The 47259-nt window shown below is 60.5% G+C and carries 52 protein-coding genes and 2 pseudogenes (1 of these 54 running past the window's edge); 16 read left to right on the plus strand and 38 right to left on the minus strand.

Annotated features, from left to right (window positions below; translation table 11 throughout):
* The 6 genes and pseudogenes from NW814_RS00730 to glmU all read right to left on the minus strand — a co-directional run.
* Positions 1–352: the 5' end (the start) of an AEC family transporter gene (locus NW814_RS00730; protein WP_414404814.1), read on the minus strand. 611 nt of this gene lie to the left of the window's left edge; the window shows 352 of its 963 coding nt (coding positions 1–352); its start codon is at positions 350–352; its stop codon lies off the left edge, out of view.
* A gap of 5 nt (positions 353–357) precedes the next feature.
* On the minus strand, positions 358–1623 hold the full coding sequence (locus NW814_RS00735) for a 4-hydroxy-3-methylbut-2-enyl diphosphate reductase (RefSeq protein WP_414404815.1): 1266 nt from the start codon (positions 1621–1623) through the stop codon (positions 358–360).
* Positions 1624–1730: 107 nt separating this feature from the next.
* Positions 1731–2006, minus strand: coding sequence for a lipopolysaccharide assembly protein LapA domain-containing protein (locus tag NW814_RS00740; RefSeq protein WP_414394255.1), 276 nt, complete (start codon positions 2004–2006; stop codon positions 1731–1733).
* A 22-nt stretch (positions 2007–2028) separates the two neighbouring features.
* Complete coding sequence (locus NW814_RS00745; RefSeq protein ID WP_414394253.1) at positions 2029–2505, minus strand: pentapeptide repeat-containing protein; 477 nt, start codon at positions 2503–2505, stop codon at positions 2029–2031.
* A gap of 94 nt (positions 2506–2599) precedes the next feature.
* The gene (locus NW814_RS00750) at positions 2600–3097 is read right to left on the minus strand and encodes a PPC domain-containing DNA-binding protein (RefSeq protein ID WP_414404953.1); all 498 of its coding nucleotides are present in this window, start codon (positions 3095–3097) and stop codon (positions 2600–2602) included.
* Positions 3080–4429 (minus strand): annotated as a pseudogene (gene glmU / locus NW814_RS00755) (bifunctional UDP-N-acetylglucosamine diphosphorylase/glucosamine-1-phosphate N-acetyltransferase GlmU); the annotation flags it as partial. The gene NW814_RS00750 and the pseudogene glmU, both read right to left, overlap by 18 nt.
* 124 nt (positions 4430–4553) lie before the next feature.
* On the opposite strand from glmU, the gene NW814_RS00760 reads away from it, so the two are divergent.
* From NW814_RS00760 to NW814_RS00775, 4 genes are all read left to right on the plus strand, one after another.
* On the plus strand, positions 4554–4985 hold the full coding sequence (locus tag NW814_RS00760) for an SHOCT domain-containing protein (RefSeq protein ID WP_414404816.1): 432 nt from the start codon (positions 4554–4556) through the stop codon (positions 4983–4985).
* A gap of 484 nt (positions 4986–5469) precedes the next feature.
* Positions 5470–5925 carry a ubiquinol-cytochrome c reductase iron-sulfur subunit gene (locus NW814_RS00765; RefSeq protein ID WP_414404817.1) on the plus strand — a complete coding sequence of 152 codons (456 nt, stop codon included), beginning with the start codon at positions 5470–5472 and terminating at the stop codon, positions 5923–5925.
* A 53-nt stretch (positions 5926–5978) separates the two neighbouring features.
* Entirely contained in the window at positions 5979–7100 is a 1122-nt protein-coding gene (locus tag NW814_RS00770; protein ID WP_414404818.1) for a glycosyltransferase family 4 protein, read from the plus strand.
* Between the two features lie 97 nt (positions 7101–7197).
* Positions 7198–8073 (plus strand): PRC-barrel domain-containing protein, encoded by an 876-nt coding sequence (locus NW814_RS00775; protein WP_414394252.1) that lies wholly within the window; start codon positions 7198–7200, stop codon positions 8071–8073.
* Between the two features lie 158 nt (positions 8074–8231).
* On the opposite strand, the gene infA is transcribed toward NW814_RS00775, so the two are convergent.
* The 22 genes and pseudogenes from infA to rplC form a co-directional block, all read right to left on the minus strand.
* Entirely contained in the window at positions 8232–8459 is a 228-nt protein-coding gene (gene infA / locus NW814_RS00780) for a translation initiation factor IF-1 (protein ID WP_414394403.1), read from the minus strand.
* Between the two features lie 126 nt (positions 8460–8585).
* Positions 8586–9404: a type I methionyl aminopeptidase gene (map, locus tag NW814_RS00785; protein WP_414394250.1), complete on the minus strand. Its 819-nt coding sequence runs from the start codon at positions 9402–9404 to the stop codon at positions 8586–8588.
* A complete protein-coding gene (locus NW814_RS00790; RefSeq protein ID WP_414404819.1) occupies positions 9401–9982 on the minus strand; it encodes an adenylate kinase in 582 nt (193 codons plus the stop codon). Before NW814_RS00790 ends, map begins: the two co-directional genes overlap by 4 nt.
* The gene (secY, locus tag NW814_RS00795; protein ID WP_414394246.1) at positions 9982–11280 is read right to left on the minus strand and encodes a preprotein translocase subunit SecY; all 1299 of its coding nucleotides are present in this window, start codon (positions 11278–11280) and stop codon (positions 9982–9984) included. Before secY ends, NW814_RS00790 begins: the two co-directional genes overlap by 1 nt.
* A gap of 82 nt (positions 11281–11362) precedes the next feature.
* Complete coding sequence (gene rplO / locus NW814_RS00800) at positions 11363–11830, minus strand: 50S ribosomal protein L15 (protein ID WP_414404820.1); 468 nt, start codon at positions 11828–11830, stop codon at positions 11363–11365.
* A gap of 9 nt (positions 11831–11839) precedes the next feature.
* A complete protein-coding gene (gene rpsE / locus NW814_RS00805; protein WP_414404821.1) occupies positions 11840–12376 on the minus strand; it encodes a 30S ribosomal protein S5 in 537 nt (178 codons plus the stop codon).
* A gap of 18 nt (positions 12377–12394) precedes the next feature.
* Positions 12395–12763 (minus strand): 50S ribosomal protein L18, encoded by a 369-nt coding sequence (gene rplR, locus NW814_RS00810; protein ID WP_414394401.1) that lies wholly within the window; start codon positions 12761–12763, stop codon positions 12395–12397.
* 8 nt (positions 12764–12771) lie between these two features.
* Positions 12772–13317 carry a 50S ribosomal protein L6 gene (gene rplF, locus NW814_RS00815; protein ID WP_414404822.1) on the minus strand — a complete coding sequence of 182 codons (546 nt, stop codon included), beginning with the start codon at positions 13315–13317 and terminating at the stop codon, positions 12772–12774.
* A 25-nt stretch (positions 13318–13342) separates the two neighbouring features.
* Positions 13343–13753 (minus strand): 30S ribosomal protein S8, encoded by a 411-nt coding sequence (rpsH, locus tag NW814_RS00820; protein ID WP_414394238.1) that lies wholly within the window; start codon positions 13751–13753, stop codon positions 13343–13345.
* A 55-nt stretch (positions 13754–13808) separates the two neighbouring features.
* The gene (gene rplE / locus NW814_RS00825; protein WP_414404823.1) at positions 13809–14351 is read right to left on the minus strand and encodes a 50S ribosomal protein L5; all 543 of its coding nucleotides are present in this window, start codon (positions 14349–14351) and stop codon (positions 13809–13811) included.
* Between the two features lie 48 nt (positions 14352–14399).
* On the minus strand, positions 14400–14798 hold the full coding sequence (rplX, locus tag NW814_RS00830; protein WP_414404824.1) for a 50S ribosomal protein L24: 399 nt from the start codon (positions 14796–14798) through the stop codon (positions 14400–14402).
* A complete protein-coding gene (rplN, locus tag NW814_RS00835; protein WP_414404825.1) occupies positions 14798–15166 on the minus strand; it encodes a 50S ribosomal protein L14 in 369 nt (122 codons plus the stop codon). The genes rplX and rplN overlap by 1 nt, the downstream gene beginning before the upstream one ends.
* A complete protein-coding gene (gene rpsQ / locus NW814_RS00840; protein WP_414394231.1) occupies positions 15163–15414 on the minus strand; it encodes a 30S ribosomal protein S17 in 252 nt (83 codons plus the stop codon). The genes rplN and rpsQ overlap by 4 nt, the downstream gene beginning before the upstream one ends.
* Positions 15414–15650: a 50S ribosomal protein L29 gene (gene rpmC / locus NW814_RS00845; RefSeq protein ID WP_414394229.1), complete on the minus strand. Its 237-nt coding sequence runs from the start codon at positions 15648–15650 to the stop codon at positions 15414–15416. Before rpmC ends, rpsQ begins: the two co-directional genes overlap by 1 nt.
* Before the next feature lie 15 nt (positions 15651–15665).
* Complete coding sequence (rplP, locus tag NW814_RS00850; protein WP_414404826.1) at positions 15666–16142, minus strand: 50S ribosomal protein L16; 477 nt, start codon at positions 16140–16142, stop codon at positions 15666–15668.
* Between the two features lie 44 nt (positions 16143–16186).
* Positions 16187–16930, minus strand: coding sequence for a 30S ribosomal protein S3 (gene rpsC / locus NW814_RS00855; RefSeq protein WP_414394225.1), 744 nt, complete (start codon positions 16928–16930; stop codon positions 16187–16189).
* 32 nt (positions 16931–16962) lie between these two features.
* Entirely contained in the window at positions 16963–17334 is a 372-nt protein-coding gene (gene rplV / locus NW814_RS00860) for a 50S ribosomal protein L22 (protein ID WP_414394223.1), read from the minus strand.
* A gap of 25 nt (positions 17335–17359) precedes the next feature.
* Positions 17360–17641, minus strand: coding sequence for a 30S ribosomal protein S19 (rpsS, locus tag NW814_RS00865; RefSeq protein WP_414394222.1), 282 nt, complete (start codon positions 17639–17641; stop codon positions 17360–17362).
* Between the two features lie 72 nt (positions 17642–17713).
* A complete protein-coding gene (gene rplB / locus NW814_RS00870; RefSeq protein WP_414404827.1) occupies positions 17714–18598 on the minus strand; it encodes a 50S ribosomal protein L2 in 885 nt (294 codons plus the stop codon).
* Between the two features lie 16 nt (positions 18599–18614).
* A complete protein-coding gene (locus NW814_RS00875) occupies positions 18615–18914 on the minus strand; it encodes a 50S ribosomal protein L23 (protein ID WP_414359244.1) in 300 nt (99 codons plus the stop codon).
* 136 nt (positions 18915–19050) lie between these two features.
* A pseudogene (gene rplD / locus NW814_RS00880) lies at positions 19051–19680 on the minus strand (50S ribosomal protein L4); the annotation flags it as partial.
* Positions 19681–19691: 11 nt separating this feature from the next.
* Positions 19692–20336 (minus strand): 50S ribosomal protein L3, encoded by a 645-nt coding sequence (rplC, locus tag NW814_RS00885; RefSeq protein ID WP_414394218.1) that lies wholly within the window; start codon positions 20334–20336, stop codon positions 19692–19694.
* Positions 20337–20717: 381 nt separating this feature from the next.
* Between rplC and NW814_RS00890 the strand changes: the two genes are divergently transcribed.
* A complete protein-coding gene (locus NW814_RS00890; RefSeq protein WP_414404828.1) occupies positions 20718–22718 on the plus strand; it encodes a hypothetical protein in 2001 nt (666 codons plus the stop codon).
* A gap of 126 nt (positions 22719–22844) precedes the next feature.
* Complete coding sequence (locus NW814_RS00895; RefSeq protein ID WP_414404829.1) at positions 22845–23405, plus strand: hypothetical protein; 561 nt, start codon at positions 22845–22847, stop codon at positions 23403–23405.
* On the opposite strand, the gene metK is transcribed toward NW814_RS00895, so the two are convergent.
* Positions 23385–24644 carry a methionine adenosyltransferase gene (metK, locus tag NW814_RS00900; RefSeq protein ID WP_414404830.1) on the minus strand — a complete coding sequence of 420 codons (1260 nt, stop codon included), beginning with the start codon at positions 24642–24644 and terminating at the stop codon, positions 23385–23387. The two genes, NW814_RS00895 and metK, sit on opposite strands and share 21 nt — an antisense overlap.
* Before the next feature lie 308 nt (positions 24645–24952).
* On the opposite strand from metK, the gene cobO reads away from it, so the two are divergent.
* Positions 24953–25618 (plus strand): cob(I)yrinic acid a,c-diamide adenosyltransferase, encoded by a 666-nt coding sequence (gene cobO, locus NW814_RS00905; RefSeq protein WP_414394212.1) that lies wholly within the window; start codon positions 24953–24955, stop codon positions 25616–25618.
* Between the two features lie 11 nt (positions 25619–25629).
* A complete protein-coding gene (locus tag NW814_RS00910) occupies positions 25630–27006 on the plus strand; it encodes a cobyrinate a,c-diamide synthase (RefSeq protein WP_414404831.1) in 1377 nt (458 codons plus the stop codon).
* 98 nt (positions 27007–27104) lie between these two features.
* Here NW814_RS00910 and NW814_RS00915 read toward each other — a convergent pair whose 3' ends face one another.
* Complete coding sequence (locus NW814_RS00915; RefSeq protein ID WP_414394208.1) at positions 27105–27470, minus strand: response regulator; 366 nt, start codon at positions 27468–27470, stop codon at positions 27105–27107.
* A 216-nt stretch (positions 27471–27686) separates the two neighbouring features.
* The gene (locus NW814_RS00920; RefSeq protein WP_414404832.1) at positions 27687–28619 is read right to left on the minus strand and encodes an NAD(P)H-dependent glycerol-3-phosphate dehydrogenase; all 933 of its coding nucleotides are present in this window, start codon (positions 28617–28619) and stop codon (positions 27687–27689) included.
* Positions 28620–28747: 128 nt separating this feature from the next.
* Here NW814_RS00920 and NW814_RS00925 point away from each other — a divergent pair, with 128 nt between their 5' ends.
* Positions 28748–29653 carry an alpha/beta fold hydrolase gene (locus NW814_RS00925; RefSeq protein WP_414394204.1) on the plus strand — a complete coding sequence of 302 codons (906 nt, stop codon included), beginning with the start codon at positions 28748–28750 and terminating at the stop codon, positions 29651–29653.
* Between the two features lie 78 nt (positions 29654–29731).
* The gene (gcvH, locus tag NW814_RS00930) at positions 29732–30121 is read left to right on the plus strand and encodes a glycine cleavage system protein GcvH (RefSeq protein WP_414394202.1); all 390 of its coding nucleotides are present in this window, start codon (positions 29732–29734) and stop codon (positions 30119–30121) included.
* A gap of 3 nt (positions 30122–30124) precedes the next feature.
* On the opposite strand, the gene NW814_RS00935 is transcribed toward gcvH, so the two are convergent.
* The 3 genes from NW814_RS00935 to NW814_RS00945 all read right to left on the minus strand — a co-directional run bounded on the left by NW814_RS00935 (position 30125) and on the right by NW814_RS00945 (position 33529).
* The gene (locus NW814_RS00935) at positions 30125–31015 is read right to left on the minus strand and encodes a diguanylate cyclase (RefSeq protein WP_414404833.1); all 891 of its coding nucleotides are present in this window, start codon (positions 31013–31015) and stop codon (positions 30125–30127) included.
* Positions 31016–31154: 139 nt separating this feature from the next.
* Positions 31155–32102: a UDP-glucuronic acid decarboxylase family protein gene (locus NW814_RS00940; RefSeq protein ID WP_414404834.1), complete on the minus strand. Its 948-nt coding sequence runs from the start codon at positions 32100–32102 to the stop codon at positions 31155–31157.
* Entirely contained in the window at positions 32099–33529 is a 1431-nt protein-coding gene (locus NW814_RS00945; protein WP_414394196.1) for a UDP-glucose dehydrogenase family protein, read from the minus strand. Before NW814_RS00945 ends, NW814_RS00940 begins: the two co-directional genes overlap by 4 nt.
* A 140-nt stretch (positions 33530–33669) precedes the next feature.
* Between NW814_RS00945 and NW814_RS00950 the strand changes: the two genes are divergently transcribed.
* Positions 33670–34560 (plus strand): cation diffusion facilitator family transporter, encoded by an 891-nt coding sequence (locus NW814_RS00950; protein ID WP_414404835.1) that lies wholly within the window; start codon positions 33670–33672, stop codon positions 34558–34560.
* 558 nt (positions 34561–35118) lie between these two features.
* Positions 35119–36339: a geranylgeranyl reductase gene (gene chlP, locus NW814_RS00955; protein WP_414394192.1), complete on the plus strand. Its 1221-nt coding sequence runs from the start codon at positions 35119–35121 to the stop codon at positions 36337–36339.
* A 7-nt stretch (positions 36340–36346) separates the two neighbouring features.
* On the opposite strand, the gene NW814_RS00960 is transcribed toward chlP, so the two are convergent.
* Positions 36347–37177, minus strand: coding sequence for a hypothetical protein (locus NW814_RS00960; protein WP_414404836.1), 831 nt, complete (start codon positions 37175–37177; stop codon positions 36347–36349).
* A 161-nt stretch (positions 37178–37338) separates the two neighbouring features.
* On the opposite strand from NW814_RS00960, the gene secD reads away from it, so the two are divergent.
* The gene (gene secD, locus NW814_RS00965) at positions 37339–38685 is read left to right on the plus strand and encodes a protein translocase subunit SecD (RefSeq protein WP_414404837.1); all 1347 of its coding nucleotides are present in this window, start codon (positions 37339–37341) and stop codon (positions 38683–38685) included.
* Positions 38682–39647: a protein translocase subunit SecF gene (gene secF, locus NW814_RS00970; protein ID WP_414404838.1), complete on the plus strand. Its 966-nt coding sequence runs from the start codon at positions 38682–38684 to the stop codon at positions 39645–39647. Before secD ends, secF begins: the two co-directional genes overlap by 4 nt.
* A gap of 15 nt (positions 39648–39662) precedes the next feature.
* Here secF and NW814_RS00975 read toward each other — a convergent pair whose 3' ends face one another.
* The gene (locus NW814_RS00975; protein WP_414404839.1) at positions 39663–41582 is read right to left on the minus strand and encodes an FAD-dependent oxidoreductase; all 1920 of its coding nucleotides are present in this window, start codon (positions 41580–41582) and stop codon (positions 39663–39665) included.
* A gap of 167 nt (positions 41583–41749) precedes the next feature.
* Between NW814_RS00975 and NW814_RS00980 the strand changes: the two genes are divergently transcribed.
* The gene (locus NW814_RS00980; protein WP_414394184.1) at positions 41750–42964 is read left to right on the plus strand and encodes an argininosuccinate synthase; all 1215 of its coding nucleotides are present in this window, start codon (positions 41750–41752) and stop codon (positions 42962–42964) included.
* Between the two features lie 41 nt (positions 42965–43005).
* Here NW814_RS00980 and murI read toward each other — a convergent pair whose 3' ends face one another.
* Both murI and NW814_RS00990 read right to left on the minus strand, forming a co-directional pair.
* Positions 43006–43884: a glutamate racemase gene (gene murI, locus NW814_RS00985; RefSeq protein WP_414404840.1), complete on the minus strand. Its 879-nt coding sequence runs from the start codon at positions 43882–43884 to the stop codon at positions 43006–43008.
* 70 nt (positions 43885–43954) lie between these two features.
* Complete coding sequence (locus NW814_RS00990) at positions 43955–45763, minus strand: N-acetylmuramoyl-L-alanine amidase (protein ID WP_414404841.1); 1809 nt, start codon at positions 45761–45763, stop codon at positions 43955–43957.
* A gap of 210 nt (positions 45764–45973) precedes the next feature.
* Here NW814_RS00990 and NW814_RS00995 point away from each other — a divergent pair, with 210 nt between their 5' ends.
* Complete coding sequence (locus tag NW814_RS00995) at positions 45974–47092, plus strand: hypothetical protein (protein WP_414404842.1); 1119 nt, start codon at positions 45974–45976, stop codon at positions 47090–47092.
* Positions 47093–47259: the final 167 nt, after the last annotated feature.

Consider the following 47259-nt stretch of genomic DNA (forward strand, 5'->3'; position numbering starts at 1 on the left):
TGGCTGTTAGGTAAAAGCTGCCTCGCCGGGCTCTGCTCCAAAGCCAGGGATCCCACTCTTTCTTCCCCTGCCAGGTGTGGTGCTGCCACTGCAGCCAGGCACTGGCCAGGGCATACCCTAGCCCTGTGGCCAGCCAGCAGACCAAAGGGGCCGCCCAGAGCTGGCCAGAGAGGTCCGCCGTCTGCATAAACCCAAGGGTGCCCAGGGGAACCCCCACCCAAAACATGAAGCGGCCCAGCGCTTGGGGATTTAGCCAATGGCGCCAGGGGGGAGGTAGCCCTCTCTGCAGGACAAACCCCAGCAGCGTCCAGCCCAGCAGGGGGAGGTAGACCTGAAAAAGAGTGGTGAGCACGCCTTCTAGAAGCCAAGGGGAAGGGATCCCTGCGGAGGGGTCTGCGGCTGTTCGCGCAGGGCAAAGATGCGTAGGATCACCTCCTCCACAACGCGGTCGGGGGTAGAGGCACCGGAGGTAATACCAATCTGCACTGGCCCGTCGGGCAGCCACCCTTCTGTAACGATTGGGTCTTGGTGGAGGGGCTTGTGGCGGATGCGGTTGGGCGGTTGGATGCAGTCGGGGCCGTCAATGTGATAAGAGGGCAGCCCTTTCGAGAGGGCAATTTCCTGCAGGTGGGTCGTATTGGAGGAATTGAACCCGCCAATGACCACCACGACATCCAAAGGCCGCTCCAGCAGCTCAAACATGGCGTCCTGCCGCTCTTGGGTGGCGTTGCAGATGGTGTTGAAGCTCATGAAGTGCTTGTCCAGCTCCTGGGGGCCATACTTGCGCAGCATCGTGATCTCAAACAGCTTGGCTATGGCACGGGTTTCCTCCTCGAGCATCGTCGTCTGGTTGGCGATGCCAATCCGCTCCAGATCCCGATCCGGATCAAAGTTGGGGGAGGTAGCCTTGCCAAAGCGCCGCCGAAACTCTTCTGGGTCCCCGCCTTCTAAGATGTAGCGGGCAACCCATTCGGCTTCTTCTAGGTTCAGCACCACCAGATATTTTTCGGCAAAGGAGCTGGTGGCCACGGTCTCTTCGTGGTCGTACTTGCCGTGGATGATGGAGGTAAACTGGGCAGCCCGGTGCTTGTCCACCTGGTTCCAAACGCGAGAGACCCAGGGACAGGTGGTATCGACAATCTCGTTGCCCTGGGAGCGGAAAAACTCCATTTCCGAGACACTTGCCCCAAAGGCGGGCCAAATGACCACATCTTCCGGCCGGATTTGGGAAAAGTCTTTCTTGCCGTCTGGGCCTTTCTCCACGAAGCGGATCCCCATCTCCTGCAAGTGCCGGTTGACCAGGGGGTTGTGGATGATCTCGTTGGTGATCCAGATTTGGCGATCGGGAAAGCGGTGCCGAGCTTCGTAGGCATACTCTAGCGCCCGCTCCACTCCCCAGCAAAAGCCAAACGCTTTGGCTAGATGGATGGTGATATCCCCCCGCTGATAGCGGTAAGACTGGGCGCGGATCTGCTCCACTAGGCGGCTTTTGTAAGTAGTCTGCAGCTCTCGTTGGGCCTGATCCTTGTACTCTTCGAATCCTTTAGCAAAGTAGGTGCTGGAGCTGCGCAGGGCTTTGCGCAGGGCGCGCGGGTCTTGGGAGGGGGGCTGGGAATGAGGCATGGCTGTCACCTCAGCTAGGCACTGCCGACAACAAGGGCAAAGAAAGGGCTCCTCTCTCAGCTTACGCCCTCTCTTGGGGATGCGGGCCATTCCAGCAGCAGGACACCCTAGGCAGGCGGCTGCTCTTGCGTTTCCAGTTGCTGCAGCCGTTCCTGCAACTGGCGGGCGACAAGGGAAAAACTGCGTTCAGGCCAGAGAAAAGAGCCCAGCCCCACGGTCAGCAGGCCTAGGCCAATGGCGGCGGCGATGAGCAATCCCAAGGGCAGCTCCACCGAGCGCCACAGCAGAAACTGCACTGTCCGCAAGGTCGGGTTTTGGCCAGCCAGGACTGCCACTCCCAAAGCCAGCAGCAGAGTCAAGAGCAGGTTAAATAGCAAAAACATAGGAAAGCCGCTTGCACCGGTTCTATTCTGCCTTGTTTGCCGAGGGAGCAGACCAGGGCTGTACTGTGCCATCGGGTAGGATGGCTCCGCTCAGGTCAGCGCCAATCAGCACCGCTCCCCCCAACTTGGCTGCGCTCAGGTCAGATCCCTGCAGCTGGGCGCGGGTTAGCTTGGCCTCCCAGAGGTAGGCTCCATGGAGATTGGCCTCCCGCAGGTCGGCAAAGCTAAGGTCAGCGCCGATCAAGTTGGCTTCCCAGAGGTTGGCGCCGCGCAGGTTTGCCCCTATGAGGTTGGCGGAGCTGAGATCGGCTCCCCGCAAATCGGCTTCCTGCAAGTTAATTCCACTCAGCTTGCCAAAGGAGAGGTTGGCCCCTCTCAGGTTTGCCCCCTGCAGCATGGCGCGCACCAAGTCTACGCCCACCAGGTTGGATTCTTGAAAGTTGCGCTCGCCAGCAGCGTAGCTTGCCAGTAGCTCCTCGGCAGTGCTCACTCGGGGCATAGGGAATACCCCCCTTCTCAGCTTGTGCCAGCAACCCCTAGGGCTAGTCAGGGTGTTCGTGACCTAAGGCTATGTTAGCCAATATACTCGCTGCTTAGGTGTCTTCCGCTGCCTGGAGCGGCTGCTTGGCCACCTTTTCGATGTGCAGCTCCAAGTAGCCGGTGGCTGGATCCAGTTGGCGGGAGAAGCGATACTCCAGGCTGTCGGCGAGGACAATTTCAGCAGTGGTGTAGATGAGGCAGCCAGGGCGCAGGTGCCCTCCCCAAGTTCGGCCCTGGGCATTGGCAACGGCAAGGTGAAGATGGACGCCGTCCGGGCAGAGGGATCCGCTCAGGGACAGGATCTCCAGGGGCTCGGCCAGCAGGCAATCCTCGGTTTGGTCGGCCAGGCGCAGGGTGGCTTGGCGGAGGCTGCCAACGGCGCTGAGAACAAAGCCTGCCTGCAGGGGTTGTTGGCGGGCAAAGCGCTCCAGCTCCTGCTTCAGGTCTTGTCCGGGCAAGAGGCGCAAGGGGTAGATGCGCAGGGATCCTGGGGGTAGAGGCTGGGGGCGGCTAGCAGCGGAGATCCCTGGTCGCCAGCCCGGCTTGACCACCGGGTAAGCGCGGGCGATCACCAGGCAGTCGTCGGGCACAGGGTAGCGGGCAGGGATGGTGGAACCGGCGGCGATGGTGACATCGGATCCTACCTTGAGGGGAGCCACCAGTACCGAGTTGGCCCCTGTCTTGCTGCGATCGCCGATTTCTGTGAAGTGCTTCTGCTGGCCGTCGTAGTTGGCAATAACCGTGCCGGCGCCGATGTTGACCTGGGATCCCAGCTTGGCGTCACCTAGATACGCCAGGTGGGCGGCATTGGTGCGGGGTCCAATCTGGGTGTTTTTGACTTCCACAAAGTTGCCGATGCGGCAGCCGTCGCCAATGCAGCTGTTGGGGCGGATGTGGGCGTAGGGCCCTACCCAGACGTGGTTGCCGATCTGGCTGTGGCTGACCACCGAGTAGAGGATGTGGCAATCGGAGCCGATGGTGCTGGACTCAATCCAACTGCCCGGCCCCAGACGGGTGCGCGGCCCAATGCGGCACGGCCCTCGCAGATGGGTTTGGGGCTCGATCACCACATCGGGGGCCAATTCCACCGTCTCTTCCAGGCTGACGCTGTCGGGATCCACAAAAGTCACCCCCGCCTCCATCCAAGCCTCTTTGAGGCGCTCTTGAAGAATCTGGTGGGCCTGGGCCAACTGGCGGCGGTCGTTGATGCCGACGATTTCCCGCGGATCCTCAGCGTCCAGGGCGATGGCTTTCTCCAGCAGTTTAACTGCGTCGGTGAGATAGTACTCCTGCTGGGCGTTGTTCCGCCCTAAACTCGGCAGCACCCGTGCCAGGGCCGGCCAATGGAAACAGTAGACGCCGCTGTTGACGCGGCGATTTTGCCGCTGGGCCGGGGTGCAGTCGCGCTCTTCCACCAGCTCCAAGATTCGCTGCTGGGCGTCGCAAAACACCCGCCCATAGCCATAGGGATCCGCCACCTGAGCCGAGAGCAACGTCACATCCGGCTGGACTTGGCGGTGGCGTTCCACCAGGGCCTGCAGGGTTTCCACTTGCAACAGAGGCACATCCCCGTTGACCACCAGCAGATCCCCCTGAAAGTCGCCTAGAACAGACAGAAGCTGCTGCACCGCATGTCCGGTGCCCAACTGCTGGGCCTGCTCTACAAATTCAACCGGGTACTCCCGTAAGGTCTGTCGCACCTGCTCCTGTTGGTAGCCTACGATCACCAGACAGCGCTGGGGCTCCAGAGCCAGCACTGTGCGCAGCAGCCGCTCGATCAAAGACAAGGATCCCAGCTTGTGCAGCACCTTGGGCAATTGCGACCGCATGCGGGTGCCCTTGCCCGCTGCCAAGATCGCCACCGCTAGCTCCCGCTCCGCCATTTTTTGCTTTCCATCTGCCCCCATCAAGTATAGGCGGAAGGCGCTTGGAGCTTGGGTTCTCTCTCCCTCTGCCAAGGACTTGGAAACTGCGCTAGCCTGGTGGCAGGTGTAGGTAGGGCAGAGCATGGCCGAGGGCCGAGAGGCGCCCCCACCGCCACGCCAGCGGCTGGTTCGCGAGGCAGCCGGTTGGTTGGCAGTGCTGGGGGTGGTGATCCCGGGATTGCAGCGCTTCTACATGGGCCACAAGCGCTGGGGGTGGGTGTACTTGCTGGTGGGGCTGATGGTGTGGGTTCCCTCTCTTCCCCTGCAGATCCTCAGCTATGGGCTGCGAGCTCTCTGCTTGCTGGAGGGCCTGTGGTTGCTCACCATGACCAATGAGGACTTCGATTTCCGCTTCAACCGGGATCTCCTCGAGCTGGAATGGACCAGTGCGAAAAGTCGGGAAGTCCGGGATCCCGAGCAGCAGTTGGAGATCCAGTGGAAGCATGGCCTGCTCACCCGCGCAGAATATGAGGAACGCCGCCAACATCTTCGGGGGCATCCCAAAGGCCACTAGAGGTTGACCAAGAAAACTGGGTACAAGCCCCGCCCTTTAGGGCGGCTTTTGCTAGACTGCAACAGTCGCTCCATCCATTCATAAGAAGAGTGCAGCGTGCAGTCAAACGTATCTGGGCTCCGGCCCAGTAGTTGGGGTTATGGCATCCCCCATAGGGCTGAGGTTTAAACCTCATGCTCTTTCGCCTACGGCGGCGCGGAGCGCTTTGTAGCTCAGCCGGCAGGATTCATCCTGCTGTCTGAGAAAGAATCCTTGTCCTTTAGGGCAGGGAGAATGTCAATTTCGCGCTTTGGTTAACGACCTCATGCCCTCTCCGAAGGCAGGACACAACCGCGGGCCGCGCACACGGCGATTTGCAGAGCCTGCAAAAGTGCGGTTTGCGCTGGCTGAAGCCATAATTGGATTGGAAGGTGGCCAATGTGCTGGCACCCCCTTGGGAAGGTTCCTGGCTGACGCTTCGCTTTGTCTTGAGGATCTAGTGGCCATGTACAGCAACCGTCGTGGTTTTCTGCGCTGGATAGCGCTTGGCTTGGGCGCGCTAGTGGGCCTGCTGCCTGCTTTGACGCGGCGCCGTTTCGACCGGGCCCTTGCGCAGGGCGCCCCTGCCAGTCCCAGGGCTGCTGAGCCGAAATTTGTAAAGGTTGCAACCCTTGCTGATCTGGTGAAAGGTCCCCTCAAGGTGAAAAACGCCTTTGGCAACAACACGGCCACGCTGTGGCTGGTCAAGGATCCCAAAAAAGCGGACTCGGTACTGGCTCTGGATGCAACCTGTCCCCACGCTGGCTGCGAGGTGGACTGGCGGGGCAAGAACTTCGTCTGCTCCTGCCATGGCTCAGCTTTTGCTGCTGATGGCAGCCGTATTCGCGGCCCAGCCGATGCCGACCTAACTGCCTACAAGGTTAAGGTCGAGAAAGAGGAAATCTTCGTGTCTAGAACCTGATCCCCCCCTCAGGGATTAACCCAGCTCAGCAAGGGGTTGGGCCGGAAGGCTGCATGGGTCGTCTTTACCGCTTCTTGTTTGTCTCCACCCCCGTTGGGCCTCTTGGGTCGGGGGCGGGCGGCGGGGTGGAGCTCAACCTTGTCAACTTGGCGCGTAGCCTGCTTGAGAGAGGGGCCCAAGTGCGCGTGCTAGCGCCTGAGGGATCCCACAGTGCCGACTTGCCGGAGGGAGTTATCGAGACCGTCCCAGGCCTCCCCCCGCCCTATGCCCAGAGCCAGCGCCGCGACCAGCCGGTCTGTTTTTCCACCCCTTCTCTGGTGGCCAACCTGTGGCAGCGAGCTGCCCAACTGCAGGAGCAGTTTGAGCTTATCGTGAACTGGAGCTACGACTGGCTCTCGTTCTACCTGACCGATTTTTTCCGCACGCCGGTGGCCCATATCCTCAGCATGGGATCCCTCAGCGATGCTGTGGATCAGGCCCTGGAGCACATTGCCCATCGCTACCCAGGTCGGCTGGCGGTGCACTCGCGAGCCCAAGCCCAGACTTTTGCCTTTGCCCGCGCCCAGATGTCGGCAGGCCGGGATCCCTTTGTCTATTTGCCCTGTGGCGTCGACCTCAGCCGCTACGAGTTTGTGCCCAAGGGGAACGGATCCCTGTGTTGGATTGGCCGCATTGCCCCGGAAAAGGGCCTGGAAGACTGCGCCGCCCTGGCGGAGAAGACGGGAAGGCCAGTGCTGATCCTGGGCCACCTGCAAGACCCGGCCTACTGGCAGCAGATTCGGGAACAGTACCCACGGGCTCAATTGGACTACCGGGGGTTTTTGCCCACCTCCCAGCTGCAGCGGCTCTTGGGCCAATGCTCGGCCTTGATCATGACCCCCAAGTGGGTGGAAGCCTTTGGCCTGGTGGCGGTGGAAGCTTTGGCGTGCGGTGTGCCCGTGATCACCTACCGTCGCGGCGGGCCGGCGGAAATTGTCAGCGATGGAGAAACTGGCTGGGTGGTAGAGCCGGACGATGTGGCGGCCTTAGCAAGGGCCGTAGAACACTTGGATTGCATCGACCGCAGCCACTGCCGACACCGCGCAGAACAGCACTATTCCCTCCAGGGCATGACAGAGCGGTTTTTAGCCTGGAGCAAGCAAATTGGCCGGGATCCGATCCCGGCAGCCCGCTAGAGAAGAGACGGGCAGTGGTACTATTGGATTTTGATGCCTGGGGCCGGCTGACCAGCCCACTCACGCCAACACTTCGACTTACGACGGGGAAACCACCATGACAACGGAGAAAGGATCTGTTGCGCTAGCACGACCAGAGGTTCGTCGGCGGTCACAGGTTCTGGGAACGCAGGTGATTAGCCAAGCCAATGGGGCCCGGCTCGGAGTGGTTAGCGAAGTTTGGGCAGATCTGGAAGCTAGGCAGGTCCTGGTGCTGGGGGTGCTGGAAAGAGCCTGGGCTGGATCGCCCCGTTTACTAGAGCTGCAGCAGGTCACGGCCCTAGGGCAAGACGCTATCCTCGTCCCCAGCGATGAAGTCTTCGAAGACTTGAATTTGGAGGGTCTCAGCCGGGTAGTCGGCAGCGAAGTGGTAACGGAAGAAGGGATCCGCCTCGGTAAGGTTAAGGACTTTGAGTTTAACTCTGTCTCTGGTCTAATCAGTGGCTTAATCCTCTCTAGCCTTGGCCTCACCTTTTTGCCTGGCTTTATCCTCAGCACTTATCTGCTTCCTGCTGATGAGATCGTCTCCGTAGGCGGCGATCGCCTCATTGTGGCTGATGGCGCTGAGACCCGCCTGACCCAACTGGCCAAAGGAATCTTGGAGACCCTGGGGCTAGGCAAGCCCCCCTGGCTAGCTGCAGGCGCCTCTGCCCCTGCCCTGCCTAGGTCTACCGCTGAGGCTGAGGCGGAGGAACGCTACGAGGAAGCCTACGCCGAGGAATACGCAGCGGAAGAGACGGAGGAAGAGGACGTCTACGCCGAAGCAGAGCCTGAACCCCCACCCCCTCGGCCCGCGTCCTCTCCTGTCTCTGAACAGCCGGCGTGGGAACAGGAGTATCCCCAAGAAGAAACTTCCCCTCCTCCTCCTGAGCCAGCTCCCCCCCCCTCCAGGGATAGCGATCCCTGGGAAGAGAATGCTGGCGAGCCAGCTTGAGCGGCCGAGTGGGTACCCACCTTACCTAGCCGTGGGCTGGGCTTCGACAACCCCCAGGCAAACTGCCCTGGATGCACATAAGCAAAGCGAGGGGCTTGTGGAGATGACTGCCCCCTCGCGCTTCCTTCTCACCCGCCCCAGCAGGATCTAGAGAACACCTACTCATTTTTCTTAAGGCGGTAGGTAATCCGCCCCTTGTTGAGGTCATAGGGGCTGAGCTCCACCTTTACCCGGTCGCCGGGCAGGATCTTGATGTAGTTGCGGCGAATCTTGCCCGAGATGTGGGCGAGAACGTTAAAGCCATTGTCCAGGTCCACCCGGAACATGGCATTGGGTAGGGATTCCGTAACTACCCCTTCCACTTCAATAGCGTCTTCCTTAGCCAAGTAGCCCTCCTTCTCAGACAACGCAACTCTATGGCCCTCCCCTCTCCTGTTAAGAGGGGGTTAAGAGCCGAAACAATACTCCACCTCTTCTATCCTAGCTGTTGCAGTCCTTCATGGGGGAACTCTCTAGGACTGAAAGGGGGTGCGATCTGTCAAAATCTCAGCGCCGGCCTCGGTAACCAGAATGGTGTGCTCAAACTGGGCTGACCAGGAGCCATCCACTGTTACCACCGTCCAGCGATCCGGCAACACTCGCGTGGCCTCTCCCCCCGCAGTGACCATTGGCTCAATGGCCAGCGTCATGCCGGCGCGAAGCTTGGGATTGGGCAGCTCAGGGGTGCGATAGTGAGGAAACTGCGGCTCTTCGTGTAAGTTGCGACCCACGCCATGGCCAACGTACTGCCTCACCACGGAGTAGCCCCGCTCCCGCACATAGTCTTCAATGGCGCCTGAGACATCTTGCAGCCAGACCCCATGGCGAACGTGCTCGATGCCTACCTGTAGGGCTTGGGCCGCTGTGTCGATGAGGTCGCGGGCGGCATCGCTGAGGGGCTCTAGGCCAATGGTGATGCAAGAATCCGCATGCCAGCCTTCCACCATGGCGCCAAAGTCCACCTTGACGATGTCTCCTGGCTGCACCACTTTGCGGGGGCTGGGGATCCCGTGCACCACTTCATGGTTGATGCTGACGCAGACGCAGGCGGGAAAGCCGTAGTAGCCCTTGAAGCTGGGCAGGGCATTTAACTCCGCTACCCGCCGCTCAGCGTAGGCATCGATGTCTGCGGTTGTCCAGCCCGGCTCCAGGCGCTCGGCAATTTCCTGCAGCACCTGGGCCACCACTCGCCCAGCCCGCCGCATCTTCTCCACTTCCCGGCGAGATTTGATTTCACCAAGCTGCAGGCCTCGCCGCGAAGACCCCAGCCCCGGCTTGCTGGCCTTGGTCATGCCGTCCTCCTACAGCTCTCCAAAAGGGCCTGTAGGTGCTGCTGGACCACTTCCATCGGCTGGTTGCCGTTAATCCGCCGCAAACGGCCCTTAGCCTCGTAAAAGTCGATTAGGGGAGCGGTTTGCTGCCGATACACCTGCAAGCGTTTGAGGATGACGGCCTCATCAGCATCGTCGCTGCGCCCCTGCTCCTTGCCGCGGGCCAACAGCCGCGCCACTACCACCTCGTCGGGCACTTCTAGGTTGAGGACGTGGTCGTAGTCTTGCCTCAGCTCCTGCAGCAGCTCTTCCAAAGCCTCTGCCTGCGCCAAGGTGCGGGGAAAGCCGTCCAGGATCCAGCCTTGCTCCGGCGACTGCTGCAACTGGCCTCTGACCATCCCAATCAACACCTCGTCGGGCACTAGCTCCCCTGCATCCATGTACACCTTGGCCTGCCGTCCCAGCGGGGTCTGGGCTTTGACCTCTGCCCGCAGCAGATCGCCTGTAGAAATTTTGGGTGTGTGGTAGATGGCTGACAGCCGCTCCGCCTGCGTACCCTTGCCTGCTCCTGGCGGTCCTAAAAAGATTAACCTCAGCACTACTGCTTGACCATCCCTTCGTAACGCTGCGAAATGACGTAAGTCTGGATTTGCTTGGAGGTTTCAATGGCTACCCCCACCAAAATGAGCAGCGAGGTGGCTCCCAAGCCTTGGAAAGTGGTAATGCCGGTTGCCCGCTCTACTGTCGTGGGAATAATGGCCACCGCACACAAAAACAAGGCCCCCAGCAACGTCAGCCGGTTGAGGATCCCTTCGATGTACTCAGCCGTGGCCTTGCCGGGACGCACGCCTGGAATGCTGGCACCCAGTTTCTTCAAGTTCTGGGCCAGTTCTACTGGATTGATAATCAAGGAAGCGTAGAAGTAGCTGAAGAAGAGAATGAGCAGGAAGTAGAAGGGGATGTAAAACCAGGAGGTAGGGGAGAGGAGGTTGGCCACCTGAATTAAGGCTGGGCTCTGCGTATACTGGGCCAAAGCCCAAGGTAGAGACAGCACCGAGTAGGCAAAGATGATTGGCATCACCCCCCCCTGGTTAAGCCGCAGGGGCAAGTAGCTCTTCTGCTCGCGGAACAGCTTGTTGCCCACCTGGCGCTTGGCGTAGATGATGGGAATTTTGCGGCTGCCCTCCTGGACAAAGACAATGCCGACAATGGTGGCTAGGAAAACAGCCGTCAACACCAGGATACCCCCAATCGTGCTGCTGTCGGCGCGAACCAGGCTAATGGTTTGACCCAGGGCGCGCGGCAACGTGGCAACAATGTTAACGAAGATCAACAGCGACGGCCCACTGCCCACCCCCTTCTCCGTGATCATTTCCCCCAGCCACATGACAAACATGGAGCCTGCTGCCAGCGCCAGGGTGGTGGAGGCCATAAAGGCCAGCTCGTTGCTGGTATTGGCAAACTCCCGCACCCAGAAGGAGATGCCAATGCCTTGGATGATGGCCCAGAGAAGGGTGACGTAACGGGTGTACTGGGAAATCTGCCGCCGGCCCTGCTCCCCCTCGTTTTTCTGCAGGTTCTCCAAGGCTGGGATGGCTGAAACCAGCAGTTGCATGATAATCGAGGCGTTGATGAAGGGCAGGATGCCGAGGGCAAAGACCCCCAAGGCAGAAATGCCGCCCCCCGAGAAGATATCCAGAAAGCCAAACACTGGGCTGTTGGCCGCCTCAGCAGCAAAGCGAACTCGGTCAATGCTGGGGATGGGAATATAGATGCCCAGCCGCACCAACAACAACAAGCCCAGGGTCAGGAGCAGACGGCTGCGCAGGCCCGAGGCCATCGCCATCTGCATGAAAGTCTCTTGAGCGGAGGGAGTAGAGCCTCGTGTGTCAGCCATAGATTTAGCAAAGAGCCAGGTGAGCTACTTACCACTCTATGCTGCCGGTGGGGAAGTCGGCAAAACCAAAATTGCTGCCAACCTAGGAGCGAGCGGGCCGGGATCCCACAATCTCCACTCGGCCTCCGGCGGCCTCCACTTTGGCTTTGGCCGAGGCAGTAATGGCAGCAGCCCGGATGGTCAGGGGCACGCGCACTTCCCCGTCCCCTAAGATCTTCAGCGGGCCGTCGTTGGTGGTCACGATCCCCAACTCCATTAGGCTTTCTAGAGTCACCTCGCTGCCAGCAGGCAGGGTTGCCAGAGCGCGCAGGTTAACCAGGGTGTACTGCGGGCGACGTACGTAGCGGGGGAAATGCTTGAGCTTGGGCAACCGCCGGTAGAGGGGTGTCTGACCTCCCTCAAAGCCTGGTCGAGGGCCTCCTCCGCTGCGGGCTTTTTGGCCTCGCATTCCCCTGCCGCAGGAACCTCCCCGACCAGCAGCAATACCACGGCCCAGCCGCCGCCGCCGCCGCTTCGAGCCTGGTTGGGGGCGAATATCTTCCAGTCGCATACTAACCTCCTACTGACTAAACAGGCGGCGCACGTCGATCCCTCTATCTTCAGCTACCTGTTCAAAGGTGCGCATCCGCCGCAGGGCGTCAATGGTGGCACGGGCGTTGTTGAGAGGGTTTCTGGAGCCTAGCTGCTTGGCCAAGGCATTGCGCACCCCTGCCAGTTCTAGAACGGCGCGCACCGCCCCCCCAGCAATGACCCCTGTGCCAGGAGCTGCCGGCATCACCAACACGGTAGCCGCACCGCCAGAGCCTCGCATGGGGTGGGGTACCGACAAGCCCTTGGTCAGGGGCACCTCAATCAAGTGCTTTTTGCCGTCTACTACTCCCTTGCGCACTGCTCCGAGCACATCGTTGGCTTTGCCCACGCCAACCCCCACCTGTCCACGCTCGTTGCCCACTACAACCACCGCGCGAAAGCTCAGCTTTTTGCCGCCCTTGACCACTTTGGAGACGCGTCGGATCTGGATAACCCGCTCCTGCCACTCGCCGGTTTGTTCTTCGCGGCTCTTCTTGCTTCTGCGAGGTTCTTTTTGCTCAGCCATATGCCGTTTTCTCAGAAACTAGAACTGTAGGCCTGCTTCTCGGGCAGCTTCTGCCAGGGCCCGAACCCGTCCGTGGTAGAGCTTGCCGCCGCGGTCGAAAACGACTCGAGAAATGCCTGCCTGTAGAGCTCGCTGAGCAACTGCGCGCCCCACAATTGCAGCAGCCTCTCGGGTAGCTGTGCCAACCCCTTGGAACGCTCCCCGCAGCTCTCTGTCCAGGGTGGAGGCAGAAACCAGAGTACGTTGGGCTACATCGTCGATCACCTGAGCATAGATGTGGCGGTGGGATCGAAACACAGCCAAACGGGGCCGCTCGGGAGTACCGGAAATCTTGCGGCGAATGCGGCGATGGCGGCGTTGGGTTGTGAGTTTGCGGTTGGCTTTTATTTTCATGGCTATTTCTTCCCTTTGCCGGACTTACCTGCTTTGAGACGGATTTGTTCCCCGAGGTAGCGAATCCCTTTGCCCTTGTAGGGCTCGGGCGGACGCACAGCTCGAATGCGGGCTGCTGTATTGCCCACCAGTTCTTTGTCGATGCCCGAGACCACGATGACGTTGTTGCCTTCTACCGAAATTTGGATCCCGGGCGGGAAAGGGATCTCCACGGGGTGGCTGTAGCCGACGTTTAGGATCAACTTGTTGCCCTGCGTGGAAGCTCGGTATCCCACGCCCACCAGTTCCAGCCTGCGCTCAAATCCCTTGGATACTCCATCGACCATGTTGGCAATCAAGGTGCGGCAGAGGCCGTGCAGTTGGCGGGCCGGGCGAGACTCGTTGACCCGACTGACTAGGAGTCTTTGGTCTTCTTGACGCACGGCAATCAAGGGAGGCAAGGTGCGCAGTAGCTGCCCCTTTGGGCCTTTGACCGAGATCTGTTGACCCTCGATGTGAACCTCAACCTTGGGGGGAAGGGGAATGGGGCGTCTGCCAATACGAGACATGGAGGCACTCCTGACCAGAGAAACCTTAATAGACGTAGCAGAGCACTTCGCCGCCGATGCCCCGCTTGCGAGCCTCCCGGTCGGTCATGATGCCGCTGGAGGTGGAGATGATGGCAATTCCAATTCCTCCCAGCACCCGGGGCAGCTCTTTATGGCCGCAGTAAACCCGCAGGCCAGGCCGGCTTACCCGCTTGAGGCCATTGATGATGGGTCGGCGGTCTTTGCCTTTGCCTTTGTACTTCAACTGCAGCACAATCCGCGCTTGGATCCCTTCTCCCTCCTCCTTCCAGCTGCTGACAAAACCTTCCTCGTGGAGAACGCGGGCAATGCTGCGGGTCATGCGCGTGGCCGGAACCGCCACCGATTCGTGCCGAGCCATAGTGGCATTGCGAATGCGGGTGAGCATGTCGGCAATCGTGTCGTTGGTGTGGGCCATGGGTGGGTTAGTGCTCCTGGGAAGATAGTTGAGGGAATTGTGGGTAGGGGTAAGCCTAAGAGGCAAAGGGCATGCCAAACTCCCTAAGCAGGGCACGGCCCTCTTCGTCGGTCCTAGCGGTGGTGACAATGCAGATGTCCATGCCTCGAATCTGGTCAACGGCGTCGTAGTTGATTTCGGGAAAGATCAGTTGCTCGCGAATTCCAAGGGTGTAGTTGCCGCGCCCATCAAAGGATTTGGGGTTGACGCCGCGGAAGTCGCGAATGCGGGGCAAAGCCAGGTTGATGAGGCGATCCAAGAACGCATACATCCGCTCCCGCCGCAGGGTTACCATCAGGCCAACGGGCATGCCCTTGCGGATCTTAAAACTGGCAATGGCCTTCTTGGCGCGGGTAATTACAGGGCGTTGACCAGTAATGGCGCTAATTTCCGCAATGGAAGATTCCAGGGCCTTGGCATTTTGAGAGGCCTCTCCCAAGCCGCGATTGATGACAATTTTCTCCAAGCGAGGCACTTGGTGGATGTTGGTGTAGCCCAACTCCTTTTGCAGCTTGGGAACGATGATCGTGTGGTAGAGGACTTGCAGACGTTGGGGCATGGTAAGTTCTCCTTCCTGCTCTGGGCTGGGTCAGAGCTCTCGAAATCTTTAGTCAAGGATCTCGCCGGTTTTCTTGAGAACGCGGACTTTGCGACCATCAGCGGTAATTTGGTAGCCGACCCGGCTGGCAACCTCGTGCTTTTTGGAATAAAGCATCACCTTGCAGGCGTGGATGGGGGCTTCTTTGGTCTCAATCCGGCCCTTTTCGCCTTCCCGTTGGGGCTTGCGGTGGTAGGTAACGATGTTAACTCCTTCCACCAAAACCATGTTGCGTTCGGGAAAGACCCGCAACACCTCGCCGACTTTGCCTTTGTCATCACCCGAAATTACCTGGACGAAATCCCCTTTTTTGATGCGCATCTTATAGCGCAGACTGTTGCGGTGCTTGCGAACGCCAGGTTGGCGGAGAAGTCGTCGGATTTGGCTGGGCTTAAGAGGGCGAGCCATTACAGGACCTCCGGCGCAAGCGAGATGATCTTGGTAAAGTTTTTCTCCCGCAGCTCGCGGGCTACAGGGCCAAAGACGCGGGTTCCCCGGGGGTTGCCATCGTTGTTGATGATCACGGCAGCGTTGTCGTCAAAGCGGATGCAGGTACCATCAGGGCGGCGCACCGTGTCCACCGTGCGGATGACAACGGCCCTGACCACATCGGATTTTTTAACTGGCATGTTGGGCAGAGCCTCTTTAACAACACCAACAATCACATCCCCCAGGCTGGCATAGCGACGGCCGCTGCTGCCCAGGACGCGGATGCACATGAGCTTGCGGGCGCCGGTGTTGTCGGCTACCGTGAGCATGGTTTGCTGTTGAATCATAGCTTCTTCATCTCCCGTAGGATCTCAACCACCCGCCAGCGTTTGGTACGGCTGAGGGGACGGGTTTCGACGATGCGCACCAGATCCCCTTCTTGGCAGCGGTTTTCCTCGTCGTGGGCTTTAAACTTTTTGGTTTTGACGACGATTTTGCCGTACTTTGGGTGGGCAACCCGGTTTTCTACGGCAACAACCACCGTCTTTTGCATCTTGTTGCTGACAACAACGCCAATCTTTTCGCGAGCAGGCATTACTCCTCCTTCTTGACCTGAGTTGAGGGCAAGGATTTGCCACGTTTGCGCTCTGCCTCCACGGTCAGCAGTTGAGCTAGCTTGTGCTTGCGCAGGCGAATGAGGTGGGGTTGAGTAAGCTGCCGTGTGGCTTGCTGCAGACGCAACTCGAACAGCTCTTTTTTGACGGCGTAGATCTCTTGGGCCAATTCTTCGTCTGATAGGGCGCGTGCATCGGCAATTTTGGGCATGGGCATGGTAACTTTCCTCCTCTAGCTAGCGCTAGCTGCTACTTCCGGAGATTCTGCAGTTGCTTCCTGAGCAGGTTCTGGCTTCTCAAAGTCAGCTTTGGTTACAAACTTAACTTTGATGGGAAGCTTGTGAGCGGCCAGGCGCATGGCCTCCCGGGCTGTTGCTTCAGGAACTCCCCCCATTTCAAAAAGGACGCGGCCTGGCTTGACGACGCAAACCCAGTACTCGGGGTTGCCTTTGCCGGATCCCATGCGGGTTTCGGCAGGCTTCCGGGTAACGGGCTTGTCGGGAAAGATGCGGATCCAGATCTGGCCTCCCCGCCGAACGTAGCGGCTCATAACCCGACGGCTGGCCTCGATCTGTCGTGCGGTAATCCAAGCGGGCTCTAGGGCCACAAGGCCATATTCCCCAAAGCTGATGCGGTTGCCACGGGTTGCCTTGCCCTTCATGCGCCCACGCTGCTGCTTGCGGTATTTGGTTCGTTTGGGGCTTAACATGGCCGCTCCTTGAGTAACTGCAGTAGGGGTTCCGCTCTTGGCCCTCAGACCTTGGCTGAGCGGTCTTCAAAGGTAGGCCGCCGCCGTTGCTGCCGACGCTTGGCCGGCTGCAAGGAAACTTTGGGTTCGAGGCTTTCTTGGCCAGGAAGGATTTCTCCTTTGAAGACCCAGACCTTGACCCCAATGACGCCATAGGTGGTCTGAGCAACGCGCTCGGCATAGTCAATGTCTGCCCGCAGAGTCTGCAGAGGGATCCGGCCTTCCCGCGTCCACTCGCTGCGAGCAATCTCAGCACCGTTTAGCCGCCCGGCAACTTGAACCTTGATCCCTTGCACGCCAGCCCGCTGGGCTCGTTGGATAACCTGGCGGACAATGCGACGAAAGGCAATCCGCCGCTCCAACTGCTGGGCAATGTTTTCCGCCAACAACGTTGCCTCCGCATCAGGACGGGTAACCTCGACTACATTGATGCGGATGGTTCTATTGGGGCTGCCGCGCAGGCTTAGCTCTTTTTGCAAGCCCTGGCGCAGCTCTTCAAGGCCGGACCCGCCACGGCCGACCACGACACCCGGTCGTGCAGCTCGGATTTCCAGGTCGATCTGATCGGCTTTGCGCTCAATCTGAATGTCAGCTAGACCAGCGTTGCTCAACTTCTTGGTTACATAGGTGCGGATGAAATCGTCCTCCTGCAGCAGGGCTGGGTAGTGAGCTGGGTCGGCAAACCAGCGGCTGCGGTGTTCCTTGATAATGCCGAGGCGCAAGCCGAAAGGGTGGATCTTCTGGCCCATGGTACGCGGTTAAAGGGTAGAGGTCGGGAAATTTAGGGAGCCGTCTCCGCCTTAGCTTCTAGAGGCCGGACAGCAATGGTGATGTGGCAGGTGCGCTTGCGGATTGGGTAGGCCCGGCCTTGGGCGCGGGGGCGATACCGCTTCAGCGTCGGCCCTTGGTCAGCGTAGGCTTTGCTGATGACAAGATTGCGGGGATCCAGGCCGTTGTTGTGTTCGGCATTGGCTACCGCTGAGCGCAGCACCTTGCGCACCGGCTCGCAGGCAGCGTAAGGCATGAACTCCAGCAGAATTAAGGCATCGGCATAGGTGCGCCCCCGGATTTGGTTGAGGACGCGCCGCACCTTGTAGGGAGACATGCGAACGTAACGGGCTACCGCTTTAACTTCAGGGGAAGGATCGGCCATGGCGTTCTCCTCTTCCTTGCTGAATTCAAGAGCGGGCAGCTTTCTTGTCGCTGCCGGCGTGGCCGCGGAAGGTGCGGGTGGGGACAAACTCCCCCAGCTTGTGACCCACCATCTGGTCAGTGATGTAGATGGGCACATGCTGCTTGCCGTTGTAAACGGCAATGGTGTGACCAATCATCACAGGGAGGATAGTGCTGGCCCGCGACCAAGTTTTGATCATTTGCTTCTCATTGCGCTCGTTGAGCTTCTCGATTTTGCGAAGCAGCTTGGCATCCACAAACGGACCTTTTTTAAGAGAACGTCCCATAGGAGTTTACCCCTCTAACACCTTGGTTCAAGCTCAAGCAATTCGGTAGGCAGCAGGTGGCTGGCCTGGCTGCTACTGCACCGCCACCCCGCCCTTGCCCCGCTGCCCACCCCGACGGCGACCGCGCACGATAAACTTGTTGCTGGGCTTGTTGCGCTTGCGGGTTTTGTGCCCCAGGGTAGGCTTGCCCCAGGGGGTAACGGGAGTACTGCGGCCAATGGGGGCTTTTCCTTCCCCACCGCCGTGGGGGTGATCCACAGGGTTCATTGCTGAGCCCCGCACGTGGGGACGGCGACCCAGCCAACGGCTGCGCCCCGCCTTGCCGAGGCTGATGTTGTTGTGGTCCACATTGCCTACTTGACCGATGGTGGCATAGCATTCCCCTCGAATCATGCGAACCTCGCCCGAGGGCAGCTTTAGGGAGACATACTTGCCTTCCTTGGCTACCACCTGGGCGCCAGTTCCGGCAGCGCGAACAAGTTGTCCGCCGCGGCCGGGATAGAGCTCGACGTTGTGGACCACCGTCCCCAGGGGGATCCGCTCCAGGGGCATGGCGTTGCCCACCTCGAAGGGAGCTTCAGGCCCAGCCATGATCGTGGCTCCCACCTGGATGTGGCGAGGGGCAAGGATGTAGCGCTTCTCGCCATCGGCGTACTCCACCAAGCAGATGCGGGCGCTGCGGTTGGGATCGTACTCGATGGTCTTGACGGTGGCCGGGATCCCGCGTTTGTCGCGGCGGAAGTCGATGATGCGGTAGAGCCGCTTGTGGCCGCCGCCCCGGTGACGGCAGGTGATAACGCCGCGGTTGTTGCGGCCTTTTTTGCGGTGGATAAATTGCAGCAGCGACTTCTCCGGTCGAGGTCGCTTGCCGTTTTCATCCCGCGACAGCTCCTCAAAGTTGGAGACTGTCATGTGGCGGGCGCTGGGGGTGTAGGGTCGGAACGTGCGAATGCCCATGGCTCAACCAGAAGGGTTAGGTTTCAGGGAAGAGGACGATGGAATCGCCTTCGGCCAAAGTTACCACCGCTCGCTTGGGACGGCTGCGGTAACCCACAAAACGACCTACCCGCCGCTGCTTACGGGGCAGCTTCAGGGTGTTGACGGAAGTAACCCGTACTCCAAACATTTCCTCAACAGCGGCCCGGATGAGCGGCTTGGTGGCGTTGGGCATCACTTCAAAGACGTATTTGCGCTGCTCCATCAAAGCCGTCGTCTTCTCGGTAATAACGGGGCGCAACAGGACATCAGCCAGAATTCGCTTGCTCTCCGTCATCGTCCTCCTCCTTTTCCCCTGCGGCTTTCGGCTTCTTCTACGGCTCTTCTTGTTCAACTGGCTGAGCTTCTTGCTCTGCGACCTGAGCCTGATCCTCAAGAGGATTGGCTTGGTCTGGAGCGGCGGCTGCTGCGCCGGATCCCCAGCGGGCTTTGAGTTTCTCTAGGGCAGAGGTGGTGATTAGCACCCGATCGACCTTGAGCAGATCGAAGACGTTGATCTGATCTAGCCCAATGAGCTTGACGCGGGCAATGTTGCGCACAGCTCGCTCCACCATTTCCGAGCGCTCGGCAACAATCAGCAGAGCCGATTGATCCTCCCTCACTCCCCAGCGCAGCAGAGCTTGGGCCATAACGCGGGTCTTGGGCGGGTTAAGCTGATCCTGGAAATCCTCCACCACGATTAGGTCTTCCACCCGGCTTTGCAGAGCAGTGCGCAGCGCTAGCTGGCGCTCTTTGCGATTCATGGCCAGGTTGTACTCCCGCTTGCGGGGGCCAAAGACTACCCCACCCTTGCGCCAAAGAGGAGAGCGGATGGAGCCAGCGCGAGCCCGCCCGGTGCCTTTTTGCCGCCACGGCTTGCGCCCTCCGCCGCGCACTTCAGCCCGCGTTTTGGTGTGGGCATTGCCCTGGCGGGCGTTGGTCATCTGACGGCGCAAAGCTAGGTAGAGAACGTGACTAGCCGTCTCGGGGCGAGCCACCTTGAAGCTCAGCTCCGCGCTGCCTACGGTTTCCCCTTGCCAATTCTTCACCACACAACTTGCCATGGCTCCCTCCGCTAGAGTCTCTTGCCCACCTGTTTGGCAGGGGTGATCTCCAGTAGCCCTCCCTCCACGCCGGGGACTGAGCCTTTGATTACCAAGAGATTCCGCTCCGGATCCACCTTCACCAACTCCAGCTTGCGGATCGTGACGCGGCGACCGCCCATCCGGCCAGCCATACGCAGTCCTGGAAACACGCGGCCAGGCCTCGTGCCAGCGCCAATGGAACCCGGCCGGCGGTGGTTCTTGGAGCCGTGGGACATGGGGCCCCGGCCAAAGTGGTGCCGCTTCTGGTAGCCGGCAAACCCCCGCCCGATAGAGGTGCCAGCCACGTCCAGTAACTGACCAGGAGAGAAGATCTCAACAGTGATCTTCTGCCCCAATTGGTAGGCTTCTGGCTGGTCGACCCGAAACTCGCGCAGGTAACGCAGCAGCTCCGTCACTCCCGCTTTGCGCAAGTGGCCGCGCTGGGCTCGCGTCAGGTGCTTCTCTGTGGTGGGCCAGTAGCCTAACTGCACCGCGTTGTAGCCGTCCGTGGCTTGGGTCTTAATTTGGGTTACGGTGCAAGGCCCGGCCTGCACGACGGTCACGGGAATGGCCAACCCTTCCGGAGAGAAGATCTGGGTCATGCCAACTTTTCTTCCAAGGATGCCAAGCGCCACAGAAACCCCCTCTCAAGCCTGCGCGGCTTGCTTTGTTGCTTTCACAGCTTGCAACCGGTTCCCTAAGCCAAATCCAGGCAGTAGGCGCGGCGGCAGAAAACCTAGGATAGCGAAGACTGCCTGCCCAGGCAAAAAAGCCGTAGAGAGGGAGCGCCTGTACCCCCAACGCTCCCGCAGCGCCAATAGCGCTGCCCTTTTTGCCTAGTGACCTTGACGCCAAACTGCTTCTAGGGGCTGCTCAGACTTGCCTGCAAAGAGGCAGTATCTGTACTAGCAGCACGCTAAGTTGCCTAGAACCGTTGTTGCTGCGGGCGGATTCAATTGACAACAGTACTACATCATAATGAGGTGACAGGCTGCTTGTCTAGGTTTTGCTAAAAAATGGGTTCAGCACCTGGGAAAGCCACGCTGGGAGACAGAGAGTTTCAGAGCGTGATGGGGTGGGCGCGCAGTGGGCTGACCCAGGCTTGCGTGGATCGCTACTGGCATTTGCTGCAGGCCGGGGCCAATCCGGCGCGGATCTTGTTTTTGGTGCGCAGCCGGCGGCAGAGGGCGGAGGTGTTGCGGCGCCTGCAGGCGCTCAGCTCGGGTTTGGTGGGCCCGTGGCGGGTTGAGACGTTTTTGCAGCGGGTGGGGCGTGCTTTGGCTGAGTATTGGCCGCAGGTATGCGCTCGCGTTCCCCAGTTGCCGCGTTCGTTTGAGCCTGTGCTTCTGGCTAAGGATCTCACTCAGTTTCTCTGTGGGCGAGTCTGTGCGTTGTGCCCGCGGCATGGGGAGGTCTTTGCGAATATTGGGCTGGACGAGTTCCAGATTTGGGATCAAGTTAGCAGCGCTGCCTATATTGCCGGAGCTTCTGGCTTGACGGCAGAAGCGGTGGGATCCCGGCTAGCAGCAGCTTGGCCGGAGAACAGGGATCCGGCCCGGGCAGAGGCCCTGGGAGCGCTGGGCTGCTGTGTAGAGCGACTATGGCAGGCGGGGCTGCAGTTGGGAGCGCTGGATTTTGGCCTGCAAATTCGTCTGTTTCAGGATCACATCCTGCCCTTGGCGGAGTTTTGGCAGGAGTGGGATCACCTCATCGTGGATCAGGCGGAAGACAGTTGCGGGGTGGCGCTGGAGTTCTACCGCCAGGGGCAAGCCCACCTGCAGAGCCAATTCTTCAGCTACACCCTCGGCAGCGGGATCTCTTTGACGGCGATCCCGGAGGCAGTAGCCTGCTTTCTCCTGGAAAACACGCAGGTTCGGTTCCCAGAAGCCAGCTCCTGCAGCGCAGCCGGCCTGGCTCGCTTGGGGCTGCAGATAGCGCGGGCTGTGGCTCCCCAGCTTTCCTCTCGGCTGCCAGAACCACCAGCAGGGAAGCTGCCGAGGGTGGAAGTGCTGGAGGGAGAAACCCCCTTTGCGGCCCTAGAGGCTATGGTTGCCCAAATCCGGCAACTTTTGGCAGCAGGGATCCCTCCCTCTCGCATCGCCGTCCTCCTGCCTCGCATGGATGCCGGAATAAGTCTAAGCCTCCAGGAGCAGTTGCCGGAGGTCTTGCCCATTGCTCCCTTCCCCGCTCTTATCCGCTACCCCCTGGTGCGGGCTCTCCTGACGGCAGCAGAAGTGGCCCATCCCCACTGGGGAGCATTTCCCACCTTGCCAGCCTGGCGGCTGCTGCTCAGCAGCGTGTTGGATCTGGATCCCATTCGAGCAACGCTGTTGGCTGAAGATACCCTGGACCCGGTAGGACGTTCCCTGCGGCCCAAAACCGCCGTGCGGCAGCCAGAGCGGGTGGGCTTTGCCAACTTGGAGCGCTACCAGAAGCTGTTGGATTGGCTGCGCAGCTACCGGCCTGGGCCTTCCTTGGCAGCTTTCTTCCAGCGCTTCTTTGCCGAGCACCTGGTCACTGCTTCCCCTCAGGATCAAGAGCTGCTGCAGTTGCTAACGGATGCAGCCCAGCGATTTCGCCGCGCCTTTCCTACAGCAGGGGATCCTGCCTTTTTGGCCATGATTCGCTCGGGACAAACCCCTAGCAACAGCCGCTTTGAGCCCGACTACTCCCGCTACCTGGTGGTAGCCACGCCAGCGGCCTACATCCATCGCGGCTTGGAGGCCGACTACCAGTTTTGGTTTGACATCACCAACCCCAGCTGGTCCCCCTCTCTCTGGCGCGGGCTCTACAACAGCCATGTGCTGACACCGGAATGGGATGGGGGAGTTTTCGATGCGGCTCGGGATCGAGAGGCACGCCAGCAAGTCCTAGCTCGCACCCTGCTCAACCTCTGCTGCCGAGCACGGCAGGGCCTGTGGCTGGTGCGCTCCACTTTTAACTACCGCGGCGAAGAGAACACCGGCACCCTAGACTTGCTGGTGTTGAAGGCGGCAAAAGGTACGGCTTGCTCTTAGGGGCGGGACTGGGTCAGGTGGCTGACCTGCGGCTGGGTAGCAGGGGACAGACGGGGGTAGTTCGAGCACTTCCTCACTGCTTTTGGGTTAGCTTTGGGGTGAGTTTCCTGGCGCTAGGAGCGGCCGATGGATTCCGCCACCTTTTTGGAGCGCTACGGATTCGAGCTGCAAGGTCAGACAGGCCAGAGGTGGGTAGAGCGCTGGAGCAGGCAGTTCCCAAGCCCTTGGATCCCAGCCGCTTTGCTGGAGGCCCTCTACCAAGGCCGCTACAAGGCCACGTCCGTAGAGCAGATCCTCCGCCTCTGGCAGCGCCGCGGTGCTCCCCACCTCACCTTTCCCCCGGAAATGAGCCGATCCCTGTGGCGAGAACAAGAAGAGCTGATCCGCTCCTTGAGTCCAACTGCCGCCAGCTTCCTTGTCCGACCTCCTTCACCTCTTTCAGCCTCCTCTGGCAAGGGATCCCGCTTTGCGGAGGAAGCTGCCATTTCCCTTGAGCTGTTGTTAGCAGAGCTGCAGGACCTTCCCCCCAAGCTCCGCCACCTGCTCCGGGAGCTGCAACCCGCCTCCCTGGCCTGCGAGTCAGAGCTCTCGGTTACCTTGGAGCTCCAGCCTGTCGACTCTCCTGCTCCTGCTTCCCTGAAAGAATCCCAGGTTTCCCCCTCTCGCTCAGGGCAGGGCGACACTTGAGCTGGAGAGAGCTTCCTCGCGCAGCAGGTCGGCTTTGTCGGTGCGCTCCCAAGGCAGGTCCAGATGGGTTTGCCCGAAGTGGCCGTAGACGGCTACATTTTGGTAGAAGCGTCCCCCTCGCTGCCGGGGTAGCTCCTGCAGTTGAAAGTGGGCCAGAATAGCTGCTGGCCGCAGGTCGAAGTGGCGCTGCACCAGCCGCAGAAGCTCCTCGTCAGGGATGCGCCCTGTGCCAAAGGTTTCCACCAACAGGTTGATGGGCCGAGCCACTCCAATAGCGTAGCTGACCTGTACCTCGCATTTCTGGGCCAGGCCGGCAGCCACGATGTTTTTGGCAACATAGCGGGCGGCGTAGGCCGCGCTGCGATCCACTTTGGTGGGATCCTTGCCGGAGAAAGCGCCACCCCCATGGCGGGCATAGCCCCCATAGGTATCGACGATAATCTTGCGCCCTGTCAGGCCGGCATCCCCCTGGGGGCCGCCGATGACGAATTTGCCAGTGGGGTTGGTGAGGAAGCGGGTATTGCTGTCTGGTTTGATGGGCAGCTCGGCAAACACAGGCTTTACCACCGCCTCCCAGAGATCGGCGCGGATGCGCTCTTGCACTGCCGTCTCTTCCGTAATGTCGCCGATGGTTGGCGTGTGCTGGGTGGAGATGAGCAGGGTGTGGATGCCCACTGGACGCCCCCCCTCATAGGCTACCGTTACCTGGGTCTTGCCGTCAGGGCGCAGATAGGACAGGGTACCGTTCTTGCGAACCGTAGCCAACTGGCGGCTGAGGCGGTGAGCCAAGCTGATGGGCAAAGGCATCAGTTCGGGGGTCTCGTTGCAGGCAAAACCAAACATCAAGCCCTGATCGCCAGCTCCCAGCAGGTCGAATTCATCTTCCCAGACGGTGCGACTTTCCAGTGACCTGCTCACCCCTTGGGCAATATCAGGAGATTGCTCATCGAAGGCTACTAGCACCGCGCAGCTGTCCGCAGAGAAGCCATTCTCGGCATCGGTATAGCCAATTTCGGTCAGCTTGTCCCGCACCAAGCGCGTGAAGTTGACATGCGCCTTCGAGGTGATCTCCCCCGTGAGGATCACCATGCCCGTGCTCACCACTACCTCTGCCGCCACCCGGCTGGAGGGATCTGCCGTCAAGAGGGCATCCACAACAGCATCGGAGATCTGATCGCAGATTTTGTCGGGATGCCCTTCTGTCACCGACTCGGAAGAAAACAGGAATGACTTGGACAAGGAACCTCTCCTCAAGACGAAACCCACCCACGCTGGCAGAACCCGCCTCTGGGTTCATTTGCAGCAAGGCATGCCCAGCCTTACTAATATACCCCCCTCAGCCAGTGAGGATCTGCTTCAGCCGCTCGCCATTTTTGCGGCCCTGGGGAAGAGCACCCCTAATAAAAAAGCGCCGCCAGGAGGGATCCCCCCAGCTCTGTCAAAATCCCAATCCAACAGCGGCAGCTCTTGGAAAATCTGGAAAAGCGGAAGCCAGATCAGGGGTTTGGCCTGCTAGAGTGCTCCTACAAGTCCTTGCCTCCCCAACCATGACCCACCCTTTTCCAACCGCCCCCAACCCTGAACTGGAAGCCGAGCGCAACTGGCAGCATCGTCAACGAATGCAGCGCCGCCAGCAAATCCAGCGGCAACGCCTGGCAGGCATGCGTGACAACAAAGGCTTAGTTATCGTCTATACAGGTCAGGGCAAGGGCAAAAGCACGGCGGCTTTTGGTACTGTCTTGCGTGCCCTCGGCCAGGGCTTATCGGTGGGGGTGGTGCAGTTCATCAAAGGGGCCTGGGATCCAGGCGAAGCCAAACTGTTGCGCAAGTTGGCTGCCCATCCCGAACTGGGGCTGGGAAAAGTTGCCTTTTATGCCATGGGGGAAGGCTTTACCTGGGAGACCCAGGATCGCGAGCGGGACATTGCCTGCGCCCAGGCAGCCTGGGAAAAGGGGCGGGAGCTATTTGGCAGCGGCGAGTACCACCTGGTGGTTTTGGATGAGATCAACGTTGCCCTTAAGCTGGGATACCTCTCGCTGGAGCAAGTGTTGGCTGGCCTAGCCGAAAAACCTGAACGGGTGCACGTGATCCTCACTGGGCGAGGCGCACCGGCAGGGCTAATTGAGCGAGCTGACCTGGTAACGGAAATGGCCTTGGTCAAGCATCCCTTTCGCGACCAAGGGATCAAAGCCCAAATGGGTATCGAGTTCTAGCCCTTGGACAAATGGCGATCCTGCTGGCAGCAGCGGCAAGCGGCAGTGGCAAGACCACCGTCACGTTAGCCCTGTTGGCTGCGCTCCGGCGGCGGGGCCTGCGCATCCAGCCCTTTAAGGTGGGGCCCGATTACATCGATCCCCTGTTCCACACGGCAGTGGCCGGGATCCCCTCGCGCAATTTGGATCCCTTTTTAACCGACGAGGACTTTGTGCAGCGCTGCTTTCGCTACCACTGCCAGGACAAAGATGGGGCAATTGTAGAAGGCGCGATGGGCCTCTTCGATGGGCGAGGGCCCGGATCCCTGCCCGGCGGGACAGAGCCTTCCTGGGCTAGCAGCGCCCATGTGGCTCGCCTGCTGGGGATCCCGGTGGTGCTGGTCATCGACAGCAGCGGCATGGGAACGACGGCGGCCGCCCTGCTCTACGGCCTAAGCCACTTCGATCCCCGCCTGACTATTGCCGGCGTCATCTTCAACCGGGTGGTCTCAGAGCGCCATGGCCAGATGTTGCAGCAGGCAGCAGCAGCCGTGGGGATCCCGGTTTTGGGACAATTCCCCCGCCGCGAGGACTTGCGCCTGCCCAGCCGCTACCTAGGGCTGGTACCCGTCTCAGAACTGGCTGGCTTCTCCCGCTGGCAGGAGGCCTGGGCTGAGCTGGCGGAGCAACACATAGATTGGGATCAGCTTCTGCCCCTAATCCGCTCACTACCGCCGGCAGTGGGGGAGCTCTGGCCAGGGATCTGCCCCCTTGCAACGCCCGTGCGGGTGGCAGTGGCCCGCGATGCCGCCTTTAACTTCTACTACGCCGACAACTTAGATCTCCTGCGGGCTTGGGGGGCAGAGCTATTGGAGTACTCCCCCCTGGAGGTAGGGCTGTGGCCGCCGGATCCTTGCGATGGCCTGCTCTTGGGGGGCGGGTTTCCAGAACTGTTTGCCGCAGCCCTCTCTGAAAAAATAGCCCAGCAAACTCCGCCACCCATCCACCCCCCCCTCTATGCCGAATGCGGCGGCTTGATGGTACTGGGAAAGTCCCTCACCGATTGGGACGGGAAGACCTACCCCATGGCCGGCCTATTGCCCATCAGCGTGGACATGGGCGAGCGGCTGTACCTGGGCTATCGCGAGGCTAAAGTCCTGCGCCCCACCCTCCTGGCACCGGCTGGGGATCGCCTGCGGGGACACGAGTTTCACCGCTCCCGCAGCAGCCCCCCCTGCCCAAGCCCAGTCTACGCTTGGGGATCCCCGCCCCAGCGGGAAGGCTGGGCCAATGAGCGCTTGCATGCTTCCTACCTGCATCTCCACTGGGGATCCCGTCCCGATCTCGCAGCGCGGCTACTCCAGAATTTTTTGAGGGTGGCTAGAAACGCTCTTGATCCCCCGTTGTAGAGAGGTTTTTCCCTGTCAGGGAGGCTGGGGAGAGGAATTAGCTGTGCTCCCTTCTGTTGCTAGGGGGAAGCAGTGGGGACGAGGCTGCTAGCAACAGTTTAGGTGAGGTGGGCAGCAATTGCGTCCAGGAGGTGGTTTTGATCAATGGGCTTGGTGAGGTAGGCGTTGGAACCAAGTTGTAGCCCTTGTTCCACAGCTTCTCGAGAAGTCTTGGAGGAGAGAAAGACAAAGGGGATGTGGGCTGTGGCTTGATCCCATCGCACAGCATCCAGCACGGCATAGCCGTTGAGCTTGGGCATGACTACATCGCATAGCACCAAGTCTGGCAGGAGGGCGCGCACCATCTGCAGCCCTTCTTCCCCGTCTCTAGCTGCCAACGTATCGTACCCAGCTTGCCGCAACACTTTCTGCAGGTAGGTGCGGATAGAGGGATCATCCTCGATCACCAAGATGCGTTTAGCCATGGGAGGTTGTGAAAAAGCAGGAGACACACACCGCTCAAGCCAAGCTCTGGCTTCCCCGAACCTCTGAAATCCAGGTTGATGCGAGAGCAGTTAGGAGAGCTACAGAGGCAGTATAGGGAAACTTCGGAGAGAAAAACTCCGCCAAATGGCTCATTCTGGGAAGACTTGCGGTTATTCCAGGTAGCTCAAGCTCTCTTTCCCCTCAGGGAGAGGAGCTCATTCCGAGGTGAGTTGTCGCTCCATCAGGCGGGAAAGGGCGGCAGCGGGGGTGGTCTGCCCTTGCAGCAGCCGATGCACCTCCTGGGTGATGGGCACCTGGATGCCGTGCTGGGCGGCAATCTGAACTACCACGGGAGCAGTGTAAATCCCCTCGGCGGTTCCCTCGATCTCGGCCAACACCTGGCCCAGAGGTTTGCCCTGGCCCAAGCCGTAGCCTACACGGTAGTTGCGGCTTAAAGGACTGTGGCAGGTGGCTAGGAGATCCCCTAGCCCTGAGAGGCCGTTGAAGGTCTCAGGCCGCGCCCCTAGGCGGGATCCCACCCGGATCATCTCGGCCAAGCCGCGGGTAACCAGGGCAGCCCGAGCATTGGTGCCCAGTTGCAGCGCGTCACACACCCCCACAGCAATGGCAATAACGTTCTTGAGAATGCCCCCTAGCTCCACTCCTAGGGGATCGCTGCTGGTGTAGAGGCGAAAGCGCTCGGAGGCAAGGGCATGCTGCACTTGCACTGCCGCCTCGGGATTGTGGCTAGCCACCACTGCAGCTGCTGGCAAACCCTGGCGAATCTCAGCGGCCAGGTTTGGCCCGGAGAGCACCACCAACGGATGAGTAGGGAAAGTGGCTGCCCAGATCTGGGCTGGTGTCAAGAGCTGCAGGGGATCCAACCCCTTGGTGGCCGAGACCAGAATGGCTTGGGGGGGGATCCCCACCTGGCGCACGGCCTCGACCACGGGGCGCACGCCGGCCATGGAGACTGCCGAAATAATGATGTCCGATCCCCGGACTACCTCTTTGAGATCCCAGCCTTTGCGCCGATCCCAAACCTGCACCCAGTGGCCCCGAGCCTGGGCTAACAGAGCCAGGGTACTTCCCCAGGCCCCCGCCCCTAGAAGGGCAATCCTCTGGGGGGATGGTGTAGAAGCTTTCATCCAAACTTTCCAGCCGCAGCTTCTTTCCCAGAATGCCGCTTGCCCCAGCCCCTGAAAAAGCCCCCGCCAGAGAGAGAACGTTAGTATGGTTGGATACCAACTAGAGGTTTGGCCTAAGAGCAGAGACCATGGCAGAAGCAGGGATCCAACGCCTTCCTGCTGAGGTGGCCGCCCGGATGGGGAGCTGGCGGCACGGCTATGCCCTGACCAATGGCATTCAACTGCACTATGTCACCCAGGGGGAAGGGGAGCTGGCAATCTTGTTGCATGGTTTCCCAGAGTTTTGGTATTCCTGGCGGCACCAGATCCCGGTGTTGGCGCAGCGGTTTCGCGTCGTGGCACCTGACCTGCGCGGCTACAACGACTCTGACAAACCGGATTACGGCTACGACCTGGACACCCTCACCGAGGATGTCCGCGGCCTGCTAGCCCATTTTGGGGCCAAAAGCGCGGTGGTGGTGGCCCACGACTGGGGAGGGGCTATTGCTTGGCACTGGGCGCAACTTTTTCCCCAGGAGATCCGCAAGCTGGCCGTGCTCAACTCTCCTCACCCCGCTTGCTTTCGCCGGGAGTTCCTGACCAATTTGGACCAGATGCGCCGCAGTTGGTACCTGTTTTTCTTCCAGTTGCCCTGGCTGCCAGAGTGGGTGTTGCAGTGGAACCTCGAGGAGTGGGTGCGGCGCATTTTTCAAGAGACCTCGGTGCGCAAAAGCGCCTTCACCCGCCACGACCTAAAGGTTTACCAAGAGGCCCTTGCCAAGCCCAAGGTGCTCACCTCTGCCCTCAACTACTACCGCCACCTGTTTAGCCTGCCCACTCTGCAGAACCTGTTTTTGCAGCCCCTGCGGCCGATCTTCGCCCCCACCCTGCTCATCTGGGGAGAAGAAGACTTTGCCCTTAGCCGCGAGCTGACCGAGGGAATGGATCCCTTCTTCCCCAACGGCCTGCGCAAGGAGTACATCCCCGAGTGCGGCCATTGGGCGCAGCAGGAGGCGCCCCAGACTGTGAATCGGCTGCTCCTAGAGTTTCTCTAGTCCTCCCGCCTGAGAGAGCTTTACCGCCCTCAGGGATTGCCCTAGAATAGTCCACTGGATTTAAGCGGGGAAAGTGGCATGGCCCTGGAGTACCCACCCGATCTGCGCTACGTGGACACCCACGAGTACATCCGGGTTGAGGATGACATTGCGGTGATTGGGATCACGGCCTATGCCGTCGATCAGCTGGGGGACATCGTCTTCGTCGGCCTGCCCGAGGAAGGGACAGAAATTGAAAAGGGGGAGAGCTTTGGCTCCGTGGAGTCCGTCAAGGCCGTGGAGGATCTGTATGCCCCTGTCTCGGGGGAAGTGGTGGCGGTAAACAAAGCGGTGGTGGACAGCCCAGAGAGCATTGCCGACGATCCCTATGGAGACGGCTGGCTGATCAAGGTGCGCATGACCAACCCGGAAGATCTCGACGACACGATGAGCGCGGAGGCCTACGCCAGCTTGGTGGAGGGATCCTAAGCCCTACAGCAACACTTCCCGGTTGCCCCCTTGCCTCTTGGCCTGGCGGAGGGCTTGGTCGGCTGCCTCTAGAAAGCTTTGGACGGAAGTTTCTGCTGAAAGGCTGAGCAAAGAGGCGACGCCAATGCTACAGGTGAGGTGGATAACTTCTGCTCCCACCTGCAGAGGGAGGGATTGGATGGCCTGCCGCAGGCGCTTGGCCAACTGCAGGATTTGAGCTTCCGGAACCCCGCGCACCATGAGGACAAATTCGTCGCCCCCTAGCCGGGCCAGCAGATCCTCGCGGCGAACCTGATCCTGCAGTTGTTGGGCTACTTGGATCAGGGCTTGATCCCCGGCCAAATGCCCCCAGCGGTCGTTGATGAGCTTGAAGTTGTCCAAGTCCAGGTAAAGCAAGTGGAGGGGAAAGCTATGGCGGCGGGCAAAGGCCATCTCCCTCTGCAGGTGCTCTAGGAAAAACCGACGGTTGTGCAGCCCCGTGAGCGGGTCGTAGAGAGCGGCGGCAGCGACCTGGAAAAAGAAAGCCTCCTCCAGCCGGTCATAATAGGCAAACTGCAGGAGGCTATTCCCCAGCTGGATGCGATCCCTATCCGCCAAAACCCGGCAATTTACCCGTTCCCCATTGACATAGGTGCCGTTGAGGCTGCCGAGATCGATGAGGACATAGTTTTCCCCTTCCTTCCTCAGCCGGCAGTGCAGCCGAGAGATGGTGTGGTCGGAAAGCTGAACGTCGGCTTGGGGGCTGCGCCCCACTACCGCTGTTTCCCCCAAGGGAAAGGTCATGCCCATATTGGCCCCCCAGAGCACGGTCAAAAAGGCGCCCACAGGCTCTCTCTCCACTCCCAGCCCATAGCACTCCAGGGAGATGCAGGTGGTCGGCTCTTCGAGAGACAAAGAGTAAGTATCCAAAGTTACAGGGATCCCACCTAGGCAGAGGTTATGGAAGGCTTAAGACGGCCTCTCTCCGTATTATGACGGTTTTGTCGAGCTCTGCCCACCCTCCTGCCTGCCCCGCCAGGACAAGAGGGATCCTCTACTCCAGGCCCAGCCAGCGGCGAAAGTAGGGGATAGTCAGCTCCAGGCCAAGCTGCAGAGGAATCTGGGGCTCCCACCCCAGCAGGGCGCGGGCCTTGTTGATGTCGGGCCGGCGCTGCTTGGGATCGTCGGTTGGGAGAGGTCGGTGGACGATGGGAGAAGAGCTGCCGGTGAGGGCCAAAACCTGCCGAGCCAACTCTAGAATGGTGACCTCCTGCGGGTTGCCCAGGTTAAAGGGGCCGGGATAAGGGCTGTTCATCAGGCGCACCAGGCCCTCGATGAGGTCGGAGATGTAGCAGAAGCTACGGGTCTGGGAGCCATCTCCATAGACGGTGAGGGGATCCCCGCGCAGCGCCTGGACGATGAAGTTGCTGACCACGCGACCATCCTCTTCCCGCATGGCGGGCCCATAGGTGTTGAAGATGCGGGCCACGCGGATCTCCGTCTGGTATTGCCGCTGCCAGTCAAAGGTTAGGGTTTCGGCCAGGCGCTTGGACTCGTCGTAGCAGGCCCGCGGGCCGATGGGGTTGACATGGCCCCAGTAGTCCTCCGGCTGGGGATGCACCTGGGGATCCCCGTACACTTCCGAAGTGGAGGCTAGGAGGAAGCGGGCCCCCGTCTTCTGGGCCAGCTCCAGGAGGTAGTAGGTGCCCCAGACGCTGGTGCGGATGGTGCGGATGGGATCCGCTTGGTAGTGAGGGGGAGAGGCAGGGCAGGCCAGGTGGTAGATTTGCTCGATGCCAGCTTTTTCCAGCTCCGGCGGCAGCGGCTCGGCCACGTCGTGCCACAGCAAGGTAAAGGCGGGGTTGTTGCGGTGAGCCCGCACGTTCTCCTCCCGCCCCGTGTAGCCGTTGTCGAGGCAGATAACCGCGTGGCCTTCCTGCAGAAGGCGGCTAACCAGATGGGAGCCGATAAATCCCAAACCACCCGTTACCAGAACCTTCACCAGCCCACTCCAATTAAGGTGATGCCCGCCTGTTGAAGGGCCTGCCGGTCAAGGCAATTGCGGCCGTCGACGATAAGAGGCCGCCGCATCAACTCGGCAAGGCGCCGGTAATCCAGCGACAAGAATTCCGGCCACTCCGTCACCAGCACCAGGGCGTCGCAATCCTGGGCCAGGCGGAACACGTCTGTTTCCACCACCACATGGGCTAGGCCCTCCCGCATTCCCGACGCCGAGACAATGGGATCATACGCCTTTACCTTGGCCCCCAGGCGGTGGAGCTGCTCAATTAAGGTTAGAGACGGCGCATCCCGCAGGTCGTCGGTGTGGGGCTTGAAGGTGAGGCCCAAAAGGCCAATGGTCTTGCCCTTGAGCACCTTAAGGGCCTGCTGCAGCTTTTCCACCAAGCGCTGCCGCTGCTCACGGTTGACCTCGACAGTAGCCCGCAACAGCTTAGCCTCATAGCCGTAGTCAGCCGCCGTCTGGATCAAAGCGGCCAAATCCTTGGGGAAGCAGCTCCCCCCCCAGCCTATGCCGGCGTTGAGGAAGGCGCGGCCAATGCGCTTATCGAGGCCAATCCCTTCGGCCACCTGGAGGATGTCGGCGCCGGTGCGCTCGCAGATATTGGCAATCTCGTTGATGAAGCTGATCTTAGTGGCTAGGAAGGCGTTGGCGGCATATTTGATCATCTCGGCGGAGGCCAGGTCGGTGACCAGCAAGGGCACGGGATCCCCGCCCAAGCCTTGCTGGCGGCTGAGGATGGGCTCGTAAAGTTGCCGCAGGATCTCGATGGCCCGGGGGCTGTTGGAGCCAATCACGATGCGGTCGGGGTAAAAGGTATCGTGGATGGCGCTGCCCTCCCGCAGAAACTCGGGGTTGCTCACCACGTCGAAGGGCGGCACCCAGGGAGACCTGTCCAGGGTGGCCAGGGAGGAGGGGGTGGGATCCCCGCCCGCTATGGCCATCTTCTGTTTTTCTGCCTGGCTGCCTAGCCGCTGCTTGGCGGCCTCTGCCGCCCCGTCCAGAATCAGCATGCGCACCCAGTCGCCGGAGCCGATGGGGACAGTAGACTTGTTAACAATAACCCGGTAGCGGTCGTCTAGGTGCTGGCCGATCTCCCGCGCTACAGCCTCTACGTAGCGCAGGTCTGGCTCGCCGCTGGGCAGAGCTGGCGTCCCTACGGCAATGAAGATGACCTCGCTGGCCTGCACCCCCAGGGCAAGATCGGTGGTAAAGTGCAGCCGACCGGCCTCAGTTCCAGCCCGCACCAGGTCTTCCAGGCCGGGCTCGTAGATGGGCAGGCGGCCCCGCTGCAACCCTTCAATTTTGGCAGGGTTGTTGTCCACGCAGATAACGCGGTGACCTATTTGGGCTAGACAGGCGCCGGTTACCAACCCCACATAGCCGGCCCCCACGACCGCCACGTCCATCGCCTGCCGCTTTTTCCTGTCGATCCTCGGTTCTAAAGTACCCCAGATTACCTATCCCCTTAAAGGTCGGCTCCTCGGCTCCTAGGAGGAGGTTAGTGGCAAAATGAGGCTAACGGACTTCCGCCTGAGGCTCCCCAGCAGTGAGCAGGCCCAGCTCTGCTGCCATAGCCAGCCGCCGTCAGCGCCAGGTGCAGAGGGTGCTGTACGTTACGCTGGGGCTGAATAGCCTGGTGTTTGCCATCAAGTTAACCCTGGGGCTGGCGACGGGATCCCTAAGCTTGGTGGCCGATGCCCTGCACAGTGTTACCGATAGCGCCAGCAACCTCCTTGCCCTGGTGGCGGTCCACTTTTCCTCGCCAGAGCCGGATGAGAAACATCCCTATGGCCGCAGCAAGTTTGAGGCAATCGGTGCCCTGGGGATCGCTGCCCTTTTGGCCATGGCTAGCTTCGAGATCCTCAGCGCAGCGGTGGGACGGTTTTTCAAGCCCCTGCCTCCCCAGCTCCAGATCGACGGGCTGACCTTGACGCTAATGCTGGGGGTGCTGGGGATCAACCTCTTCGTAGCCTTCTATGAGCGCTCCTGGGGCAAGGCTCTGGCTAGCTCGCTGCTCTTGGCCGATGCCCGCCATACCCTCAGCGATGTCTGGGTAACCCTGACGGTATTGCTGGGTCTAGCCGGGATCCACTACTGGAGGATCCCCTGGCTGGATCAGGTGCTGGCTGTGCCGGTGGGGCTGCTGGTGTTCTGGAGCGCCTGGGAAGTGCTGCAGGAAAACATTCCCGTTTTAACCGACCGGGCGGCCATTCCGCCTAAAACATTGCGGGAGCTGGTTCTCAGCTTGCCTGGCATCCTTGACTGCCACGACATCACCTCCCGCGGCATCCCAGGGCGGATGATCTTCATCGAAATGCACATGGTGGTGGAGCCACTGGACGTTGAGTCGGCCCATCGCCTCACCGAAGCAGTGGAACACCTGCTGCAGGAGCGCTACGGGCCGGTGCGGGTCACCATCCACCTGGAGCCGCTCTGAAAGACTTATACAACCCCGGGCAAAAGCAGACTTTCGCTCGGGGTTGAGGCTTTCTTCCTGCTTCAGCGACCCGTGGCTAGTGGCAGAGTCCACCCCTACCACCCCGCCAGAGGGATCTCCACAGGCGTAACTTCCCCGCGAGCTGCAGGTAGTTGCTCCTTGCCCCCATAAGGCACACAGGCTAAAGACGGAGCCAACTTTAGCCTAGGCAAAACGCCTACTCAAGAAGATTACCTGCTAGCCTACTAGCTCAGCCCATCTACGTCAAGGCAGAAGGTTAGTTGTGCCACAAAGTGGCCAATTGTCCGGTGAATCAAGGACTAGAGGAGATCCCTAGCCCCACGGTCAATCCGCCCAAGCCGCAGAGTTCGCCTTGCGCCAAGGGGCCTCCTCACCAGAGCTCTTCTTGGGTTCCTTGCATTCCTTGCCCCAGCCGGGTTTAATGGGGGTAGACAAGAGACCGCAGCACCCGTACCTGTTGCTGCACTCCTGTATGCTGCAGGCTAGCTTCCCTTTTGGGAAGTCCTAGGAATTGGAAAAAAGAAAAAGGAGGGCGCCTTGAGCCTGAGAGTTGCCGTGGTGGGGGGCGGGCCAGCAGGGGCTTCTGCAGCCGAGGTTCTGGCTCAAGCCGGGATCGAGACCTTTTTGTTTGAGCGGAAGCTGGACAACGCCAAACCCTGCGGAGGCGCTATTCCCCTCTGTATGGTTTCGGAGTTCGACCTGCCGGAGGAGATCATCGACCGCAAGGTGCGCAAGATGAAGATGATCTCGCCCTCCAACTACGAGGTGGACATCGCCCTCGAAAATGAAGGCGAGTACATTGGCATGTGCCGCCGCGAAGTCCTTGACGCTTTCTTGCGCAACCGCGCCCGTCAAAAGGGGGCAGAGCTCATTCACGGCAAGGTGATGCACCTGGAAGTCCCCAAAAATGGCCAGGATCCCTACGTCTTGCACTACGTCGACTTTTCTGGCAACGCGCAGCAGGGGGTACCTCGCTCGCTGGCGGTGGATGTGGTGATTGGGGCGGATGGGTTCCACTCGAAGGTGGCAGAGGCCATTGGTGCCGGGGACTACAACTATGCCCTGGCTTTTCAGGAGCGCATTCGCCTCCCCGAGGACAAAATGGCCTACTATGCTGAGCGGGCAGAGATGTACGTGGGAGACGATGTCTCGCCCGACTTTTATGCCTGGGTGTTTCCCAAGTGCGACCATGTGGCGGTGGGTACCGGCACGATGAGGGCCAACCAAGCCCAGATCCAAAAGTTGCAAGCCGGGATCCGCGCCCGCGCTGCTGACCGGATCCGTGGGGGCCAGGTGATCAAGGTGGAGGCCCATCCCATTCCAGAGCATCCCCGTCCGCGCCGCGTAGTGGGCCGGGCCGCCTTGGTAGGAGACGCAGCAGGGTATGTAACCAAGGCAAGCGGCGAAGGGATTTACTTTGCTGCCAAGTCGGGCCGCATGTGCGCCGAGGCTATTGTTGAAACTTCCAACGGCGGGAAGCGTATCCCCACAGAAGAGGATCTCAAGCTCTATCTCCAGCGCTGGGATCGCCAGTACGGCCTAACCTACAAAGTCTTGGACATTCTGCAGCGGGTGTTCTACCGCTCCAACGCCACCCGCGAAGCTTTTGTCGAGATGTGCGCCGACCGGGATGTGCAGCGGCTAACCTTTGCCAGCTACCTCTATAAGACGGTGGTGCCGATGAGCCCCTGGGTGCAGTTCAAGATTACCGTTAAAACCCTGGGCAGCTTGCTGCGGGGCAACGCCCTGGCTCCCTGAGGGAGCTTTACTGCCACTGGAAGGTAACAGTAACCCGATCCCAGTTGGCGTCCGTTTTCAGCACGCTGGCAGAAGCTTTCTGGCCAGGAGGTACATTGCTGGGCTCAAAGGCGGCCACGCGCGTATCGACGACTTCTCCGCCACGGTAGAAGGTAAAACGGGCGCGGGCGTTGAGGACAGTGCGGTTGCTGCGGTTGATGGCCTCCACACTCAGGCGACTGCCAGCCCCTACCCGCTCTTCCCGGATTGATCCCACAATCACCAACTCGCCCGGGTTGGGTCCGGATGCCGCAGGCGTTGGGCTTGCAGGGGCAGAGGGTTGGGGGGTGGCGCCCTGCTGCTTCAAGAGCTCCAAAACGCGGGCCAGCTCCTGCTGAAAGAAGACAAAGGCTTCCCGCGATTGGTTGGCCACCTGGGCCAGGATCAGCCGATCCGCTTCGCTCAGAGGGATCTCCAGGAGGGGGTTTGGCCCTTTTAGGGTAACCCGGATGCTGGCAACCTCCTGGTTGATGAACTTGTCCAGATAGGGAAAGAGATTAAGGATGCAATCTTGAAAAGATCCCAGCGGCAAGGTGCTCTTGTTGGTCAGCACCAGGTCAGCCCGATCACAGCTAGCCCGATCCGCCAGCTCAATTTCCAGGGGCACCCGAAAGGAGCCCGGACTGGTGTTGGTGATGGTAACCCGAGTGCCGGACACCACCTCTCGCCAGCCATGGATAACTTCTACGCTAGGGCGAGTCACCTCTTCCGTGAAGTACTCTCCCGCCCAGGCAGGGGATCCCCAGAAGGTGAGCATAGAAAGCAACGCCGCCACTAGGCAAGTTCGTCGCCAATTCACCTTCACTTCTCCTCCCTTGCAGATCTGGGACACTGCCTGCCCCTGGCAACAGCTTCTAGCGTCAACTAAGTCCGTCTGGGGTAAAATCGAGAAGTTCAAAGCGTTACAAAACTTTGGGCCTGCCGACCAGTGCGGCTGTGTTCCTCGCTTAACTAGGCAGTATGGCTAGATCCCTAGCTTCGTGGCTCAATCGGCTTGCCCTCCTGCGAGGCCTAGTCTTTATCCTAGCAGTGGTAGTGGCTCTCACCTACTTGGGCTTTAGCCGAGAAGTTCGCCTCGGCCTTGACCTCAAAGGCGGGACGCAGCTTACCCTGCAAGCTCTGCCGACGCAGGAGGTGCCTGAGATTACTCCCGAAGTGATGCAGGGAGTGGAGGCTGTTATCCAGCAGCGGATCAACGGCCTGGGGGTGACTGAGCCTTTGATTCAAATCAGTGGCCGGGATCGTCTATTCGTGCAACTGCCTGGGGTAGCAGATCCGGATCGGGCGGTTGCTCTTTTGGGCGACACAGCCCAGTTGGAATTTCGCAAGGGCCTAGTTCCGGTCAGCGCCCTGCCCCGCAACGAACGGGGGGAGGTAACAGCCGGAGAGAACCCCGAAGCCTTGTTTGAAGGGGTCGGCCTCACCGGGGATCTGCTGCGCAACGCCTATCCCCAGGCCCCTCGCCGCGGCTCCCAGAGCTGGGAAGTGCTGCTAGAGTTTAAGCCGGAGGGGGCTGAGAAGTTTGCCCAGGTCACCCGAGAGCTGGCTGGCACGGGTCGCCCCTTGGGGATTTTTCTGGACGAGGTGCTCATCAGCGCCCCGATCGTGGGGCCGGAGTTTGCCCGCACTGGCATTACTGGCGGAACGGCGGTGATCACAGGCAATTTCACGGTGGAAACTGCCACCGACCTAGCGATAAAGCTCAAAGCGGGGGCGCTGCCGGTTCCAATTCAGGTGATTGAAAACCGCACAGTCGGGGCCACCCTAGGAGAAGAAAGTGTGCGCCGCAGCCTCTATGCCGGTATCGGCGGCCTGGTGCTGGTGTTTGTGTTCATGGTGGCCTACTACCGCCTGCCGGGACTCATTGCCGACATCGCTCTCCTCATCTATGCCCTCTGTACGTTTGCTTTGTTCCAACTGCTGGGGGTGACCATGACCCTGCCAGGAGCCGCTGGCTTCATTCTCAGCATTGGCATGGCAGTGGACGCCAATGTGCTAATCTTTGAGCGCATCAAAGAGGAGCTGCGGGCGGGCAAGTCCATCTACAAGTCCATCTCGGAAGGGTTTAGCCGCGCCTTTAGCAGCATTCTCGACAGCAACGTCACCACCCTTTTGGTCTGTGGCGTGCTCTTTTGGTTGGGGATGGGGCTGGTGAAAGGTTTCGCCGTAACCCTGGCTATTGGCGTTTCGGTAAGCTTCTTTACGGCCATTACCTGCACCCGCACCCTGCTGTTGGCGGCAATGGGGATCCCTGCCCTGCGCAAACCTGAACTCTACGGCGTTCGCATGGAGGCGATCCAACCATGACCGCGCAAGAGCCAGCAGGCGGATCCTCGCGGTTGCTCGACTACCGCTTCGACATCGTCGGGCGCAGCAAGCTCTGGTTTACCCTTTCCTTGGCGGTCTTGCTGGTGGGGCTGGCCAGCATGGCTTTTTCTCTGGCCTCTCTAGGAACCCCCCTGCGGCTGGGGCTGGATTTTGCCGGCGGCACCTTGCTGGATCTGCGTTTTGAGCGGCCTGTCACCACCGACGAGCTGCGGCGGGCGCTGCAGGAACATGGTTTGGGAACCAGCATCATCCAACTGGACACCCAGACGGGCCAGGAAGCCCTGATCCGCATGCCCCCTTTGACGGAGCAAGAGCGCCTGGCAGTGGAAGACACGCTGCGGCAGCGGGTGGGATCCTTTGAGCGCAGGCTGGTGGAGACGGTGGGCCCGACGGTGGGGCGTTTGCTCTTGCGCTCCGGCCTCGTGGCCGTGCTCATCTCTTTCGGCCTGATTGTGGTGTATCTGGCCCTGCGCTTTCAGTGGGATTACGCAGTGTTTGCCATTGTGGCCTTGCTGCACGATGTGGTGTTGACCACAGGGCTGTTTGCCCTTTTGGGCCTGACGGTGGGCATGGAGGCGGACAGCCTGTTTGTGGTGGCGCTGCTAACCATCATCGGCTTTTCCGTCAACGACACGGTGGTCATCTACGACCGCATCCGGGAGAACCTGCGTCTAGTCAGCCGCCGGGTCAGCTTTGCCGAGGTGGTGAACCTGTCTTTAAACCAAACTTTTGCCCGCTCCCTAAACACCACCCTGACGACGATGCTGCCCCTGGTGGCCATTGCCATTTTTGGCGGGGCCACGTTGAAGGGGTTTGCGATTGCTTTGCTCATCGGCTTTAGCTTGGGGGTCTATTCCAGCATCTTTATCGCCAGCCCCCTGCTGGTGTGGTGGCGGCAGCGGCGCTATGGCGGAAGGGTGCCTTCCAGCGCAGAGGGGTAAGACGGCAGCAGCGGCCTACCAGTGCAGTCGCTGTCCATGGGCAACCAGGTAGCGCTGCAAATCGGCCATCTTGCCCTGCGGCACGATTTGGGCCGGGGTCAAGCTGGGATCCTGGCTGCGCAACCAGGCCACAATGAGCCCAGCTGCCGAGCCGATGGTCCACTCCCCGTAGTGGGTGCGGGTAGCGGCGTTAACAATGTGGCTGACGGCGATCCCTTTGCCGCCGATAAGCAGGTTATCCACCTTCTGCGGGATCAAAGCTTCCAAGGGAATGAGAATGGGGCGGACGGAAAACTCGTTGACCGGTGCAGAGCTGGCCGACCGGGAGGGCTCCCAGTTGCGGTAGCGACAGCCGTGCATGTCGATGGCGTAGTGGGTGATCCCGACAACGGTGGGTCTGAAATCCCGCCCTCCGCTGGCGCCAACCCGGATGTCCTGCTCCAGCATCATGAACTCCGCCTGGCCGTAGGCAGCTCTCCCCAGGATGCGCCGCCCCTCTCGGATGTAGGGGTAGAGGCTGAGGCCAGAGCGGGTGCCCAGCAAGGAGTCTTCGGCAAACACTAGGGAGAGGGGATAGCCGGGCCGGGATTGGGTTTCCATCAGCCACTCGGCAAACAGCAGGGCGTGGTTTTCTCCATCTTTGAGGGCGGAGACGTCCAGCCCCCCCAACCAGTTGTGGCGCTGCCCCGAGGCCACCAGCCGCTCTTCGGTCAGGATCAGGGGCGGGTTCATCAGCCCCCAGTCGTTGCCGCGGTTCCAGTTCACCAGGGTCAGATCTCCGGGAACCGGGGTGCCGTAGAAGGGATCCGTGCGGCCCTTGCTGACGATGCGGCGATAGTTGAAAAAGCTCCGACCGCTGAAGGTGGGAAAGCCCTCCAGGTCAAACTGGCGGCGGTGTTCGGCGCGGGAGTAGCCCGGCTGCAGCTGGGCCAGCTCGGCGCGGGAGCGGCCGCCATCGTCGTGGATGGCCAGCACAAAGGGAAAGGTAAAGGCCTGGGTACACTCCGGGTTGCTGGCCGGGGCGGCATTGGGCTCTCCGGTTAGATCCCGCCCTTCCGAGCCCAGCCGGTAGGGGATGCCAGCCCAGCCCACCAGCTCGCCGGTATCGGTGGCGTCGATGACGAAGAAGGGACGGCCTGGCGGTGCCTGCAGCCGCAGCACCCGTTTGGCAAACACTTCCGTCTCCTGCCAGCTATACCAGCTCACCAATTCGCGCCACAGCCGTCCTGGCGGCACGAAGTTGGGATCCCGTGGCTGTCGCTGCACAGCATAGATGCTTTCAATCCGGGAGCCGTCGGCGCTGAAGGTGGCCCCCTTAAAAGCCGTCTGGGTGGCCCAGCGACTCTGGGGAGCATGCTGAGCTGCCTGCCGCAGCCAGGTATCCACCGCCTGCAGACCTGCCTGGGGCGGAAAACACAAGCTCCCTACCCAGCAACTGTTGATCTCGGCCACGCGGGTGCCGGGCGGGATCCCTGTCCAGGACGGGAGATGCACCGGCTGGCTTTCAATGAGGGCCTTAAACTCCAGCCAGTGGCGGGAAAAATTGCCCCGCTGCCGCATGAGGAGGGACTCATCGAGGGCCGATACCCCTTGGGAAGTGATCTGCCCCCCTAGCCAGGGAGTGAGCTCGATGAGGCAGGTTTGCACGCCCCCCCGCATGGCTTGGCCTGCTGCCGCCACGCCCCCTAGAGATCCGCCCACCACCACCAGCTCGCACTCCCAGATCTCCTCCGGCTGCGGCAGGGGATCCAGCAGGGGCCAGCCGTGGGCGGTAAAACGGGGCAGCTCTGGCGGGGATCCCCCTTCCGGCTGGGAGAGGGCGGCAAACCCTGCCCCGGCCACAAAGCTCAGCAGCGACAGGATCCCCAGTCCCAGAGCTCGTTTCTGGCTAAGTCTCCGCTGCGCTGCTCGGATCCCTCTGCTGGCCTTGCTCACTGGAGCCCCACCCCCCACGTCGCGCCAACACCTGCTTAGACAGCGATCCCAAGCCTAGGAGAAATCCCCTATGAGAATACTCGACAAGCTGCCCCCAGGGGTCAGACTGGGCAAGCTACAGGGCATAATGGGCTAGCAACTTGTCTCCAACAGGGATCCACAGCACCATGGGACGGGCAAAGAAGGTGGTTTTGGCCTACTCCGGCGGCGTTGACACCTCCGTCTGTATCCCCTACCTCAAACACGAGTGGGGGGTGGAATCGGTGGTTACCCTGGCGGTGGATCTGGGGCAAGGAGCAGAGCTGGAGGCCATCCAGGCCAAGGCCCTTAGGGCAGGGGCAGAGCAATCGCTGGTGCGGGAGGCTGTCCAGACCCTAATTACCGACTATGCCTTCCCCGCCCTCCAGGCCAACGCCCTCTACGAACAGCGCTACCCTCTCTCCACTGCCCTAGCCCGACCCCTGATTGCCAAGCTCCTGGTGGAGGTGGCAGAGGAAGTGGGTGCCGACGCGGTGGCCCACGGCTGCACCGGCAAAGGCAACGACCAAGTGCGCTTCGACCTGGCCATTGCCGCCCTAAACCCTAGGCTAAAGGTGCTGGCCCCAGCGCGCGAGTGGGGCATGACCCGCGAGGAGACCATTGCCTATGGGGAGCGCTACGGGATCCCCATGCCGGTGCAGAAGTCCAGCCCCTACAGCATCGACCTCAACATTCTAGGCCGCAGCGTCGAAGCCGGGATCCTGGAGGACGCCGACCAAGAGCCGCCGGAGGAAGTGTATGCCCTCACCCGGCCTCTTTCTCAAACCCCTGACGAGCCCGCCTACGTGGAGATTGCCTTTGAAGAGGGGATCCCAGTGGAGCTGGATGGGCAGCGCCTTGGCCCCCGAGTCCTCTTTGAGCGGCTCAATGCCTTGGCCGGCAGCCACGGCGTGGGCCGCATCGACATGATTGAGGATCGGCTGGTGGGGATTAAGTCGCGCGAGATCTACGAGTGCCCCGCTCTAACTGTGCTCATTCAAGCCCACCGCGAGCTGGAAAGCCTCACCCTTCCCCGCGAGGTCCTCCACTACAAGTACGGCATCGAGACCACCTACAGCCAGTTGATCTACAACGGCCTTTGGTACTCGCCGCTGCGGGAGGCTCTTGACGCCTTTGTCCGCACCACCCAGAAAAGCGTCACCGGCGTCGTGCGGATGCGTCTGCACAAGGGCCAAGCGGTCTGCGTGGGCCGCCGTTCCCCTTACTCCCTCTACAACCCAGAGCTGGCCACCTACGGGGAAGGGGATCAATTCGACCATCGCGCTGCCGAAGGCTTTATCTACATTTGGGGCTTGCCTACCCGTGTTTGGGCTGAGGTTCACCGCTGGCGCGAAGGGAGATAGGCCTATTCCGCCGGCGTTCTCGAGCAGATGGCTGTTCTTGTCTAGGTTCGGCGGAAGTTGTTGACGTCTAGGGCTGGCAACTCTACCTGTTCCACCTGAGGTCGAAAGCCCAGCCAAGGGGTGGCCAACTGGGCAAAGCGCTCTGGATCCCCGCTGACATAGAAGCGGTGCGGTTCGTCATGGGGGGCTGTTGGGGGCCGGCGGAGACCCCAGAGGCTGAGTTCACGGGCTAGCGAGCGCACCAGGGCCACGCCGGGATCCACCCGCTTGACCGAAGGGGGCAGCAGAGACTTCAGCAGGGGATCAAGGAGAGGATAGTGGGTGCAGCCGTAGACAAGGGTGTCGATCCCCTGCCGTAGAAGCGGCTGTAAGTAGCGTTTGGCGGCCTGCTGCAGCTCGAGGCTGTTCAACTGACCGGCTTCGATGAGGGGAACAAACGCCGGGCAGGCCTGCTCCCAGCAGTGGACAGGCTGGGGAAAGCGCTTGGGATCCAGGGCGCTGTACTCACGGATGGCCTTGGAGTAGGCGCGGCTTTTAACCGTAGCCGCCGTGGCAATGACCCCAATGCGGGATCCTTGGGCCAAGGCCGCCTGGGCGCCGGGCAGGATGAGGCCAAGGATGGGTAGGGCAAACTCCTGCTGCACTTGCTCTAGGGCCAGCGCCGAGCTGGTGTTGCAGGCCATCACCACGACTTTCACCGGCTGCGCCTGCATCCAGCGCAGGATCTGGCGCACGAAGGTCAAGATCTCCTCAGGCGAGCGATCCCCATAGGGCAGCCGCGCCGTATCGGCAAAATAGACAAGGCGCTCTTGGGGCAATTGCCGCCGCAGGGCCCGCCAAACGGTGAGCCCCCCCAGGCCACTGTCAAACACCCCAATTGGCCAACTGGGATCTGGCTCTCTTGTCCACCCCCAACGCATGCTCCTTCCTCCCTCACTACCTTGGCCTAAGCTGCTGTATCCTACCCTGCCTTGAGACGGGCGGCACGCTCTAGCGGTTGCGCAAGAAGGTCTCGATGCCCTCGGCAATGGCTCCCGCCAAAACGGCCTGGTATTCGGGGGTGGCCAACTTTCGCCCTTCCGTGGGGTTGGTAACATACCCCAGCTCCAGCAGCACCGAGGGCATGCCCACCGGCGTTTCCCGCACCATGAAAAAGCGGGCCCGTCGCACCCCCCGATCCGCAGCGCCAGTAGCTCGCACCAGGCTGCGGTGCAAGATTGCTGCTAGCTCGGCGCTATCCGGCCGTAGGTAGTAGGTCTCGATGCCGTGGACGCTGGAGCGATCCAGAGCGTTGGCGTGGATGCTCACCAACAGCGTGGCGTTGGCCTGCACGGCTATATCCACCCGCGGCCGCAGCAGCACCTCACGGTCGTCGGTGCGGGTCATCACCACCTCATAGCCCCGCTCCTGCAGCAGGTGTCGGACCTGGTGGGCCACAAGGAGCACAATGTCCTTCTCCAAGATCCCATCTACCCCAACAGCACCGGGATCCCGTCCCCCGTGGCCTGGATCCAGGGCAATAACCGGCCGGCTTTGGCGAGGACGGGAAGCCTGGGCAGGCGGCTGCGGCTGGGATGTGGGAAAAGGAGCGCCTAGAGGACGCAACTCCAAAGTGATGCGGCGGGATCCCTGGCCGGGATTGGGCTCAAAGACATTGAAGTCCTCAGCGGGCTGCACCAGAATGCTGACCGTGCGGGCATCTTCCTGCACAAGGCGGATCCGCTGCACCGGTCCCCCGACCGGCAAGCCGGGATCCGGCAAGGACTCGGGCAGGCGCGCCGGTGCCACGTTGATGCGGTAGCTGCCGCTTTCGGGATCCCAGCCAGCCCGGTAGAACATAAACCCATCGGCGCTGATGATGAGCTGATTTCCCCGCAGTTCCACAGAGCGCAAGGTGGCTAGCGGCCCTTGGGCCTCGGTTAGGCTGATATCAGGCAAAAGGCTGGCCTGGGCAGCACCCCCAGCAGGCTGGATCCAGATTCCTCCCTGCTGTGGGTCGTAGCGGGCCTCCCAATCCCCACTGGAAGGATCCACATCCAACACCACGCGGGCGGTCGTAGGCTCGAACTGCCCAACACGCAGCCGCAAAACCCCCAAGCGGTTGACAGGATAGACCCGCTGGGTGAGGGCGGGACTAAGGGTGGTGTTGAGAAAATCCACAACCACCCGATTTGGATCGAAGAGGCGCCGCACCGTGGTGGAAGGGTTGCCCTGGGTGCGAATGAAAAAGCCCTCCGCCTGGGGAGAGATGGCCAAGATCTGATGGCTGGAGCGGGAGCTTGCAGGAGGAGGGAGTGGGCTGGTTTCAGGGCGACGGGGCGGCCCTAAGGATGGGGACGAGGCGGTGGACTCCTGGGAACCAGGGGGAGGGGGAAATAGCGAGGCAGGGGGCGAGGGTTGCTCGGGTTGGAGGAACTGAACAGCCCAGCGGGAAGGGCCGGCGGTAAGGAGTTGCAGTTGGTCAAGGCTAAGGGGCTGGTCTGGCTGCAGGTGGAGGACAAAGCGGGTGATGGTCGGGGTGAGCTGTTTGATCTCCAACAAGGTAACTCGCCCTGGAAAGGTCTGGCTTTGGGGCTCGCGTCCAAAAAGGGTGTTGGGAAAATCCAGAACCACCCTAGGAGGGTTTTGCAGCACAAACAGAAAAGGCCGCACCTCTCCTTGGGTGTTGACCTCCAGCCATCCCCGCTGCGGGTCGTAGTGCCAGCGGTCAATGCGAGACAAACCGGTAACGGTAGTCAGTTGGGCTTGAACGGGCAAGGGGGAAAATAGACCCGCTCCGGCTAGGCCCCACAGCAGCATTGCTCCCCAAAGGGAGCACGGCTTGGGATCCCATCTTATTCCCCGCTTGTCCAAGCCAGGCATACCGTCCACCCACTCTGCCTACCTGCTGCCCTCAACTATACCAACCTCCCCCCAAGGCGACCTGAAGGGAGCGCCCTCTTGCTGCTGCTGGCGGGACTAGCTGAAGATAGTGGGGATCCTCCTGAGATTTCGCCAAGTCATAGGGCAGTGACAGGCCCACCCGATCCTCTCTCTCTGGCCCGCGCCGGTAATGTTCAAGCAATTGTGCAGGTTGTCCGCTTGGAGCTGCTGCGGCAAAAGTGGCCTGCACAAGTTCGCTTTGCTGATAACACCCTGCACATCTACCTGCTGGGATCCCTTCCCGGACAACCCTCCCCTCAAGTGGTGACCGCCCGGCTTTTTCTAATGCTGAAGCAGCTGCGGATCCCACGGCTGGAACAAGTGGAAATTTGTGCTTTCCTTGGCTCCCAGTTGCTCTGGCGACGCAGACTGAGAATAGGCTCCCAGCAGCGCTGGGATCGGTTTTCCTTCGATAACTGGGCAGTCAACGCTTGGGCTTACCCGGCTGCGTTTGCGGTGGCCCTGATGGTGAACAACATAGGCTTGTTGCAGTTGTTGCATTTGCCTCTTCACATTTGGATCCACGAATTTGGCCATGCCACCGTCGCCTGGTGGAGCGGGTATCGGGCTTTGCCTCTGCCCATCGGCTGGACAAGCGTTAGCTCGCAGAGGGATCCCTTTGTGTATTTTGGAATCCTCTTTTTACTGATTCTACTCTTCTGGTCAGCCCGCAAGGAGCGGATTGGGTGGCTGCAGGTGCTGGCCATCTTTCTTGCTCTATTGCAGTTTTACATGACCTGGCTGATGCCCAATCGCACCTGGGAGATGTTGTTTGCCTTTAGCGGCGTTGGAGGAGAATTTTATCTCAGCACCTTTCTGATGGCCAGCTTTTATTTTCCCCTGCCAGATCGTTGGCGATGGGACTCTTTGCGATTTGTCGTGCTGGGGATCGCGAGCAGCAGCCTCTGGAAAAGCTTTTGGCAGTGGCATCTTATTCAGCAAGGGTTAGCCCCGATTCCTTGGGGAACCCTACTAGGCGGCCAAGGAGATGCCGCCGGGGATATGAACCGCCTGGTTTATGAGTTTGGTTGGAGCGAAAGCCAAATTGTCCAAACCTACAGAAGCCTAGGAAACTGGTGTGTTTTGTTCATATTGGGCTTGTATATCTTGTTTCTACTGCGCATGAACAATCAGATTTGGTTGTCTCTACAAGCAAGATTTATCCTCTGGGTCGATGCTCTTTTTGAACCGAGTAAGCATCGCTAAAAAAAGCCATATCTTCTCACCTTTTTTGGAAAAAAGACTGAGTCGAGGCGTAGCAGCGAAGGCTCTAGATCTTGCTCAAAGCGACTGTAGACCAATAGACTTGTCGAGGGCACTAGAAAAGAGCCAGAAACCCTCGGTTAATGGGAGGTCTCTCTCAGAACGCCTGC

The organism is Synechococcus sp. R65.1 (assembly GCF_047461755.1).
In the GTDB taxonomy this organism is placed as follows: domain Bacteria; phylum Cyanobacteriota; class Cyanobacteriia; order Thermostichales; family Thermostichaceae; genus Thermostichus.

Coding starts and splice junctions, on each gene's coding strand:
- rplF (WP_414404822.1), bottom strand. CDS start 13,317: ATGTCTCGTATTGGCAGACGCCCCATTCCCCTTCCCCCCAAGGTTGAG.
- NW814_RS00770 (WP_414404818.1), top strand. CDS start 5,979: ATGGGTCGTCTTTACCGCTTCTTGTTTGTCTCCACCCCCGTTGGGCCT.
- NW814_RS00875 (WP_414359244.1), bottom strand. CDS start 18,914: ATGACGGAGAGCAAGCGAATTCTGGCTGATGTCCTGTTGCGCCCCGTT.
- rpsS (WP_414394222.1), bottom strand. CDS start 17,641: ATGGGACGTTCTCTTAAAAAAGGTCCGTTTGTGGATGCCAAGCTGCTT.
- NW814_RS00915 (WP_414394208.1), bottom strand. CDS start 27,470: ATGGCTAAACGCATCTTGGTGATCGAGGATGATCCCTCTATCCGCACC.
- secY (WP_414394246.1), bottom strand. CDS start 11,280: ATGGCTGACACACGAGGCTCTACTCCCTCCGCTCAAGAGACTTTCATG.
- rpsQ (WP_414394231.1), bottom strand. CDS start 15,414: ATGCCTGCTCGCGAAAAGATTGGCGTTGTTGTCAGCAACAAGATGCAA.
- NW814_RS00980 (WP_414394184.1), top strand. CDS start 41,750: ATGGGACGGGCAAAGAAGGTGGTTTTGGCCTACTCCGGCGGCGTTGAC.
- murI (WP_414404840.1), bottom strand. CDS start 43,884: ATGCGTTGGGGGTGGACAAGAGAGCCAGATCCCAGTTGGCCAATTGGG.
- NW814_RS00765 (WP_414404817.1), top strand. CDS start 5,470: ATGTACAGCAACCGTCGTGGTTTTCTGCGCTGGATAGCGCTTGGCTTG.
- rpsE (WP_414404821.1), bottom strand. CDS start 12,376: ATGGCTGAGCAAAAAGAACCTCGCAGAAGCAAGAAGAGCCGCGAAGAA.
- rplN (WP_414404825.1), bottom strand. CDS start 15,166: ATGATTCAACAGCAAACCATGCTCACGGTAGCCGACAACACCGGCGCC.
- NW814_RS00760 (WP_414404816.1), top strand. CDS start 4,554: ATGGCCGAGGGCCGAGAGGCGCCCCCACCGCCACGCCAGCGGCTGGTT.
- NW814_RS00895 (WP_414404829.1), top strand. CDS start 22,845: ATGGATTCCGCCACCTTTTTGGAGCGCTACGGATTCGAGCTGCAAGGT.
- rplX (WP_414404824.1), bottom strand. CDS start 14,798: ATGGCTCGCCCTCTTAAGCCCAGCCAAATCCGACGACTTCTCCGCCAA.
- rplP (WP_414404826.1), bottom strand. CDS start 16,142: ATGTTAAGCCCCAAACGAACCAAATACCGCAAGCAGCAGCGTGGGCGC.
- NW814_RS00925 (WP_414394204.1), top strand. CDS start 28,748: ATGGCAGAAGCAGGGATCCAACGCCTTCCTGCTGAGGTGGCCGCCCGG.
- NW814_RS00910 (WP_414404831.1), top strand. CDS start 25,630: ATGGCGATCCTGCTGGCAGCAGCGGCAAGCGGCAGTGGCAAGACCACC.
- NW814_RS00735 (WP_414404815.1), bottom strand. CDS start 1,623: ATGCCTCATTCCCAGCCCCCCTCCCAAGACCCGCGCGCCCTGCGCAAA.
- NW814_RS00745 (WP_414394253.1), bottom strand. CDS start 2,505: ATGCCCCGAGTGAGCACTGCCGAGGAGCTACTGGCAAGCTACGCTGCT.
- gcvH (WP_414394202.1), top strand. CDS start 29,732: ATGGCCCTGGAGTACCCACCCGATCTGCGCTACGTGGACACCCACGAG.
- secD (WP_414404837.1), top strand. CDS start 37,339: ATGGCTAGATCCCTAGCTTCGTGGCTCAATCGGCTTGCCCTCCTGCGA.
- rplV (WP_414394223.1), bottom strand. CDS start 17,334: ATGGCCGATCCTTCCCCTGAAGTTAAAGCGGTAGCCCGTTACGTTCGC.
- NW814_RS00775 (WP_414394252.1), top strand. CDS start 7,198: ATGACAACGGAGAAAGGATCTGTTGCGCTAGCACGACCAGAGGTTCGT.
- rpmC (WP_414394229.1), bottom strand. CDS start 15,650: ATGCCCATGCCCAAAATTGCCGATGCACGCGCCCTATCAGACGAAGAA.
- rpsH (WP_414394238.1), bottom strand. CDS start 13,753: ATGGCCCACACCAACGACACGATTGCCGACATGCTCACCCGCATTCGC.
- NW814_RS00945 (WP_414394196.1), bottom strand. CDS start 33,529: ATGGACGTGGCGGTCGTGGGGGCCGGCTATGTGGGGTTGGTAACCGGC.
- cobO (WP_414394212.1), top strand. CDS start 24,953: ATGACCCACCCTTTTCCAACCGCCCCCAACCCTGAACTGGAAGCCGAG.
- NW814_RS00890 (WP_414404828.1), top strand. CDS start 20,718: ATGGGTTCAGCACCTGGGAAAGCCACGCTGGGAGACAGAGAGTTTCAG.
- rpsC (WP_414394225.1), bottom strand. CDS start 16,930: ATGGGCCAGAAGATCCACCCTTTCGGCTTGCGCCTCGGCATTATCAAG.
- rplB (WP_414404827.1), bottom strand. CDS start 18,598: ATGGGCATTCGCACGTTCCGACCCTACACCCCCAGCGCCCGCCACATG.
- rplO (WP_414404820.1), bottom strand. CDS start 11,830: ATGCGACTGGAAGATATTCGCCCCCAACCAGGCTCGAAGCGGCGGCGG.
- NW814_RS00920 (WP_414404832.1), bottom strand. CDS start 28,619: ATGAAAGCTTCTACACCATCCCCCCAGAGGATTGCCCTTCTAGGGGCG.
- secF (WP_414404838.1), top strand. CDS start 38,682: ATGACCGCGCAAGAGCCAGCAGGCGGATCCTCGCGGTTGCTCGACTAC.
- rplE (WP_414404823.1), bottom strand. CDS start 14,351: ATGCCCCAACGTCTGCAAGTCCTCTACCACACGATCATCGTTCCCAAG.
- map (WP_414394250.1), bottom strand. CDS start 9,404: ATGACCAAGGCCAGCAAGCCGGGGCTGGGGTCTTCGCGGCGAGGCCTG.
- NW814_RS00990 (WP_414404841.1), bottom strand. CDS start 45,763: ATGCTGCTGTGGGGCCTAGCCGGAGCGGGTCTATTTTCCCCCTTGCCC.
- NW814_RS00740 (WP_414394255.1), bottom strand. CDS start 2,006: ATGTTTTTGCTATTTAACCTGCTCTTGACTCTGCTGCTGGCTTTGGGA.